Annotated in this window: 48 protein-coding genes; 34 read left to right on the top strand and 14 right to left on the bottom strand. The window is 71.0% G+C overall.

Features of this window, described 5'->3' with window-relative positions; all coding sequences use genetic code 11:
• Positions 1 to 86: 86 nt before the first annotated feature.
• Entirely contained in the window at positions 87 to 620 is a 534-nt protein-coding gene (locus tag ASC99_RS11105) for a YbaK/EbsC family protein (protein WP_057230746.1), read from the bottom strand.
• 117 nt (positions 621 to 737) lie between these two features.
• On the opposite strand from ASC99_RS11105, the gene ASC99_RS11110 reads away from it, so the two are divergent.
• From ASC99_RS11110 to ASC99_RS11125, 4 genes are all read left to right on the top strand, one after another.
• A complete protein-coding gene (locus ASC99_RS11110; RefSeq protein WP_057230748.1) occupies positions 738 to 1,292 on the top strand; it encodes an XRE family transcriptional regulator in 555 nt (184 codons plus the stop codon).
• Positions 1,285 to 2,565 (top strand): benzoate/H(+) symporter BenE family transporter, encoded by a 1,281-nt coding sequence (locus tag ASC99_RS11115; protein ID WP_082598237.1) that lies wholly within the window; start codon positions 1,285 to 1,287, stop codon positions 2,563 to 2,565. Before ASC99_RS11110 ends, ASC99_RS11115 begins: the two co-directional genes overlap by 8 nt.
• Positions 2,566 to 2,763: 198 nt before the next feature.
• Positions 2,764 to 4,563 (top strand): 2-isopropylmalate synthase, encoded by a 1,800-nt coding sequence (gene leuA, locus ASC99_RS11120; protein ID WP_200948311.1) that lies wholly within the window; start codon positions 2,764 to 2,766, stop codon positions 4,561 to 4,563.
• Between the two features lie 111 nt (positions 4,564 to 4,674).
• Positions 4,675 to 5,598, top strand: coding sequence for an LLM class F420-dependent oxidoreductase (locus tag ASC99_RS11125; protein WP_057230750.1), 924 nt, complete (start codon positions 4,675 to 4,677; stop codon positions 5,596 to 5,598).
• A 13-nt stretch (positions 5,599 to 5,611) separates the two neighbouring features.
• Here the strand turns inward: ASC99_RS11125 and ASC99_RS11130 are convergent, their stop codons facing one another.
• Complete coding sequence (locus tag ASC99_RS11130; protein ID WP_057230968.1) at positions 5,612 to 7,033, bottom strand: MFS transporter; 1,422 nt, start codon at positions 7,031 to 7,033, stop codon at positions 5,612 to 5,614.
• Positions 7,034 to 7,197: 164 nt separating this feature from the next.
• Between ASC99_RS11130 and ASC99_RS11135 the strand changes: the two genes are divergently transcribed.
• The 23 genes from ASC99_RS11135 to ASC99_RS11245 all read left to right on the top strand — a co-directional run bounded on the left by ASC99_RS11135 (position 7,198) and on the right by ASC99_RS11245 (position 29,633).
• Positions 7,198 to 8,055 (top strand): helix-turn-helix transcriptional regulator, encoded by an 858-nt coding sequence (locus ASC99_RS11135; protein ID WP_057230752.1) that lies wholly within the window; start codon positions 7,198 to 7,200, stop codon positions 8,053 to 8,055.
• A 303-nt stretch (positions 8,056 to 8,358) separates the two neighbouring features.
• Positions 8,359 to 9,762 carry an aminotransferase class V-fold PLP-dependent enzyme gene (locus tag ASC99_RS11140; protein ID WP_157531479.1) on the top strand — a complete coding sequence of 468 codons (1,404 nt, stop codon included), beginning with the start codon at positions 8,359 to 8,361 and terminating at the stop codon, positions 9,760 to 9,762.
• A 51-nt stretch (positions 9,763 to 9,813) separates the two neighbouring features.
• The gene (gene dapA, locus ASC99_RS11145) at positions 9,814 to 10,713 is read left to right on the top strand and encodes a 4-hydroxy-tetrahydrodipicolinate synthase (protein WP_082598239.1); all 900 of its coding nucleotides are present in this window, start codon (positions 9,814 to 9,816) and stop codon (positions 10,711 to 10,713) included.
• Positions 10,714 to 10,772: 59 nt separating this feature from the next.
• The gene (locus ASC99_RS11150; protein ID WP_057230756.1) at positions 10,773 to 11,150 is read left to right on the top strand and encodes a cupin domain-containing protein; all 378 of its coding nucleotides are present in this window, start codon (positions 10,773 to 10,775) and stop codon (positions 11,148 to 11,150) included.
• Positions 11,151 to 11,155: 5 nt separating this feature from the next.
• Positions 11,156 to 12,403, top strand: a complete 1,248-nt coding sequence (locus tag ASC99_RS11155; RefSeq protein ID WP_057230758.1) for a Gfo/Idh/MocA family oxidoreductase — start codon at positions 11,156 to 11,158, stop codon at positions 12,401 to 12,403.
• Positions 12,403 to 12,897 (top strand): VOC family protein, encoded by a 495-nt coding sequence (locus ASC99_RS11160; protein WP_057230760.1) that lies wholly within the window; start codon positions 12,403 to 12,405, stop codon positions 12,895 to 12,897. Before ASC99_RS11155 ends, ASC99_RS11160 begins: the two co-directional genes overlap by 1 nt.
• Positions 12,894 to 14,075: a hypothetical protein gene (locus ASC99_RS11165; protein WP_057230762.1), complete on the top strand. Its 1,182-nt coding sequence runs from the start codon at positions 12,894 to 12,896 to the stop codon at positions 14,073 to 14,075. The genes ASC99_RS11160 and ASC99_RS11165 overlap by 4 nt, the downstream gene beginning before the upstream one ends.
• The gene (locus ASC99_RS11170; RefSeq protein ID WP_057230764.1) at positions 14,072 to 14,401 is read left to right on the top strand and encodes a putative quinol monooxygenase; all 330 of its coding nucleotides are present in this window, start codon (positions 14,072 to 14,074) and stop codon (positions 14,399 to 14,401) included. Before ASC99_RS11165 ends, ASC99_RS11170 begins: the two co-directional genes overlap by 4 nt.
• A 59-nt stretch (positions 14,402 to 14,460) precedes the next feature.
• A complete protein-coding gene (locus tag ASC99_RS38430) occupies positions 14,461 to 14,919 on the top strand; it encodes a VOC family protein (RefSeq protein ID WP_057230766.1) in 459 nt (152 codons plus the stop codon).
• A 14-nt stretch (positions 14,920 to 14,933) separates the two neighbouring features.
• Complete coding sequence (locus tag ASC99_RS11180) at positions 14,934 to 15,494, top strand: thioredoxin family protein (protein WP_057230768.1); 561 nt, start codon at positions 14,934 to 14,936, stop codon at positions 15,492 to 15,494.
• A 2-nt stretch (positions 15,495 to 15,496) separates the two neighbouring features.
• The gene (locus ASC99_RS11185) at positions 15,497 to 16,858 is read left to right on the top strand and encodes a UDP-glucose/GDP-mannose dehydrogenase family protein (RefSeq protein ID WP_057230972.1); all 1,362 of its coding nucleotides are present in this window, start codon (positions 15,497 to 15,499) and stop codon (positions 16,856 to 16,858) included.
• 53 nt (positions 16,859 to 16,911) lie between these two features.
• Positions 16,912 to 18,324, top strand: a complete 1,413-nt coding sequence (locus tag ASC99_RS11190) for an MFS transporter (RefSeq protein WP_057230770.1) — start codon at positions 16,912 to 16,914, stop codon at positions 18,322 to 18,324.
• Positions 18,325 to 18,555: 231 nt separating this feature from the next.
• Positions 18,556 to 19,509 carry a chlorinating enzyme gene (locus tag ASC99_RS11195; RefSeq protein ID WP_057230772.1) on the top strand — a complete coding sequence of 318 codons (954 nt, stop codon included), beginning with the start codon at positions 18,556 to 18,558 and terminating at the stop codon, positions 19,507 to 19,509.
• A gap of 20 nt (positions 19,510 to 19,529) precedes the next feature.
• Positions 19,530 to 19,796 carry a phosphopantetheine-binding protein gene (locus ASC99_RS11200; protein WP_063857057.1) on the top strand — a complete coding sequence of 89 codons (267 nt, stop codon included), beginning with the start codon at positions 19,530 to 19,532 and terminating at the stop codon, positions 19,794 to 19,796.
• A gap of 35 nt (positions 19,797 to 19,831) precedes the next feature.
• Positions 19,832 to 20,572, top strand: a complete 741-nt coding sequence (locus ASC99_RS11205; protein WP_057230976.1) for a thioesterase II family protein — start codon at positions 19,832 to 19,834, stop codon at positions 20,570 to 20,572.
• Positions 20,569 to 22,170, top strand: a complete 1,602-nt coding sequence (locus ASC99_RS11210) for an amino acid adenylation domain-containing protein (protein ID WP_057230773.1) — start codon at positions 20,569 to 20,571, stop codon at positions 22,168 to 22,170. Before ASC99_RS11205 ends, ASC99_RS11210 begins: the two co-directional genes overlap by 4 nt.
• Positions 22,167 to 23,345: an acyl-CoA dehydrogenase family protein gene (locus ASC99_RS11215; protein ID WP_057230775.1), complete on the top strand. Its 1,179-nt coding sequence runs from the start codon at positions 22,167 to 22,169 to the stop codon at positions 23,343 to 23,345. The genes ASC99_RS11210 and ASC99_RS11215 overlap by 4 nt, the downstream gene beginning before the upstream one ends.
• Before the next feature lies 1 nt (position 23,346).
• Positions 23,347 to 24,741: a cation:proton antiporter gene (locus ASC99_RS11220; protein ID WP_082598242.1), complete on the top strand. Its 1,395-nt coding sequence runs from the start codon at positions 23,347 to 23,349 to the stop codon at positions 24,739 to 24,741.
• An 87-nt stretch (positions 24,742 to 24,828) separates the two neighbouring features.
• Entirely contained in the window at positions 24,829 to 25,881 is a 1,053-nt protein-coding gene (locus ASC99_RS11225) for a hypothetical protein (RefSeq protein ID WP_057230780.1), read from the top strand.
• A gap of 2 nt (positions 25,882 to 25,883) precedes the next feature.
• On the top strand, positions 25,884 to 27,275 hold the full coding sequence (locus ASC99_RS11230) for a cytochrome P450 (RefSeq protein WP_057230782.1): 1,392 nt from the start codon (positions 25,884 to 25,886) through the stop codon (positions 27,273 to 27,275).
• Positions 27,272 to 28,321 (top strand): polyprenyl synthetase family protein, encoded by a 1,050-nt coding sequence (locus ASC99_RS11235; protein ID WP_235502404.1) that lies wholly within the window; start codon positions 27,272 to 27,274, stop codon positions 28,319 to 28,321. The genes ASC99_RS11230 and ASC99_RS11235 overlap by 4 nt, the downstream gene beginning before the upstream one ends.
• A gap of 129 nt (positions 28,322 to 28,450) precedes the next feature.
• Positions 28,451 to 29,185: a DUF5995 family protein gene (locus ASC99_RS11240; protein WP_057230784.1), complete on the top strand. Its 735-nt coding sequence runs from the start codon at positions 28,451 to 28,453 to the stop codon at positions 29,183 to 29,185.
• Between the two features lie 232 nt (positions 29,186 to 29,417).
• Complete coding sequence (locus tag ASC99_RS11245) at positions 29,418 to 29,633, top strand: hypothetical protein (protein WP_057230787.1); 216 nt, start codon at positions 29,418 to 29,420, stop codon at positions 29,631 to 29,633.
• A 48-nt stretch (positions 29,634 to 29,681) separates the two neighbouring features.
• Here the strand turns inward: ASC99_RS11245 and ASC99_RS11250 are convergent, their stop codons facing one another.
• Positions 29,682 to 30,137: a hypothetical protein gene (locus ASC99_RS11250; RefSeq protein WP_235502405.1), complete on the bottom strand. Its 456-nt coding sequence runs from the start codon at positions 30,135 to 30,137 to the stop codon at positions 29,682 to 29,684.
• 329 nt (positions 30,138 to 30,466) lie between these two features.
• On the opposite strand from ASC99_RS11250, the gene ASC99_RS11255 reads away from it, so the two are divergent.
• Positions 30,467 to 31,033 (top strand): hypothetical protein, encoded by a 567-nt coding sequence (locus ASC99_RS11255; RefSeq protein ID WP_057230790.1) that lies wholly within the window; start codon positions 30,467 to 30,469, stop codon positions 31,031 to 31,033.
• 88 nt (positions 31,034 to 31,121) lie between these two features.
• On the opposite strand, the gene ASC99_RS11260 is transcribed toward ASC99_RS11255, so the two are convergent.
• Genes ASC99_RS11260 through ASC99_RS11270 form a run of 3 tightly spaced genes read right to left on the bottom strand, consistent with a single transcriptional unit; the run spans position 31,122 to position 32,389 of the window.
• Positions 31,122 to 31,622, bottom strand: a complete 501-nt coding sequence (locus ASC99_RS11260; RefSeq protein WP_057230792.1) for a hypothetical protein — start codon at positions 31,620 to 31,622, stop codon at positions 31,122 to 31,124.
• A 58-nt stretch (positions 31,623 to 31,680) separates the two neighbouring features.
• Positions 31,681 to 32,052 carry a hypothetical protein gene (locus ASC99_RS11265; protein WP_157531480.1) on the bottom strand — a complete coding sequence of 124 codons (372 nt, stop codon included), beginning with the start codon at positions 32,050 to 32,052 and terminating at the stop codon, positions 31,681 to 31,683.
• A 52-nt stretch (positions 32,053 to 32,104) separates the two neighbouring features.
• Complete coding sequence (locus tag ASC99_RS11270; protein ID WP_157531481.1) at positions 32,105 to 32,389, bottom strand: hypothetical protein; 285 nt, start codon at positions 32,387 to 32,389, stop codon at positions 32,105 to 32,107.
• A 167-nt stretch (positions 32,390 to 32,556) separates the two neighbouring features.
• Here ASC99_RS11270 and ASC99_RS11275 point away from each other — a divergent pair, with 167 nt between their 5' ends.
• Complete coding sequence (locus tag ASC99_RS11275; protein WP_057230797.1) at positions 32,557 to 33,039, top strand: hypothetical protein; 483 nt, start codon at positions 32,557 to 32,559, stop codon at positions 33,037 to 33,039.
• 329 nt (positions 33,040 to 33,368) lie between these two features.
• Here ASC99_RS11275 and ASC99_RS11280 read toward each other — a convergent pair whose 3' ends face one another.
• From ASC99_RS11280 to ASC99_RS41685, 3 genes are all read right to left on the bottom strand, one after another.
• On the bottom strand, positions 33,369 to 34,265 hold the full coding sequence (locus ASC99_RS11280) for a hypothetical protein (protein WP_157531482.1): 897 nt from the start codon (positions 34,263 to 34,265) through the stop codon (positions 33,369 to 33,371).
• Positions 34,266 to 34,555: 290 nt separating this feature from the next.
• On the bottom strand, positions 34,556 to 35,995 hold the full coding sequence (locus tag ASC99_RS11285) for a GuaB1 family IMP dehydrogenase-related protein (RefSeq protein ID WP_057230801.1): 1,440 nt from the start codon (positions 35,993 to 35,995) through the stop codon (positions 34,556 to 34,558).
• Positions 35,996 to 36,199: 204 nt separating this feature from the next.
• On the bottom strand, positions 36,200 to 36,832 hold the full coding sequence (locus ASC99_RS41685) for a transglycosylase SLT domain-containing protein (protein WP_057230803.1): 633 nt from the start codon (positions 36,830 to 36,832) through the stop codon (positions 36,200 to 36,202).
• A 362-nt stretch (positions 36,833 to 37,194) separates the two neighbouring features.
• Between ASC99_RS41685 and ASC99_RS11295 the strand changes: the two genes are divergently transcribed.
• Entirely contained in the window at positions 37,195 to 38,379 is a 1,185-nt protein-coding gene (locus tag ASC99_RS11295) for a serpin family protein (RefSeq protein WP_057230806.1), read from the top strand.
• A gap of 103 nt (positions 38,380 to 38,482) precedes the next feature.
• Here the strand turns inward: ASC99_RS11295 and ASC99_RS11300 are convergent, their stop codons facing one another.
• The gene (locus tag ASC99_RS11300; RefSeq protein ID WP_057230808.1) at positions 38,483 to 40,231 is read right to left on the bottom strand and encodes a glycosyl hydrolase family 18 protein; all 1,749 of its coding nucleotides are present in this window, start codon (positions 40,229 to 40,231) and stop codon (positions 38,483 to 38,485) included.
• A 382-nt stretch (positions 40,232 to 40,613) separates the two neighbouring features.
• Complete coding sequence (locus ASC99_RS11305; RefSeq protein ID WP_057230810.1) at positions 40,614 to 41,357, bottom strand: trans-aconitate 2-methyltransferase; 744 nt, start codon at positions 41,355 to 41,357, stop codon at positions 40,614 to 40,616.
• Positions 41,358 to 41,537: 180 nt separating this feature from the next.
• Here ASC99_RS11305 and ASC99_RS11310 point away from each other — a divergent pair, with 180 nt between their 5' ends.
• Both ASC99_RS11310 and ASC99_RS11315 read left to right on the top strand, forming a co-directional pair.
• Positions 41,538 to 43,019: an SDR family oxidoreductase gene (locus ASC99_RS11310; protein WP_057230811.1), complete on the top strand. Its 1,482-nt coding sequence runs from the start codon at positions 41,538 to 41,540 to the stop codon at positions 43,017 to 43,019.
• Between the two features lie 12 nt (positions 43,020 to 43,031).
• The gene (locus ASC99_RS11315) at positions 43,032 to 43,472 is read left to right on the top strand and encodes an NUDIX hydrolase (protein WP_057230812.1); all 441 of its coding nucleotides are present in this window, start codon (positions 43,032 to 43,034) and stop codon (positions 43,470 to 43,472) included.
• Here the strand turns inward: ASC99_RS11315 and ASC99_RS11320 are convergent.
• Together ASC99_RS11320 and ASC99_RS11325 are read right to left on the bottom strand one after the other, a co-directional pair.
• Entirely contained in the window at positions 43,457 to 44,518 is a 1,062-nt protein-coding gene (locus tag ASC99_RS11320; RefSeq protein ID WP_057230814.1) for a serine hydrolase, read from the bottom strand. The genes ASC99_RS11315 and ASC99_RS11320 overlap by 16 nt on opposite strands.
• Before the next feature lie 55 nt (positions 44,519 to 44,573).
• Positions 44,574 to 45,809, bottom strand: coding sequence for a beta-ketoacyl synthase (locus tag ASC99_RS11325; protein WP_057230816.1), 1,236 nt, complete (start codon positions 45,807 to 45,809; stop codon positions 44,574 to 44,576).
• Positions 45,810 to 46,062: 253 nt separating this feature from the next.
• On the opposite strand from ASC99_RS11325, the gene ASC99_RS11330 reads away from it, so the two are divergent.
• The gene (locus tag ASC99_RS11330; RefSeq protein ID WP_057230818.1) at positions 46,063 to 46,326 is read left to right on the top strand and encodes a hypothetical protein; all 264 of its coding nucleotides are present in this window, start codon (positions 46,063 to 46,065) and stop codon (positions 46,324 to 46,326) included.
• Positions 46,327 to 46,386: 60 nt separating this feature from the next.
• Here ASC99_RS11330 and ASC99_RS11335 read toward each other — a convergent pair whose 3' ends face one another.
• A complete protein-coding gene (locus ASC99_RS11335; protein ID WP_057230819.1) occupies positions 46,387 to 49,569 on the bottom strand; it encodes a M28 family peptidase in 3,183 nt (1,060 codons plus the stop codon).
• Positions 49,570 to 49,871: 302 nt separating this feature from the next.
• On the opposite strand from ASC99_RS11335, the gene ASC99_RS40350 reads away from it, so the two are divergent.
• Positions 49,872 to 50,217 (top strand): helix-turn-helix domain-containing protein (locus ASC99_RS40350; protein ID WP_235583027.1); only part of this gene is annotated, 346 nt, incomplete at its 3' end.
• Positions 50,218 to 50,527 lie beyond the last annotated feature (310 nt).

Genomic DNA, 50,527 nt, shown 5'->3' on the forward strand with positions numbered 1-50,527 from the left:
GCGGCGCTTTCCGCCGGAGGCGGGCGGCTGTCAAGGACGAGACGATCGCCCGCCGAACCGGCATGTCGCCGCGATCCTGATCGCGCTCAACGCCGAGGCACAGCAGCCCCGTTGGAGTCCGTGGCGGTGTTGCCGAGGCCGACGGGGAGAAGTCGTCCGCCGGTCAGCCGGAGCAGTTCGTCCGCGGTCGTGGGGAAGACGGTGTGCGGGGTGCCGGCGGCGGCCCAGATCCTGGGGTAGTCCGTGAGGGCTTCGTCGACGACCGTGGGGAGCGGGTCGGGGTGGCCGACGGGGGCGACGCCGCCGATCGCCTGTCCGGTGGCCTGGCGGACCTGCTCGGCCGTGGCGCGGCGGAGTTCGCCACGGCCCCAGCGGGTGGCGAGCCCCGCGGTGTCGACCTTGTGGCGGCCGCTCGTGAGGACCAGGACGGGGACGTCGTCGGAGATGAAGACGAGGCTGTTGGCGATGGCACCGACTTCGCAACCCAAGGCGTTGGCCGCCTCGGCGGCCGTCCGCGTCGATTCTGCCAACTGGCGGATCCCACCCGGGATTCCGGCCGTTGTCAGGGCGTCGGCCACCTGCTGACTGCGGGTGGGCAGGGGTCCGCTCGGCGATGTCATGCCAGTCCCTCGGGATCAGATGTTCGCGTTCCGCAAACAGAACGTTCTGGATATGGAACGATAGGCCGCGGTGGACAGCGCAGTCAACGAGGCGCTGGCGAGGCGGGACGGGGAATCATGGAACTGGCTGACCAGGTAGGTCGCCGCATGAGGGAGCTGCGGATCGAGCGGGGACTGTCGCTGTCCGAGCTGGCCCGGCGGTCGGGGGTCGGCAAGGGCACGCTCTCGGAGTTGGAGAGCGGCGGGCGCAATCCCACGCTGGAGACCCTGTACGCGCTCACCACCGCGCTCGACACCCCCCTCAGTTCGGTCCTGATCGGTACGGCGGCGGGCGCCTGGATCTCGGGCAGCGCGGTGGACGCGGTCCTGACCGAGCGCTTCGAGGACGCGGCCGCGACCAATGAGGTGTACCGCGTGCGGATCCGCGCCGGCACGGTCCAGCAGTCCGCCGCGCACGCCCCCGGCACCGAGGAGCACATGGTCGTCCTGGCGGGTACCGCCCGCCTCGGTGACGTCTCGTCACCCCGCCTGGTGAGCGCCGGCGAACACGCCCACTGGGCCGCCGACGTCCCGCATCTGTACGCCGCACCGGCCGGCGACGTCGAGGCCGTCCTGATCGTGCGCTACCCGGCGGCGGCAGGTACCTCCGGCAAGGACCGGCCCGATGAGTGAGATCGACCGGACGTTACGCCGGATCGCGCCGGCCTCCGCTGTGGTCGCCGGGCTGATCGCGGTGCTGGTGGGAGTCGTCAGTTCCGCCGCGATCGTCTTCACTGCCGCCAAGGCGGCGGGAGCGGGCCCGCGCGAGCTCGGCTCCTGGATGCTGGCCCTCGGTGTCGGTATGGGGGTCACCTGTGTCGGACTCTCGCTGCGCTACCGGGCGCCGGTGGTCACGGCCTGGTCCACTCCGGGTGCGGCCCTGCTCGCGTCCGGGCTCGACGGGGTGACGATGCCGCAGGCCGTCGGAGCCTTTCTCATCTCGGCGGTGCTGATCCTGCTCAGCGGGCTGACGGGCTGGTTCGAGCGGGTCATGGGCCGGATCCCGGTGCCGCTGGCGGCGGGGCTGCTGGCCGGGGTGCTCGTCCGGTTCGGCACGGGGCTGTTCAGCAGCATGGACGGTCACTTCACCGTCGTGTTCGCCATCTTCGTGGTCTATCTGGCGGGCCGACGGCTGCTGCCCAGGTACGCGATCTTCGGGGCGCTCGCGGCGGGTGTCGCGGTCGCGGCCGCACAGGGCTCGTTGCAGCCCGGCCGGATCCGTTTCGCGTTCGCCGAACCGGTCTTCACCGCTCCGGCGTTCTCCTGGCAGGTGACCGTCAGCGTCGCACTGCCGCTGTTCGTGGTGACGATGGCCTCGCAGAACCTGCCGGGGGTCGCGGTCCTGCGGGGCGACGGGTACGGACGGGTGCCCGTGTCGCCGCTGATCAGCTGGACCGGGGTCACCAACGTGCTGCTGGCGCCCTTCGGTTGCTTCGGCCTGAATCTCGCGGCCATCACGGCGGCCATCTGCACGGGGCCGCAGGCACACGAGGACCGGAGCCGGCGCTATCTGGCCGGCGTCTGGGCGGGGCTGTTCTACCTGTGCGTGGGCGTCTTCGGCGGGACTGTCAGCTCGCTGCTGGCCGCGATGCCCACCGCGCTGATCGTCGGCATCGCCGGAGTCGGGCTGCTCGGCACCATCGGGAACTCGCTGTCCGCCGCGCTCTCGGACGACGGTTTCCGGGAGGCCGCCGTCATCACCTTTCTGGCCACCGCGTCCGGCGTGACACTGCTCGGCGTCGGCTCCGCGTTCTGGGGGCTGCTGGCCGGGGCACTGACCATCGCGGTCACCCGCGGACGCCGGCCGCGCAGACCGCTGCCACCCGCCGTGCAGTCCGACGTCACCTCATCCGAAGCCAGCTCGCCCGAGTATTCGAACATGTCAACTGCCAGTCCCAGCCGCTGAGATGACGGACCGTCAGCTGGGGATACCCGGAAGACTTGGTTATAAGGTGGATCACTATGCGCGACATACACCGCACCGGCCTCCTCCTTATCTGCCGCGACGAGGGCCTCTAGGGCTCGACCTCCTCGTCGCGGAGTCCGGCCACGCGCCACCCAGTCGGCCCACTGCCGCGACGAATCCACTGAGGAACGGTTCCGAATGAACACGCAGTTCTCCGTTCAGCCGACCACCGCATACCCCGCCTTCCCGCTCCAGCTGCCGTCCGGGATGCCGTTCGGGCGCTACCAGTCGTTCCAGGGCGTCGAGTTGCCCGACCGCACCTGGCCCGGCAAGACCATCACCAAGGCGCCGCAGTGGTGTGCGGTCGACCTGCGGGACGGCAACCAGGCCCTGATCGACCCGATGGGCGCCGACCGCAAGCTGCGGATGTTCGAACTCCTCGTCGCCATGGGCTACAAGGAGATCGAGGTCGGCTTCCCGTCGGCCAGTCAGACCGACTTCGACTTCGTCCGCCAGCTCATCGACGAGGACCGGATCCCCGACGACGTCGCCATCCAGGTGCTGGTGCCGACCCGCAGCCACCTCATCGAGCGCACCTTCGAAGCGGTTCGCGGCGCCAAGCACGCCATCATCCATCTCTACAACTCCACCTCGACCCTCCAGCGGCGCGTGGTGTTCGGCATGGAGCGCGAGCAGATCACCGGGCTGGCAGTGGGTGGCGCGCAGCTGTGCGCCGATCTCGCCGAGCGGATGACGGACACCGGGATCGGCTTCCAGTACTCTCCGGAGTCCTACACCGGCACCGAGCTGGAGTACGCCGCCGAGATCTGCAACGCGGTCATCGGTGTCTGGCAGCCGAGCGCGGACCGCAGGGTCATCGTCAATCTGCCCGCCACGGTCGAGATGGCCACCCCCAACGTGTACGCGGACTCGATCGAGTGGATGCACCGTCACCTGGACCGGCGCGACGCAGTCGTGCTGTCCGTCCACCCGCACAACGACCGGGGTACCGCCGTGGCCGCCGCCGAGTTGGGCTATCTGGCCGGCGCCGACCGCATCGAGGGCTGCCTGTTCGGCAACGGCGAGCGCACCGGCAACGTCTGTCTGGTCACCCTGGGCATGAACCTCTTCAGCCAGGGCGTCGATCCGATGATCGACTTCTCGGACATCGACGGCATCCGCCACACGGTCGAGTTCTGCAACCAGCTGCCGGTACATCCGCGCCACCCGTACGGGGGCGACATGGTCTACACGGCCTTCTCCGGCTCGCACCAGGACGCCATCAAGAAGGGCCTGGAGGCGCTCGAGCACTCGGCGGCCGCTGCGGGCACCCCGGTGGACGCCTTCGGCTGGGCGGTGCCCTACCTGCCGATCGACCCCAAGGACGTCGGCCGCTCCTACGAGGCCGTGATCCGGGTCAACTCCCAGTCCGGCAAGGGCGGTATCGCCCACGTCATGAAGTCCGAGCACAAGCTGAACCTGCCGCGCGGCCTCCAGATCGAGTTCTCGCAGGCGGTCCAGAACCGCACGGACGACCAGGGCGGCGAGGTCTCTCCGGCGCGGATGTGGGAGGCGTTCGTCGAGGAGTACCTGCCCGTCGACGCTCCGGAGGCCGGCGTGGTCGGCCAGGACGGGAGCATCACGCCATGGGGCCGGATGTCTCTGGTGTCGCATCAGTCGGCCACCGTCATCGACGAGAAGAACTCGTTCTCGGTGGAGGTGCTGCTCGACGGCGAGAAGCGGACCGTGGACGGAGTCGGCAACGGCCCCATCGACGCCTTCGTGTCGGCACTCGGCGAGCTCGGCATCGACGTGCGGGTCGGTGACTTCCAGGAGCACGCGATGTCCACGGGCGGCGACGCCCGCGCCGCCGCGTACGTGGAGGCCTCGATCGACGGGCGCACGTTCTGGGGCGTGGGTCTGGACTCCAGCATCGTCACCGCCTCGCTCAAGGCGGTCGTGTCCGCGGTCAACCGGAGCTTCCGCGGCCAGGCCTGACCGGACTGCCTGGCCGGAGATCTGACGGAACGTCAGAACCGTTGCAGCGTCCCGACGGGTCGGCCCCACGCCATGACCGCCCCCCGAGCCGGGGAGCGGAGAGGAGGACGGATGGATCTGCGGATACTCACCGAGCCGCAGCGGGGTGCGGACTATCCCACCCTGCTGCGAGTGGCCCGGCATGCCGAGCAGCTCGGCTTCGACGGCTTCTTCCGGTCGGACCACTACCTGAAGGTCGCCCCGGGCGCTGCCCTGCCCGGCCCCACCGACGCCTGGATCACGCTGGCCGGACTCGCCCGCGAGACCAGCCGGATCACCCTCGGCACCATGATGACGGCGAGTACGTTCCGGCTGCCCGGCGTCCTCGCCGTCCAGGTCGCACAGGTGGACCAGATGTCGGGCGGACGCATCGAACTCGGCCTGGGCGCAGGCTGGTTCGAGCGCGAGCACCTGGCGTACGGCATTCCCTTCCCGACCGCCCGGTTCGACCGGTTGGAGGAGCAGCTGGAGATCCTCACCGGGATGTGGGACACCCCGGGGGGCGAGCTGTTCCAGTACGAGGGGCAGCACTACCGGCTGGTGGACTGCCCGGCGTTGCCCAAGCCCGTACGGGGACGGGTGCCGGTGCTGATCGGCGGCCGCGGTGCCCGGCGAACCCCGGCGCTGGCCGCCCGGTTCGCCGACGAGTTCAACGTGCCGTTCGGCTCACCCGAGGACACCGGGGACCAGTTCCGCCGGGTGCGGGAAGCAGCCGAAGCCGCCGGACGCGACCCGCGGACGCTGGTGTACTCGGCGGCCCTGACCGTGTGCGTCGGCCGGGACGGCGCCGAAGTCACGCGGCGGGCCGCGGCGATCGACCGCGACGAGGCGGACCTTCGGGCGACCGGGCTCGCGGGCACCCCCGACGAGGTCCTGAAGACCTTGGACCGCTACCGGGCGGCCGGTGCGTCGAGAATCTACCTCCAGATCCTCGACCTGGCCGATCTCGGTCAGCTGGACCTGATCGCCGACCAGGTCGCCACCCAACTGCCATGACCCGGCCGGGCGTTCAGGGCCTGGCAGCGGCGCGACGCAGTCCGAGGCCGATGAACACGGCAGCGACCAGCACCAACACCGCGTCCGCGCCGACCCCCAGCCGGGTACCCGCCAGCACGGCCGTCCTGAAGTCCTCGCCCGCGTCCTCCAGACTGCCTGCCCGGCCCGCCGCGAGCGCGCCGAGCACCGGGATGCCGATCGTGATGCCGATCTGCTGCGCACTGGTCACCAGTCCGGTGGCCAGGCCCTGTTCACGGTCGGTCAGGCCCGAGGTGGCGGTAATGCCGTACGAGACCACCGCCGACATATGGCCCACGGACGCGAGGACCAGCGCGGTGACGGCCAGCCAGATGCCGTCGTCCGCGGGCAGGAACACCAGCGCCGCCGTGCACACGGACTGCACCGTGAGCCCGGCGACCAGCGTCGTCCGGGCCCCGAGGGCGGCGACGATCCGGGAGGCCGTCATCCCGGTGCCGGCCAGCACGATGCCCTGCACTCCGAAGACCAGGCTGGTCTCGAAGGCCGAAAGACCGAGCACCTCCTGGAGGTAGAGCGTGAGCAGGAAGATCACCGAGCTCATCATCGAGAACGTCGCCAGCCCGCCCAGGTTGCCGAACGCGACCCTGGGCCGGCGCAGCATCCGGAGCGAGACCAGCGGCTCGGCAGCCCGGTTCTCGACGGCCACGAACGCCGCCAGCAGCAGCCCGCCGAGCACCAGCGCGGCGATCACCTCGGGCTCGCCGAACCCCTGGTCAGCAGCGGTGGACAGGGCGTAGATGACACTCAGCAGACCGCCCGTGACGGTCACCGCACCCGGCAGGTCCAGTCGCGGCCGCCCGGCGGGCCGGCTCTCGGTGAGCAGGGCCGGAGCGGCGACTGCGACGAGCGCACCCGCGCCGGCCAGCAGGGCCATGGTGGACCGCCAGCCCAGATGGTCGGTCATCACCCCGCCGACCAGCATGCCGACCGTGAAGCCCAGCGAGAGGATCGTGCCGTTGACCGCCAGTGCCCTGTTCCGCTGCGGGCCCTCCGGGAACGTCGTGGTCAGCAGGGACATACCGGTCGGTACGACCGCCGCCGCCCCCAGGCCCTGCAGGGCGCGTGCGGCCAGGAACGGCACGGTACCCCACGCGGCGGCGGCCAGGACGGAGGCCAGGGTGAACACGGCAAGGCCGATGACGAACAGCCGCCGCCGGCCGAACAGATCGGCGATCCGCCCGAAGAGCAGCAGAAACCCGCCCGACGGCAGGGCGAACGCGGTGATGGCCCACTGGAGATCGGCCTGGCCCATGGTCAGGTCGGCGCCGAGCACCGGCAGCGCCACATTCAGGATCGAGAAGTCGAGCGCGATGATGAACTGCGCCGCGCACAGCAGTACGAGCGTCAGCTGCGCGCGACCGGTGAGCCGGTCGTCGCTGGCGGGGCCGGTGGCGATCTGCTGACCGAGCGCTTCCCGGAGATGTCCGGGACCGGCGCCAGGGTGGTCGTCATGATCACAGGCTCCGCCACCCCGGACAGATGCGAAAGACGCTGCCTGTGCTGGTGGTGCCACCACCAGCCGGGCCGACACCACCAGCGCTCGATGAGGTCAACGAGGGGATGTGCAGCGTGACTTCGACTGTCCGGACAACGGCGCCCCGGGCCGAACTCAGGGATTTCCTGCGCAGTCGGCGGGCCCGGATCACGCCTGCGGAGGTGGGTCTTCCGACGGCCGGCCGGCGGCGCAGCCCCGGCCTGCGGCGGGAGGACGTCGCGGCGCTGGCCGGGGTCGGCCACTCCTGGTACCAGTGGCTGGAGCAGGGCCGCGACATCGCCGTGTCGGCGCAGGTCCTAAACGCGGTGTCGCGGGTACTCCGCCTGGACGACGCCGAGCGGCGCCACCTGTACGTACTGGCGGAACTCAACCCTCCGCTGCCGGACGCGGCACCGAGGATCGCGTACTGCGAAGAGCTCCAACGGCTGGTCGAGGCCTGGGGTCCGCACCCGGCGACCATGCTCGACCGCCACTGGAACCACGTGGCGTGGAACGAGTCGGCACGGCTTGCGCTCGGACTGCCGGGCGCCGAGCGCAACTGCCTGGTGGGTTTCTTCCACGACCAGCGGTTCCGGCGTGGGGACGGCCGGGCCCGGTCCTGGGAACGGGTCGCGCCGGCGGTGGTCGCCGCGTTCCGCGCGTCCGCCGCCGAGCGGCCCGACGACGAGGGTTTCCGCGAGGTGGTCAGTGAACTGAGCCGTACCAGCGCGGAGTTCGCCGAACTGTGGGCGCGCCTGGATATCCAGGAGGCCGGGGTGATCGTCAACGAGGTCGAGCATCCGGTCGTCGGCGCGCTCAGTTTCGAGAGCAGTCAACTGCGGCTCCCCGCACGGCCCGACCTGACCGTGGTGCTCTACAACCCGCTCGCTGGAACGGATACCGCACAGAAGGTGGGATGGCTGCTGTCCGGGGATTCGGCATGACCTGGGTCACATCTGCACCCGGGCGGGTGGGGCCGCCGGACGCCGGCCTGGCGGCCGTGCGAAAGCTGTCCATATTCTGGTCAACCCGATACTTCGTCAACTTGCTTTGACCAGCGCAGATGTGGTGCGTAGCCAGGTAGTTGCTGTGCGCTCTTGATATGGCCGACAGGAGGTGCGAGGGTTGGTCCACCGATCACGAACATGTCTGACCCGAGCTACCTGTGCCAGGTCCGGCAGTTGTTCGAGAGGCCTATCGACGGCCCCACAAAAGCGCGTGCGGGACTCCGCGCCTGATTTCTTCCTTTGCAGCCAACTCGGGGGAGTCTGATGCAGGACTTAGACATGTTCACACCGGGGCCGACCCATGTGCCGTTAGGCATCAGGATGGCCTCCATCGCTCAGCTGACCCATCATCGGACGGCTGATTTCAAGAAGCTTTTCGAGCGTATCCACGGCGGTCTGCAGAATCTGTTCCGCACCAGCGGCCAGGTACTGATGCTGCCGGCATCCGGAACCGGCGCGATGGAATCCGTCGTGGCCAATATCGTGGCGCCGGGCGACACCGTCCTGGTCCTGGCGGCCGGGAAGTACGGCCGCCGCTGGGCCGAGCTCTGCGGCACCTACCGGGCGGATGTCCGGCTGCACGAGGTACCCGACGGTCAGACCTTCGAACTCGGAGCGGTGGAGCTCGAGTTGGCGAGGCTGCGGCCCCGGCATCTGCTGCTGACGCACTGCGAGACCTCGACCGGAACGGTCCACGACGTGCAGCGCCTCGCGGCCCTCGGCCGACGGTACGGCGCCACGGTCGTGGTCGACACCATGACGTCGATCGGTGTCGAGCCCTTCCATATGGACGACTGGGGCGTGGACTTCGCCCTGACCGCCTCGCACAAGGGGTTGATGAGCCCGCCCGGTGCGGCCTTCGTCGCCATCGGCGAGCTGGGCTGGGATGCGGTGCGCCCGTCCCAGGGCTACTCGTACTGGAACTTCCACCTGCTGCGCGAGGCTGCGCGGGAGAGCACCGTCCCCAACACCCCGCCGAACGCGACGCTGTTCGCCGTCGCCGCCGGTCTCGACCGGATCGAGGCCGAGGGTCTGGAGCAGGTCTGGGAGCGGCACGCACGCAATGCGGCCGTGTGCCGGGCCGGCCTGGAGGCCTTGGGCCTGCCACTCTTCCCGCAGGCACGGCCGTCCCATTCGCTCACCGCCGCCGTACTGCCTGCCGACGGCCGCGCGGACGGCCTGGTCGAGGCGCTGCACGAGCGCTTCGGCATCCGCATCGTCGGCGGCCAGGGCAGCCTCAAGGGGAAGATCATCAGGATCGGCCACATCGGCTCGGTCTCCCCGCTCGACCTGCTCCCGGTGCTGACCGCTCTGGAGATCCTCCTCCTGGAGCGCGGTTTCGGCCACGAGCCCGGCCGGGCTCCATGGCGGCCGTCCTGTCGCGCCAGCAGGGACCGCGGACCGCCTGACGTCCGCCGCACCCCGCCTTCACCCCCACCGTGTTTCCGCGCGCCCTCGGCAGGGCCTGCCCCGCCGCACCCTGCCTGCCTGCCTGCCTGCCTGCCTGCCTGCCTGCCTGGCCGAGTCCTGCCACCGCCTGCGTATCCGCAATCCTCCGCGCGTACGGGCGCGCCCATGCGTGCCCGCGCGGTGGTGCGCCCGGTCGCGAACCCATCACGGCATCACCCGGACCCCGCCGGGTGACGCCTCCGCACGCCCTCCCCCGGGCGTCCACGACACCACCCTGGAGATCATGTGCTGAGCACCCGGACGCGCCGCTTCGTCGGCGCGTACACCACCCTTCTCACCCCCTTCGACGCCTCCGGCGCCGTCGACGAGGTGGCGCTGCGCCGCCTGGTCGACTTCCAGATCGACAACGGCGTCACCCGGCTGTGTCCCAACGGTGTGACCGGCGAGGCGGCGGCCCTCACCGACGAGGAGAAGCTGCGGATCACCCGGATCTGCGTGGAGCAGGCAGCCGGGCGCGCCATGGTCATTCCCGACATCGGCACCGAGAACCTGACCCGCACCCTGGAGCTGGCGAAGGAGGCCGAGAAACTCGGCGCCGACGCCGTACTCGCCTTCACCCCGTACCTCGACCCGCCCACCGAGCGCGGTCTGGTGGCGTATTTCCGCCTGGTTGCGGACGCCGTCACGATCCCGCTGCTGATGCACAACCTGCCGGGCCGTACGACGGTCGACATCTCGCCCAGTCAGGTCGCCGAGCTGGCGAACCACCCGAACATCATCGGGATGAAAGAGGGAAACCAGGACATCGTGCGGATGCGCCGGGTGATCCACCTGGTGCGCGACACCGATTTCGTGGTACTCGCCGGTAATGACTTCACCGCCCTTCCCGCCCTGTTGCTGGGCGGCCACGGCCATGTCTCGGTGGCGGCCAACGTCATTCCCCGGCAGAGCCGATCCATCGTGGAGGCCGCCCTCGCCGGTGATTTCGCCACCGCGCGCGATCTCTACCTGAAGTACGCGGAGTTCTACCGCGGAATCTATTTCGCGACGAATCCCATCGCACTCAAGAAGGCCTTCTCGCTTGCCCAGTTCGAGGTCGGTGACCCGCGTCTGCCGCTGACCCCGCTGCCGGAGGACCGCTTCGGCGAGCTCGAAACAATCATGAAGGACTGCGAACTCCTCTGAATTCAGGGCGAGTTCCACCCGCAGCCAGTCGAACCCACTACGGATGAGGACGAACAGGAATGAACCCACTTCTCGATGTGGCCGCCATGACCGAGGGTGTGTACGGCGGCGACGTCGTACGGTCGCTGCTCTACGCCGCGGCCGACAGTCCGGGCAGCCGGGTCGTGCGCGTCGCCGTGGCGAGCGCGGAGCCCGGCAAGGGCGGCCAGGTGCACCACCACCCGAAGACCGACGAGACGTACTTCATCATCGCGGGCCAGGCCGAACTGGAGTTCGACGGCGAGCTGTACCAGCTCTCGCCGTCCTCCTGCGTCCGGATCCCGCGCGGCACCAAGCACCGGATCTCCAACACCGGTACGGAGACGCTGCGTTACCTGGCCTTCCACATCGGCGACGCCGAGTTCGCCGACGCGGTAGAGCACGTCAAGGCGGGCTGACCCTGATGGACGTCGTCATCGTCGGAGCGGGAAAGGCGGGATCGCTCCACTACCGGGCCTACTCCCATCTCGCCCGTTCCGGGCGCCTGGACCGCAACCGCATCCAGTTCCTCGACCCGGTCCGCAAGGCCGGGCCCGAACTGGCCGGACTCCTGCGACGTGACAACGTGGCCGAGCGGGTGATGGCCACCCGGGAGGAACTGGCGCCCGGCGCACCGGAGTCGACCATCATCGACCTCTGTCTGCCCAGCCGCACGCTCGCCCCCGTTCTGCTGGAGTGGTGGCGCGCCGGCTATCGCAAGTTCGTCATCGAGAAGCCGTTCACGGTCGCCCCGGAGCTCATCGACGACGTCCGCCGCGTCCTGGAGACCTCGCAGGCCGTCCTCGTCCGCAACTATCTGCACTCCCAAGTGCACGGGGCCGTCCGGGACTTGATAGAGCTGCACGACCTCGACCCGGTCCTGTGCGTCACCAACTTCTCCAAGGACCGCCGTGCGGACAACCTGCGCGGACGAGGCGCCTCCGGCACCGCCTCACCCACGGTCTTCGAGGTCGAGATGCCGCACCAGCTGTACATCGGCACCGACCTGCTCGGCGAACCCGAACGCGTGGAGTACGCCGAGGACCTCGACCCCATGGTCGCCCCTGACGGAACGCCACTGCGGCTCGGCGAAGGCGTCATCGTGGGGCGGGCGGCAAGTGGTGCGGCCTTCGTGCACTACTCCAACCTGCACTACCCGACCATCGTGCGGAGCCTCGACCTGTTCAGCCGGGACGGCCTGTCGATCCACGCCACGTACGCCCCGATCTGCGAGGAGCTGGCCGACATCAAGGCCGGCGTGATGCTCTGCCGAGGCAGCACGGTCATCAGCAAGAAGCTGTTCACCTCGGACGACAACATGCTGGGCATGATCTCGGAGGCCTTCACCCGGCTGTCCGCAGCGGCCCCGGCCCGGGTCGACCTGGCCCAGGTGCTGCGCGATTCGGCGCTCATCAGGTCGGCCGTCGGGGACGCCGCAGGCCATCGGCCCGGGCCCGGAACAGGCCGCGGCGACGTGCTCCAGGGCTGGGTGGTCGACTCCTTCAAGCTGGGGCTCGGCGCGGGCGTCGGCCAGGCCTTCCTGGCCTTCCTGGAGCAGCGCCAGCGGGCCCGGCTGGCCGGGATGCTCCCCGCCCTGGACCCCGCCTTCCACACCGTCACCCCGGCCGCGCCCCTGCTGGGCGAGCGGCTGACCCGAGAGGTGCTCGCCTGATGACGATCAAGGTCCATGGCGTACTCCATGTGGCGATGGTGACCGAGGACATCGAGCGGCTCACCGACTTCTACGTCCGTCTGTTCGACGCAGAGGTCGCCAAGCGGCTGGAGCTGACCACCCCCTGCTTCGGCGCGGGGGTGGGCGTGCCCGGTGCCACCGCCACCACCGTCCACCTGCGAATCCCCGGCGCGCAGACCGTCCTCGAACTCACCCAGTACGACCGGCACGTTCGGGCCGGCACCACCCCGGCTCCGTCGAACACGACCGGTCTGCGCCACGTCGCCCTCGCGGTGGCCGACATCGCCGCGGCCGCCGCCGAGCTGCGCGACCAGCAGGTCGAAGTGGTCGGCGGGCCGGTCGAGGTGGACGCTCCGGCCGCCGCCCGGGGCGTGAAGTTCCTCTACCTCCGCGACCCCGACGGCAACCTCGTCGAACTGATCGAACCGCCCACCGCGCCCCCGCACTCTCCGAGAAGGAGCAACCGAGCATGAGGATCGCCCCCGTCCAGCGCACCGAGACCGACGGCCGGCTGGAGCTCTCCGTCGACGTGTCCCATCAGGACGGCACGCCGACCGACCACCTCTGGTACCGGGTCGACCTGCGCCACGCCCCGTACCTGACCGACCTGATGGACCCCTTCCTGCTGGCCACGCTGTTCCTGGCCATGCGCAAGGGCGAGAACCTGCACGTCGAGGGCCCGGTCTCGGTGACCCTGCTGGAGAACCTGGAGGAGTTCCAGGCGGCCTGGCTGCAGTGGCGCCCCGAGCGCTACACCGCCGTCGAGCTCTCCGCCGACCGTGAGGTGCCGGACCGCGACCGGCCCGACACCCGCTCCGCCCTGCAGACCTTCTCCGGCGGCGTCGACAGCGCCTTCACCACGATCCGCCACGTCAAGAAGACGGCCGGCCGCGGCTCGCTCGGCCTGACCGCCGCCGTGATGGTGCACGGCTACGACATCCCGCTGGAGGAGCGTGACGCGTACGACGCGCTGTACGCCCGCAGTGTTCCGCTGCTGAAGGGCGTCGGCATCGAACTGCTGCCGGTCACCACCAACTTCCGGCAGCTGTGGCACAGCGACCTCAGGCACTGGGAGGACGCCTTCGCCACCGGCATGACCTCCGTGCTCACCCTCTTCAGCGGCAGGTTCGAGCACGGGGTGATCGCCAGCTCCGAACCGTACGGCTCGCTCGTCCTGCCCTGGGGCTCCAACCCGATGACCGACTGGATGCTCTCCGGCGGCCGGATGCGCATGCACCACGACGCGACCGGCATCGAGCGCAGCGACAAGGTCGCCGGCCTCGCCCGGCTCTGGCCCGAAGGCGCCGACAACCTGCGCGTGTGCTGGCAGGGGGAGCAGAAGGACCGCAACTGCTGCCAGTGCGAGAAGTGCATCCGCACCATCCTCAACTTCAAGGTCAGCGGCAGCCCCCTGCCGCCGTCCTTCCCGCACGATGTGACACCGGATCAGATCCTCAGCCTGCGCGGCCTCTCCGAGGCGCACGTCAACCCGCTGCGCCAGATCCTCGCCACCGCCCGCCGCCGTGAGCTCACCGCCGAGTGGGTGGTGGCGCTGGCCGACTGCATCACCGCCAACGAGGACGAGATCGCCCGGGGCATCAGCTACGAGGGCGGCTTCCCGCTGCTGGCCTCGGCCAGGTCGGAGCCGTGAGCGGCGCCCAGTACGCGGTGGTGGCGCGCTTCAACCTCAGGCCCGAAGCCGTCGCGGCTTTCGACGCCCTCGCCGAGTGGCGCATCTCGCAGGCCGCCGCCGACGAGCCGGGCCTGGTCGGCTACGCCGTGCACCGGATCGCGGCCGAGCCGCTGGCCCGGGTGTTCTACGAGATCTACCGCGACAAGGCCGCGTTCGACGACCACCGGGCCACCGCGCAGACCGCCGAGTTCGGGCGGCTGCACGTGCCGTTCGTCCAGGGCCCGCCGCGGATCGAGTTCCTGGAGGTGCTGTTCAGCGCGAACGGGCTCGCGCCACGCCCGTAGCGGCCCCGCCCGCCCGGGCGGCCCGTTGTCCCCCGCAGACGCTTCGGAAAGCAGGACCCATGACCGTCACGTACCGGCCGCACCACACGGCCTTCACCGTCAGCGACCTCGAGGCCTCGAAGGCCTTCTACGGCCACTTCGGCTTCCGGCTCATCGCCGAGTGGGCCAAGCAGGACAAGTCGTTGACCATCACGCACCTCCAGCAGGAGGGCGGCTACGTCCTGGAGCTCTTCCACTACGCCCCGGTCGCGGACGCTCCTCGTCCCACCTTCACCGTCGGCAACAACCTGCCCCAGGTCGGCGTGAAGCACCTCGGCTTCAACGTCCCCGACCTGGTGGCGACCCGCGAGGAGATCATCGCCGCGGGGATCGGCGAGGTCACCGAGATCGCCCGCGGCCGCACCCTGGTCGACTACTTCTTCGTCATCGACCCGGACGGGATGTACGTGGAGGTCGTCAAGGACTCCCGCGGCCTTCACCCGAGCGCGCCGCTGCTGCTCTCCGACGAGCAGAAGTAAGGGAGGACACCGCCATGGCCGTCTCCTCCTTCATGGTGCCGCTCGGCACCCCCGCGCCCGACTTCGTGCTGCCCGCCGTCGACGGACGGACCGTCACCCGCGAGGACCACGACGGGGCGCCCGCCCTCCTGGTGGCCTTCCTCTCCAACCACTGTCCGTTCGTCAAGCACCTGGAGAAGGCGATCGGTGCCTTCGCCGCAGAGTTCCCGGAGCTTGCCGTGGTCGCCGTCTGCAGCAACGACACCTCCGTCGCGCCCGACGACGGTCCGGACGGACTGCGCGACCAGGTCGCCCGTACCGGCTGGACGTTCCCGTACCTGATCGACTCCGACCAGTCGGTGGCCCTGGCCTACCGCGCCGCCTGCACCCCGGACTTCTTCCTGTACGGGGCGGACCGCCTGCTCGCCTACCGGGGGTCGTTCGACGACTCGACCCCCGGCAACGGCCGGCCGGTGACCGGGGAGCGGCTGCGGACCGCCGTCACCGACGTGCTGGCCGGGCGGCCCGTACCGGAGCCGCACCACGCCAGCATGGGGTGTTCGGTGAAGTGGGCACCCGGGAACGAGCCGGCCTGATCATGAAGCCGAAGATTTCCGTGCTCGGCACCGGGTATCTCGGTGCCACCCACGCCGCAGGGCTCGCCGAGATGGGCTTCGAGGTCATCGGTCTGGACGTGGACGCCGCCAAGGTCGCCCGGCTGGCCCGGGGCGAGGTTCCGTTCCACGAGCCCGGCCTCGATGTCCTGATGCGCCGTCACACCTCCTCGGGGCGGCTGCGCTTCACCACGGACTTCGCGGAAGCGGCCGCCTTCGCCGACGTCCACTTCCTCGCCGTCGGCACGCCGCAGTCCGCCGAGGGCGGGGCAGCCGATCTGACCTACCTGGACGCCGCGATCGACGCGCTGGCCCCGCACCTGACCCGGCCCTGCCTGGTCGTCGGCAAGTCCACCGTCCCGGTCGGCACGGCCGCCCGGCTCACGGACCGCCTCGTCGCGCTCGCCCCGGCGGGTGGCACCGTCGAACTCGCCTGGAACCCCGAGTTCCTCCGGGAGGGGCACGCGGTCGCGGACACGCTCTCACCGGACCGGATCGTCGTCGGGGTGCGCTCCGACGTCGCCGAAAAGCTGCTCCGGGAGGTCTACGCGGACATCCTGGACCGGGGCACCTCGTTCCTCGTCACCGATCTCGCCACGGCGGAACTGGTGAAGGTCGCGGCCAACTCCTTCCTCGCCACGAAGATCTCCTTCATCAACGCGATGGCGGAGCTGTGCGAGACCACCGGGGCCGACGTCACGATGCTGGCCCGGGCCATCGGCCAGGACGCCCGGATCGGGCCGCAGTTCCTGAACGCGGGAGTCGGGTTCGGCGGCGGTTGCCTGCCCAAGGACGTCCGGGCCTTCCGGGCCCGGGCCCGCGAGCTGGGCGGTACGGGCGCGGTCGACCTGCTGGGCGCCGTCGACACGATCAATCTCCGGGCCCGCAGCAGAGTGCTGGCGCTGGCCAGGGACGCCCTCGGCGGCGAGCTGGCCGGCCGGCGGATCGCCGTGCTGGGTGCCGCGTTCAAACCGGACACGGACGATGTGCGCGATTCCCCGGCCCTCGATGTCGCCACAGCGGCGGCGCGCGCGGGAGCCGTCGTGACCGTGTACGACCCGATGGCGGGGCCGGCGGGAGCCGTGGCCCGCCCGGAGCTCGACTTCGTCCCTTCCCTGGAGGCCGCCGTCACCGGCGCCGACCTCGTCCTGCTGCTCACCGAGTGGGACGAGTTCCGCACCGCCGATCCGCGCCGGCTCGCCGGGTGGGTGCGCACGCCACGGCTGGTCGACGGCAGAAACGCGCTGGACCACCGGGCCTGGGCCGAGGCGGGCTGGAGCGTCCGGGCACCCGGGCGGGTGCCGTCGGCCGGCGAGCTTCCGTTCCGCGAGCCCGGGGCCGCCTGAGTCCAGCACCCCTCCCCCGTCCCTCTTGCGATGCCCCCGAGGAGCGACCAGCCATGGCCGACCCAGCCCTACTGCCCCTTGACCGGGCGACCTCGATCGCCGAACGGATGAATGCGCTGGTGCCCACCCGGCGGCACCGGCTGATCGTCGGCACGGTCGGACTCGCCCTGTTCTTCGACCTGTTCGAGATCTTCATGTCGGGTGTCCTGGGCACCGTGCTCACCAGCCGCTTCGACCTCACCCGGACCCAGACCTCCGGGGTCCTGGCCTCCGTCTTCGTCGGCATGTTCATCGGCGTCCTGGTGACCGGTCGGCTCGCGGACCGGTTCGGACGGCGCCGCGTCATGCTGGGTGCCATCGGCGTCTACACCGTCTTCTCGGCGGTGGGGGCGGTCAGCCCCGACGTGTCGATGGTGATCGGTGCCCGGCTCCTGGCCGGACTCGGCATCGGTCCTGTGCTGCCGCTCGCCGACTCGTACCTCAGCGACATGCTGCCCGCCCGGTACCGCGGCAGGTACACCGCATGGGCCTACACCATCGGGTTCCTGGGGGTACCGGCCGTGGGCCTGCTGGCGCGCTGGGTGGTACCGCTCAGCCCGCTCGGACTCGACGGCTGGCGCTGGCTGTTCCTGATCGGGTCGGCCGGCGGGTTGGTCGTGCTGGCCCTGCGGAACAACCTGCTGGAGTCGCCACGCTGGCTCGCTTCGGTTGGCCGGACCGCCGAAGCCGAGGCCACGCTCAGGGAGTTGGGCGACACCTCGGGGCCGGTGACGGCCGATCCGGCGAACCCGGTGGATCCCGACGGTGTGCGGGCGATGACCACCGCCGAGGCTCTGCGGGCCCTGCTGCGCAGCTCGGTGTACCGGCGCCGGATGGGCATGATGACGGTCTTTCACCTCATGCAGGCGTTCGGCGGCTACGGATTCGGCACGATGGCCCCTCTGGTGCTCTCCGCCAAGGGGTACTCCATCGTCCACTCCCTGCTGTTCAGTGCGGTGACCTTCCTCGGCTACCCGCTCGGCTCGCTGCTCTCGCTGCCACTGATCGAACGGGTGGAGCGCAAGTACCTGATCGTGGCGGCGGCGCTGTCGATGGCGGCCTCGGGCCTGCTGTTCGGCAGCGCGGACAGCGAGGTCGGCATCGTGCTGGCCGGCCTCTGCTACACGGCCGTCAGCAACGTCTTCTCGAACTCGTACCACGTCTACCAGGCGGAGATCTTCCCGACCGCGCTGCGCGTCACCGCGGTGAGCTGGACGTACTCGTTGTCCCGGATCACCACGGCCGCGATGCCGTTCCTGCTGGTGCCGGTGCTGGACGACTTCGGGTCAGGGGTGCTGTTCGCCCTGGTCGCGGTGACGCTCGGCATCATCGCGCTGGACATCGGGCTGCTCGGACCGGCGACGACCGGCCGCGCCCTGGAGGACGTGAACGAGTCCTTCCAGCACGTCCCGCAGCCCGCCGAATAGCTCCTGGCTGAATACCCGTCAAAGATTCTGTTGACGTGACCCGAAGGCCCGTGATGGACTCGGATCACCGGGTAATCATCTCCTCCCGCGGATTTTTCTCAGGCTCCCTTTCGGTGCCGCGCTCGGCGCATACCGATGAGCCTTCTCCTGTGCCTGGCCACCAGCGTGGAACACCATCACCCAGGCACGTCCAGACACGGCTTGCCGTCAAGAAAGCGAGACAGTCGACACATGGCTCCGACCACCGAAACCAAGGCATTCTCCCTCAGCGCCGAAGAGCTTGAGAAGTTTCACCGGAACGGTTACATCGGCCCCTTCGACCTGTACGAGAAGGACGAGATGGAGGCCAATCTCCAGGCTCTCCGCCCGAAACTGCTGAATACGAAGAAGGCCATTTACGGCGGCGGCCAAGCGGTCTCCGGAAACACCAACCTGGCGAACTACGACCGCCACCTGGACGTCGACTTCCTCGCGGACCACATCACCCGGCCCGAGATCGTCGACCGGGTCTCCAGCATCCTCGGCCCTGACACCCTCTGCTGGCGCTCCGAGTTCTTCCCGAAGTACCCGGGCGACGAGGGCACGGACTGGCACCAGGCCGACAACTTCTCCAACGTCGCCGGGTCCAAGCACCCGCAGATCGTCTGGCCCGAGGATGCCGACTTCGGCGGCACCATCACCGTCTGGACGGCGTTCACCGACGCCAGCATCGAGAACGGCTGCCTGCAGTTCATCCCGGGCTCGCACCGGACGATGAACTACGACGAGTCGAAGACCATGGACTACAACCCGGACGCCATCAACAGCACCGAGAAGAACGGTATCCGCCGGGGCTTCTTCGGCCACGACTACCGCCAGCTCCAGAAGGACCCGAACTGGAGCCCGGACGAGTCCCAGGCCGTCTCCCAGGTAATGCGTCAGGGCCAGTTCATCGTGTTCTGGTCGACCCTGATGCACGCCTCCCACCCGCACAGCGGGCTCACCGACCAGATGCGCCTCGGTTTCGCCGGCCGCTACCTGCCGACCTCGGTGAAGGTCTACCCGTACTCCACGGAGCTGGAGGAGTTCGGCGGCCAGGCGACCCTGGACCAGTTCGGCAATGTTCTCACCACTGGTCAGGACACCTTCCAGCACAACCGTTTCGTCACCAGCACGGTCAACGGTCACCCGTTCCGGTCCCGCTAGAAACCGAAAGGAAAATCACCGTGTCGAACAGCGCACAGAGCACCCGGTCCCTGAACCAGGAAGAGCTGGAGCAGTGGGTCGTCACCACCTGCCGGGACCTCGGGCTCGACCTCGGGAACACCGATGCCGACTTCTTCGAGGCCGGCGGCAACTCGCTGACCGCGATCCGGCTGATCGCGCAGGCGGACGAGGAATTCGGTGAGGACGTCCTGTCGCCGGAGGACCTCTTCGCCCGGAGTGGTGTGCGGGAGATCGCCGCCTCCATTCTCCAGAACTCGAAGGAGTGAGCGGGCCGGCCGTGCGGCCTGACAGCGACCGATGGATGCCAGTTCTCCGGAGAGCCACCGGGGCCCGCCGCATCCGGCTGATCTGCTTCCCCTATGCGGGAGGCGGCCCCGACGTCTTCAGGGGCTGGGGCGACGGCCTGGACGACGGAGTGGAACTGGTCGCTGTCAGGCTGCCCGGCCGGGGCCTCCGCCTGACCGAGGCAATGTACGACGACTGGGACACCCTGCTGGCGGACACCTTCGCCGTGCTCTCCGCGTCCGGCGTCCTCGCCGCCCCGCACGCCTTCTACGGCCACAGCTTCGGAGGGCGGCTGGCTTACGAGATGACCCGGCTGGCGGCCGACGCCTGTCCGGGCGCCACCCGGCGGCTGTTCGTCTCCGGCAGCCGCAGTCCCAACTCTCCACAGGCGCGCCCCTATCTGCACGAACTGCCGAAGGACCGCTACCTCGACGCGGTCCGCGCCATGGGCGGCACACCTGCGGAGATTCTGGACAACAGCGCCATGATGCGGCTGTTCCTGCCGACCATGCGGGCCGACATGCGGCTGGCGGAACTGTGGGACGACCGGCACGGGACACCGGGCGTGAACGTCCCGATCACCGCGCTGTACGGGCGTCACGACCCCGTCGACGGACGGGACGCCATGCGCGACTGGCAGCTCTACACCAGCCGCGGCTGCGACCTGGTGGAACTGCCCGGCGGCCACTTCTTCCTGGACACGCACCGGGACCGACTGCTGGAAACGATCAACGAGAGGCTGGGGGGATCCTCATGACCGCACCGCACCGCCCGACGCCTGCCGCACTGGCGGCACACCGGGCGCTCAACCACGGCACCACCTCCCCCTACCCCGAGCTCGGGGTCAAGGAGCTGTTCGAGGCCCAGGCAGCCCGCCGTCCCGCCGCCACCGCACTCGTCCACCCCGGCGGGAGCCTCGACTACCGCACACTGGACGGGCTCGCCAACGACCTCGCCGCCCGCCTGAGCGCGGCGGGTGTCCGCCCCGGCGACACCGTGACCGTGCGGATGGCCCGCTCCGCCGAACTGATCATCGCCCTGCTGGCCACGGTCAAGTGCGGTGCCGCCTACCTCCCCGCCGACCCGGCCTGGCCCGACGACCGGCTGCACGCCCTGCTGGAACGCACCGGCGGCACCCACGTCCTCACCCGGGCCGACGACGCCGAGGACGTGCTGGCCCGGCTGCCCGGCCGGCACGTCCTCCCGGTCGAACAGGGCTCTCTGACGGAGCGACAGGACTCACCGGCGTACCGCGGCTCGCCGGACGACATCGCGTACATCAACTTCACCTCCGGCTCGACGGGCACCCCCAAGGGCGTACCCGTGCGCCACCGGGGCATCGTCCGGCTCGTCCACGATGCCCGCTACGCCCGCCTGGACGAGGACACCGTCCTGCTCCAGCTGGCGCCCGCCTCCTTCGACGCGGCCACCTTCGAGATCTGGGGCGCTCTGCTGCACGGCGGCACCTGTGTGCTGTACCCCGATTCCTTCATCCGGCTCGGCCGGCTGCGCCGGGTCCTGACCGAGCACAGGGTGAGCGTGCTCTTCCTCACCACCGCGCTCTTCAACACCGTCGTCGACGAGGCCCCGGACACCCTGGCGACCGTGACCACCGTCCTGACCGGCGGAGAGGCGCACTCCCTCACCCACATGGCCACCGCGCTGCGCGTGTACGGAACCGAACGCATCGTCAGCGTCTACGGGCCCACCGAGTGCACCACCTTCGCCACCTACCACCCGGTCCGCCAGCTGCACCCGGACGAGTCCAGCCTCCCCATCGGCCGCCCCATCCAGAACACCCGCGCCTATGTCGTGCAGGACGGCCGGCTCTGCGAACCGGGCGAGACCGGTGAGATCCTGCTGGCCGGTCCCGGCCTCTCCCCGGGCTACCTCGGCCTGCCGGAGACCAACGCGCGCCAGTTCGTCGACCTCGACCTCGACGGGGTACGGGAACGGCTCTACCGCACCGGCGACCGCGCCTGCCTCTCCGAGCGTGGCCACCTCGTCTTCCAGGGCCGCCTCGACGACCAGGTCAAGGTCAACGGTTTCCGCATCGAACTCGGCGAGATCGCCTACCACTTGGATGCGCACGTCGGAGTGCGGCAGAGCTTCGTCACCACCCGGCCGAACGGCCAGGGCGGACAGGAACTCGTCGCCTTCGTGGTGCCGGACGCGGCAGGGCGCGCTCCCGAGGAGTTCCGCGCCCACCTGCTCGTCCGGCTGCCCGCCTACATGGTCCCGTCCGTCGTCCGGCTGTGCGAGGCGCTGCCCCTGACCGCCACGGGCAAGGTGGACCGGCGGGCCCTGCTGGCCGGTCACGGCGCTCTTCCCGTCTCCGTGGGGGTGTCGTCATGAGCACCTCCCTGCCCGACCGGAGCCTGGCCCACGAGTTCCCTTTCCTCGACGCCGCGCACGACGAATTCCGCGCCCTGGTACGGGAGCAGCTCGCGGAGCACGTACTGCCCCACGCCGACGTCTGGGAGGAGCAGCGCCGCATCGGCACCGACGGCTGGAAGGCGCTCGGCGCGGTGGGTCTCCTGGAGGTCGGCCACACGGGCGACGACTTCCTGCGCAGCGCCGTTCTGCTGGAGGAACTCGGCGCGACCGGCTACGCCGGCGTCCGGGCCTCCGTCGGCGTCCACGCGTACATGGCCCTCTCCTACGTCCTGATGTTCGGGACCGCGGAGCAGCAGGCGGCGCACCTCCCCGCCGCCCACCGTGGCGAGCGGGTCACGGCGCTGGCCATCACCGAGCCCGACGCGGGCTCGGACCTGCGGGAGCTGCGGACGTACGCCGCGCCGCGTGGCGGCGACGCCACGGCCGGCTTCGTGCTCGACGGCCACAAGAGCTACGTCGCCAACGGCACCGGTTCCGGCCTGCTCGTCGTGCTGGCGCGGACGAGCCGGCCCGCCGGCACGGCCGCCCGGGGACTGACCGGGGCGAGCCTGCTGCTGGTCGACGCCGACAGTCCGGGCATCACCCGGCGCCCACAGCCGATGGCGGGCTGGCGTGCCGCCGACATCGCCGAGATCGACTTCGCCGGCGTCGAGGTCCCGGCGGACGCCCTGCTCGGCCGCCGCGACCGCGCGCTGCTCCAGCTGATGCGCGCCCTCGACTTCGAACGCCTCGTTGCGGGCCTGCTGGCGGTCGGTGGCGTACGGCACACCCTGCACCTGGTGGACCGTCACGTCCGCACCCGCCGGGTCAAGGGTGTGCCACTCGGCTCGCTCCAGGCAGTGCGGCACCGACTCGGCGAGCTGTACGGCGAATTCGACCTGGTGCGCCGCTACGCCCACCACGCGGCCTGGCTGCACTCCCGGGGACGGCTCGACACCCGCACCTCCTCGGTGCTGAAGCTGCGCTCCACCGAACTGGCGCTGTCCGCCGCCCAGGTGTGCGCCCAGTACCACGGGGCGCTGGGGTATCTGGAAGGCTCCGAGGTCGCCCGGGTGCACCGGGACGCGACCGCCGGCACGATCGCCGCGGGGGCCAGCGAGCTGCTGCGCGACATGATCTTCGAGGCGAACTGAGATGGCCCGTAAATCCGCCGGGGTGGCGGTGGCCGTCGCCGTCACCACCGTGCTCCCGCTCACCGTCGTCGCACTCACCGCCATCGGCCTGCCCCGCACCGGCGCGGGCACCGGCTCCGGTGCCGGGCCGCAGCTCGGTGCCACCGGCCACTTCTTCCTCGCCGTCGCCGCCGTGCTGGCCGCCTCCCACCTCGGTGGCGTGCTCGCCCAGCGGCTCGGGCAGCCCCGGGTCATCGGGGAGATCTGCGCCGGCCTTGCCCTGGGGCCTTCGCTGCTCGGCAAGCTGGCGCCGGACGTACTGGCCTGGCTGTTCCCGCACAGCACGCTCGGCCCGATCGACGGGCTGGCCCAACTCGGCCTCGTTCTCTTCATGTTCGGGGTGGGCCAGGAACTCGCCGGCATGCGGCTCCGCGGCGCGGCGGCCCGGGCCGTCCTGGTCAGCCAGTCCTCGGTGCTGGTGCCCTTCGCCCTCGGCACCGTCATCGCCGTTCCACTGGCCGCCCGGTACGCCGGCCCGAACGGCAACGGCCTCGCCTTCGTCCTCTTCATCGGCTGCGCCCTGAGCATCACCGCGTTCCCCGTTCTCGCCCGGCTCCTCGCCGACCTCGGGATCTCCCGGACCGAAGCGGGACGGCTGAGCCTGTTCGCGGCGGCTGTCGGCGACGGCGCCGGCTGGCTCGCCCTCGCGGCGATCCTGGCCTCCGTACACGGCTCGAACCCCACCACGCTGCTGCTCAACGGTGCCGCCGCGGTCGCCGTGGTGGTGCTCTTCCTGGGGCCGGTCAAACGGCTGCTGGCCCGCTGGGCCGAGCGCGACCACGGCAGCGCGGCGACCGTGGCGGTCCTGGTCGTCTGCGTCTCGGCCGCCGCGACGCTCACCGCGGCGATCGGCGTGCACCAGCTGATCGGTGCCCTGCTGGTCGGGCTCGCCTGGCCGGCCGCCCCGGTGGCCGTCACCGAGCGGCTGACCGGCACGGCCAAGGGCGTCCTGCTGCCGTTCTTCTTCTTCGGCTTCGGCCTGACGGTGGACCTGAGCGCGCTGGACTGGGACGGCGGGACCATCCTGGTCTTCCTCGGGCTGCTCACCATGGCCACCTTCGGAAAGATCGCCGGGCCGGGTCTGTGCGCGTGGCTCACCGGTATGGAGCGCAGGCCCGCCCTGGTCGTCGGTGTCCTGCTCAACGCCCGTGGCCTGACCGAGCTGATCGTCATTCAGATCGGCTACGGCGCAGGGATCATCGACGCCCGGATGCTCGCCATTCTCACCCTCGTCGCGCTTGGCACCACCGTGATGACCAGCCCGCTGCTGCGCCTGCTCGCGGGCCCCGGCCGCCGACCGGGTGCCACGCCGAGCGAAACACCGGTGCCGCCCCGGGAGCTCGCGTCCCGCAGCTGAGCCGTGCCCGACGGCGGTCCACCGCCGCCCCTCCCGCACCGGCCGCCGGTGCCTTGGGACGCCACCAGGAAAGGACAGACCGAGAGCATGCCCACCGATGTGGACTTCCATCTCCCCTTCACCGCGCCGAAACCGGTGCCGGACGCGGTCGAGCAGGCCCAGCGGCGCGGCGTGGACTGGGCCGTGCAGCACGGCCTGCTCCGGCCGACCGACGCCGCCGTGGGGTACTTCCTGGCCATGCGACTGGCCGATGTCGCGGCCGGCTTCTGCCCCAAGGCCGGTGGTCCGGATCTGGACCTGATGACCGATGTCATCACCTGGACCGCGGTCTGCGACGACTTCTTCGACGGCCCGGCCGGCGACGACCCGGCGTTCGCCGCCGCCGTGGTGGCCGCACTCACAGCGGTGACCGGGGCGAAGGGGCCGGTCACCGCCTCCGCCCCGGCCGGGGCGGAGGGACTGGCCGCCGCCACCGCCGACCTGTGGGCGCGGCTGCACGCTCCGATGACCGAGCAGTGGCGCGACCGGGCGGGCCGCAGCTGGGCCCGCTTCCTCCGTTCCTTCCTCGCCGAAGCCGACGCCCGGCGCGCCCGTACCGTCCCTGACCTGGCCGGCTACCTCGCTCTGCGCCGGGAGACCATGGCGATGTACGTGTACCTCGACGCCGCGGAACGGACCGGTCGTTACGAGGTCCCGGAGCGGGTGCTGGCCGATCCGACGCTGCGCCGGCTGAGCGAGCTGCAGATCGACATCCTCGCCCACTGCAACGACGTTCACTCGGTCGAGCACGAGGAGGCCCGGGGCGACACGCACAACCTGGTGCTCGTCCTGGAGGCCGGGAGCCGTCGCCCGCGCGGGGAGGTGATCGAGGAGATCCGTCGCAGGGTCGGCGGGCTCACCGAGGAGTTCCTGCACAACGCCGCCGGGATACCCGGCCTCCTGGTGCGCCTGTCCTGCGACCCGTACGAGCGGATGAGCACCGACCGCTACATCCGAGCCATGACCCACCAGCTCCGGGTGACCTACGACTGGTCCCTCGCGACCAGGAGGTACGCCGGTCAGCTCGCGGCCGGGCGGCGGCCGGAGTACCTGACCCACGGCGCCGCACCGCGCGGCGTACGGACCGGAAAGGCGCGCTGACCATGCCCGGCACCCTCCCTCACGCCTTCCTCCCCACGCCCGTCCTGCCGGGCGGAGTCCCGTTGCTCGGTCACGCCCTTCGGCTGGCCCGGCGGCCGCTGCACTTCGTCGAGGAACTGCGCGACCACGGCGAGGTCGTCGTCTTCAGAATCGGCACCCGGCCGGCCTACATGGTCAGCACCGGGGAACTCCTGAAGGACATCCTGATCACCCATCAGAGCAAGTTCGAGAAGGGCGGCAGCCTGTTCGACCAGGCCAGGAAGCTGCTCGGGAACGGTCTCGCCGCCTCGAACGGTGAACTGCACCTGCGCCAGCGCCGGTTGTCGCAGCCGGCCTTCCACCACAGCCGGATGGCCATCTACGCCCGCGCCGCGATCGACTCGGTCGCAGCCGTCTCCGGTTCCTGGCGCGACGGCCAGGTACTGGACCTGGGCCGTGACCTCAACGGCATGACCATGGAGATCCTGGCCAGAACGCTCTTCTCCGGCCTCACCCCGGAGGCGGCCGCCGAGATCCGGCGCACCCTGCCCGCCCTGGTCGCGGGCGTCGGACGACGGGCCTTCCTGCCGGTCGATTTCGTTCACAGGCTCCCGCTCCCGGTGAACCAGCGCGAGGCGGCCGACCTGCGGCGGCTCTACGAGGTGGTCGACGGCATCATCGCGGACTACCGGGCCGGCGAGCTGGACCAGGACGACCTGCTGTCGATGCTGATGCTGGCGCGCGACGAGCAGACCGGTGAGGGCATGACCACCCATCAGATCCACGACGAGATCCGGTCGATGATGGTGGCCGGCACCGAGACGTCGGCCACCCTGCTGCTCTGGGCCTTCCACGTGCTGAGTTCCCGCCCGGATGTCGAGCGTCGAGTGCACGCCGAACTCGACCAGGTGCTGGCGGGCCGCCCGGTGGCCTACACCGACCTGCCGCGACTCGAATACCTCGGCAGGGTCATCCAGGAACTGCTGCGGATGTACCCGACCGGCTGGATCCTGACCCGTCGCACCACCGCCGAGGTCAGCCTCGGCGGCCACCGCATCCCCGAGGGAGCGGACGTGTTCTTCAGCCCGTACGCCCTTCACCGCGACCCGGCGGTCTTCCCCGACCCCGACCGGTTCGACCCGGACCGCTGGCTCCCCGAGCGGGCCGGGTCCATCCCCCGCCATGCCTTTCTGCCGTTCGGGGCGGGCGTACGCAAGTGCATCGGCGAGTCGCTCGCCTACGCCGAGATCACGATCGCGCTCGCCGCGCTCGCCGGCCGCTGGCGGCTGCGGTCCGTCACCGACCACCCGGCCCGGGCGGTGGCCCGCTCCACCCTGCGGCCGAAGGAGTCCCTCATGCGGGTCGAGGCACGGCAGCCGGTCGAGGCACGACACCCGGAGAGGACGGCACCATGACGACGGCTCCGGTACGCGGGACCGCACACACCCTGGACCAGGCGGACCTGCGCTCCATGCTGGCGGAGGTCGAGGACGGACTGCGCACGTTCCTTGCCGGTGAGAGCCGACGCCAGTCGCCCGCGGACCCGAGGGCCGGTGCCCCGGCCCGGGCTGTCACGGAGCTCATCAGGGCCGGCGGCAAGCGCCTGCGCCCGAGATTCCTGCTCAGCGGCTACCTCGCCGCCGGCGGCCGGCCGGACAGGAGACCGGTTCGGGCCGCCATGGCCCTGGAACTCCTGCACGCCGCAGCGCTCATCCACGACGACGTGATGGACGATGCAGACCGCCGCCGCTCGCAGCCGACGGTCCACGCGCGGCACGCGGGCATCCACCGGGCGAGCGGTTGGTTCGGTGAACCCCGCCGCTACGGCGAATCGGTGGCGGTCCTGGCCGGCGACCTGGCCTGGGCGTACGCCGACTACCTGATGGCCGACCTCTCCCCGGCGGTCACCGAGGAGTGGTTCGAGCTCAAGGCCGAACTGATAGCCGGCCAGGCCCTGGACGTCGCCGCCGCGGTCGAACTGACCCCCGACGCGGACCTGGCCCGGCAGATAGCGGTGCTGAAGTCGGGCCGGTACACCATCCACCGCCCGCTGGTGCTCGGTGCCCTGCTGGCCGGCCGCACCGATCTCACCGCCGTCTTCGAGCAGTACGGGGAGGCCCTCGGAGAGGCGTTCCAGCTGCGCGACGACCTCATCGACGCGTTCGGCGACAGCGGCACGAGCGGCAAACCGGCGGGTGGGGACTTCGGCCGCGGCAAGATGACCCTGCTGCTCTCACTGGCAATGCGCTCCGACGTCGGCATCCGCGCCCTGGTCGAGACCGGCGAGATCGCCGTCATCCGCGACCGCCTCCGCGGCAGCGCCGTCCACGCCCAGGTCGAGGCCCGGATAGCCCACCTCGTCACCCGCGCCCGCGCCACCCTCGACACCGCCGGCCTGTCCCCGGAATGGCGCGCCCAGCTCGCCGCCACGGCAACCCTGGCCGCGTACCGGAACAACTGAGCACTCGGGGGTCGCATCCGATCTCAGGCAATCACCGGCTACCTCCACGCGTGGCGCGGCGGCTTCCGGTGGGGGCAGGCGACTGCCAAGGTGAGGATTCGCTGTCGCGGCCGAGAGGACGGGGACCGGATGACGATCAACCAGGTACTGACCATCGACCAGGTGGTCGAGCGGATGCGGGAGATCGGCGCGGGACTGGCGGAGCCGGACGGGGTGGCGGTCTTCAACCGGATGTACCTCACCGTCACCGAGCTGATCCGCGACCAACTGACGCAGGCGCACTTCGACGACCCGGTCGCCGTCGCCGAACTGGACGCCGCCTTCGCGGCACGCTACCTGGCGGCCGTCGACGCGAACAGCGCGGGACACCGGCCTACGGCCTGCTGGCGACCGCTGTTCGAACTGCGCTGGCACCCGGGCATCCACCCGCTGCAATTTGCCTTGGCAGGGATGAACGCGCACATCGAGCACGACCTGCCGCTCGCCGTACTGGACACCTGCCGAACGCTGCACTGCGAGCCGCTCGAGCTCGAGGACGACTACCTGCGGATCAACGCTCTGCTGGCCCAGGTGGAGAACGAGGTACGCGACGAACTGCTGCCCGGCCCCGAAGTGCTCGACCTTGCCGACCCACTGCTGCACGTGATCGGCGTCTGGAGCATCGACCGCGCCCGCGACGCCGCCTGGGCCACCACCCTCACACTCTGGGAACTACGCGAGATCCCATTCGTCCGGGACGCCATGGCCGCGACGCTGTCCAGCTCGGTCGGCATGGTCAGCCGAGCACTCCTGACACCGCTCAACGGACCGGGCAATGCCGGGGTACCGCAGTCCGCCGTCACCGGCCCTGGGCCGGCCGTATGACGGCGAGGACGCTCTGGGGGCCTGCACCAACGAGATCCTGAAGGCGCGTCAGCACCTACTCGTCCCCGCCCTCCTGGATGGGAACGGCACCCGACTCGTTGTCGTGGGTGTCTGGAAAGCTGCGGTGCGGGACAGCGGGGTGGTTGACGGTGGGAGCTGGTGAAGTGGGTTTCGAGGATGAGTGAGCCGAGAATGACCTCGCTAACCCGCCAGAACCTGGTGGAGTGGGCCGGTGAAGGCAGCGGCGCGACCGCTGACGCCGGCACGGTGGCGGCCTGGACTGCAAGTCAGCCGCTCCGAGATTCTCTACGACCCCGACAGTGATGAGGACGAGGCTCTGGCCGAACTGAAGCGGCTCGCCGGCGAGCTCACGGAGATCGACCCGCCGGCCTTCGACGGCTACCACGGGTTCATCTGGGCGGAGTTCATCGATCGCCGGCTCTGGTAGCCAGGGGCCCCACAGCAGTCGCGAGGCACGGTCCGACCGTGTAGTGCGCTACAGAGGGATCACCCGGTAGCTCAACGCCGCATCGACGATCTGCTCCCCAGAGGCACCTCGCAGTTCGGCGGAGGGATGGAAAATCAAGTCCGTCACACGCGGATGGGACACGTTCGCTTCGAGGAGCCGCAGGTAGTAGTCACTCTCAGGGTCAGCTGCCAGAACCCTCCGTACGATCTCGGCGAGTTCGCCGCGGCTGATGTCAAGCACCTGGGGACGGAACGGGCGGGCCGCCTCCATGGCGAACTCCCCCAGGCTGCGCGCCCCCTGGTACTCGGCGAAGTCGAGCGCCGCGTACTCGTGCCCGGTCATCTCGTTGAAGGCGTCGATCGCCTCCGCCACACCAGGCTCGCCGTGAGAGGTCAGGTCGGCGATCCGCTCGATCTCACGGCTGAGCTCCGCGAGGCGCTGTCGCGGCACGGGCGGGGGTTGGAGCTCTGGTCGCAGATCCATGACCCGCATTATGCGTGGTCGGCCTCCGACGGAAGCTGCCCTGCTCCACCGTGGGCGGGGACTAGGAGCTGTCCGGCCGATCACGACGATCCCTCCGAACGGTCCCGTACCACCGGCCCGTACCCGCGCCGGGGCCTGACCCCGGGCCCGCTGCCAGGGCTCTCACCCCATCCGCCCCGGACCCGGTGACTTGCGTCGGGGCCGTGGTCTCGCGCGGCGGACGCCCGGACCTGCCGGAGGGGGACTGCGAAAGCACGGCGCGCAGTGCGTCCGCAGATCTGACGTACCCTCACTCGGGACGAACGACGGTGCGGTGATGGGGGCTGAGGATGACGGGGAACCTGAGAGCGGAGAAGGTCGGCCGGTACCTCTACCTGCTGGCTCTCCTGCTGCTGCTGGTCGAGGTGGTCGGCTTCGCCGCGACGCTCCGGTCAGGCGCTCCGGTCGGGCTGCAGGCCCTGCATCAGCCGCTCGTCCTCCTCCCGGCCGGTGCGCTCGCTTTCTTCCTGGCGCTCCTGAAGGGCACTCGGCCGGGGGAGCGGTCGATCTTCTGGATGACCCTGGCAGTGGTGGTGGTCGTCTTCCCTGTCGGTTTGGTTGTCCTGTCCTCGTCTGCTGACGAGACAGGACGTCACGCCGCGCCGGGCCGTGCCGACCGCGAGCTGGTGGTGGAGAAGGACCGGGACTTTGAACCGTACGTCCGGATCTACGTCGAGCAGGGCAGTGGCTTCACTGCCCGCCGCTGGAAGGTCGGTGCCGTCAGCGGTGACGGCCTGGTCGGTGTGGAGTGGGACGGTCCGGACCGGATCAAGGTGACCACTGTCCCTGGTAAGGAGCGCGAGGTCCAGCTGATCGAGCTGGCGCCGGACGGTGCCCCTCGGACCGTAGTGAAGTAGCGCGACCGCCGGGTATCGCTGGCCGCTCGGCACCGAACCAGTTTCGTCCAGGACGAAAGACAAGCACGTCGCTGGGGCGCTTCTGCCGTCACCCGGCAGACGGAGTCGAGATCTCCGGCGCGGACAGGTTGTTGGCGGACAGGTAGACGCTGTCGGACGCCGGGTCGAGCCAGAACGTTGCCGAATCGGCCAGGGCCAGCTCACGGTCGAGCTTCGCACTGTGCAACCAGACGGCGCCGTTCGGCAGGAAGGCGGCGAGAACCGGGGAGACCTTCGGAAGCGCCGTATCCCTGGCCTCCCGCCCCTTCAGTAGGCGGGCCACCTCCCCTGGCTGGAGCCGCAACACCGCATCGATGTAGTAGTCGGACGGCCCAGGCACCCGCCCGCCCGAGTTGTCGTGCGGGTCGAACTGCCAGTGTGCCCCGACGATCTGGCCCAGCTTCGGCAGACGTGCGGTCAGCTCCTCGGTGCTGGTGCGGACTTCGAGCTTGGTCGGCGCGGCGGCCGGTGGCGGCTCGGCCGCACTGCCGCACGCGGTTAGCGGCGCCGTCAGCAGCGCGGCCGCCAGCAGGCCGTTCCGTATCCTCATCGAACTCCCCCGATCGCGAGCGGGCCCCGGCACGGTCTGCCGAGGCCCGGTCGCGATCCTAGGGGTTTAAGGCAGCGGTCAGCAGCAACCGGCCCGGGGCCTGACTGCTGTTCAGCTGGTCGCCAAGGGCGGAGAACGCCCGCTCGGCGGCCCGCTGCCAGTCTGTGGTGGACCAGCGGTCGTCGGTCTGGTTGTCGGCGCTGCGGGTGGTGGAGCGGATCAGCGCGTGCAGGTGGAACGGCCACACTGCGTACGGGTTCTCGCTGACGATGGGGCGCTCAACGAGCCGTTGCGCGGCGGCTTCGTGGGTGAGGCCAGCGGCTTGGGTGGCCAGCGGGAGGTCGAAGGCGTCCAGTAGGGACACCGAGCGCAGGACGTGCCGCTCGTCGGGGGGAAGCCCCGCACCCGTCACCGCAGCGGCTCTTGTCATCTGGATGCGGTCCTGAACTCCGTTCCACCGCAGGCCGGACAGCACGCCGGACTCAGGCCCTGAGAAATTCGAGAATCGCTGCGGCCGCCGCAGCGGGATCAGCGGCATCGAGCTGTGAGTACTCGTCAGACACAGTGAACGGAGGCCGACCTCCCGGCCAGCACTCCACCTCGACCGCTTCGACGCTTCCCTCGACCCGGACGAAGAACAGCGAGTTGTCTCCTCCGTCGATTCCGTCCGGACGCTCGGTCACCAACCCTGGCACCTGCTCACGGACGAGCCGGAAGGCATCGTCCACGGGTCCACCGGTGTCACCCAACCAGGTACGCGTGTCCATGATCGGAATCATGGCATCCCAGCAAACCCGAGCAGTCGGTTTGATGCGCGGACGCACTCACTGATCGGCAGGACAGAGCCTAACGGACCATAGGATCTCGGCCATGGCCCGGTTTGACGACGTCAAGGAAGTGTTCGGGGCGCGCGGTCCTGGCCGTTGAGGCGCCGATGGCCGTCCCCGTGCCCACTCCTGACAGGGAGTCCTGGCGCTATCTGGGCAAGGCCCGTACTGGGGAGGGCAACCGGCCGTGGTCCGCGGGCGCCGGAGCGGGCTCGCTGGCCACCGGGCTGGCGCAAGGCGCATGGATGCTCTCACGCCTCCACAGCCTCGCTCCGGGCGCGACCGCGACCACCCAGGTCGACCGGTTCAACCCGGGACAGGCTCGCCTGCTGCTGGCCGAAGCCTTCGTATCCTCGACCGGGAAGCCCATCGCGGTAGCCGGAGGCCAACACGCGGCCAACGCCGAAGCTGCAGCCCGCGCGGTGCTCGCCCGCCTCACTGACGGCCCGTCACGCGTCCCTGGTGTCACTTGTGAGCCGCGACGCCCCCTCAACCTGCTTGCTGCGATGGCCCTGTGGGCGGGTCTCCCGATCTCCGGAGACGAGCTCGGCCTCGACGTCCTTGTGGTACGCACCTTGCCGACTGCCTGACGCTCTGCGGCGAGCCGCATCGCGTCCGGCGAACGTCAGCCGATGTCAGTACAGCGCACGCGTCGGCACTCCGCGCTGATACAAGGCTGCCCTGAGCGCTGCAGTGCGCCGGCCGACTCGGTCCAGCTGCGGACTTTGATGTCCGCGAGGCGGATCGTGGGGAGCCAGCCGTGGTGGGCTAGCAGGGAATCGCTGACGCTCGTCGATCTCGATGATCTGGTGCGGCCCGTCCGGATAGGTGAGAACGACGTCAAGGCGTGGACGCTCCCGACGGCCCGTGCGGTCCGTACAGCGGAGCAGACGTGTCATCGCTGCTTGCGGGCGCTCGTTCACCGGGATGGCTCCGCAGCGGCGACCGGGGCGCGGTAGGGAGAAAGGCGCAGTTCGTACCCGGTGGCGCGGCCGCTCTCGGTCAAGGCCTCGCCAGTGGATGTGACAGCTCGCCAGATCCAGGGTTGGACATGGGTGATGGCGATGCCGTCGTGCACCGGTCCGGTGCGCAGGAGGTCTCGGCCCTGGATGCGCACGGCCTCGAGCGACTCCGGATCCTGGTCGAGCAGGTCGACGCCCCGCTGTCGGCGGTCGCTCTGTACCAGTGCCGCTGTCTCCAGGAGTGTACGGAGCACGGTCGGCATGCCCGGGGGCTTGACCTGCTCCGAACTGCCGGGACTTGTCGCGGCCTCGCGGCCGTTCCCGTCCGCCGGCGAAGAGGAGGCGCGCTGCGCACGGGGCCGGTCGAGGCGGGGTAGGTAGTCGCCGAGGAAGGTTGCCAGTTCGCTCTCGGCCCGGGCCTCCGTTCCGGCCCAGGCTTCCGCGATGTGCGGCAGGACCGCCGCCCACGTCGTGTGGACGTAGTGGCAGCCCTCGGGTGCGCCGGACAGCGCTTTCACGGCCATGGTCGGGGTGACGTACAGCAAGTCGACCTGACGGCCCGGGTGGTGATGGCGAGCGAGGCTCAGATAGCGCTCGCACTGGCCGGGTGAGTGGCTGCCCGGCTCTGCCTTCAACTCGATCAGCAGTATCCGGTCGTCCCACAGCAGCGCGAAGTCCGGCCAGCCAGCCCGCTCAGCCCCGTCGCGACTGGGAAGTTCGAACTCGTCGACCAGCCGGACGGGCCCCGGACGTACCTCCCCGAAGGCAGCCGCATCGAGCAGCGCGACGAACCGCCTGCCGCGAGCTGTGGGCGTGTCGGCCTCGTTCCACCGCCGGGGTTCGTGACCGAGCATCAGACTGCTCAACGCCCGCTGGACGACAGCCTCTCGACCTTCCCGGACCTCCCGGCTCAGCAGCTCCGCGGCGGAAGGTATCGGCCGCACCTCTCGGCAATCGTCCACGACAGAGTTCTACCGCCCACACGCGACCGGCGCCGCGGAAACCGCGACATCCACAACCTGGCCGATCCGCAGGGCCGCGCGGGACGGCTCGGTCGGCATGGTCAGCCGGGCGCTGCTCACCCCGCCGAACGGCCGTGGCCGGCCTCCCGCCTGAGCGGGGAGCCGGCCACGGCCGGGAGAGGTCAGGCCCAGCTGGAGTGCAGCGGCTTGCCCTCGGCGTAGCCCGCGGCGCTCTGCACGCCGATGATCGCCTTCTCCTGGAACTCCGCCAGGCTGCGCGCACCGGCGTAGGTGCAGGAGCTGCGGACGCCCGCGATGATCGAGTCGATCAGGTCCTCGACGCCCGGGCGGGCCGGGTCGATGAACATCCGCGAGGTGGAGATGCCCTCCTCGAACAGCGCCTTGCGGGCGCGGTCGTAGGCTGACTCCTCGGAGGTCCGGTTGCGCACGGCGCGGGCCGAGGCCATGCCGAAGCTCTCCTTGTACTGGCGGCCGTTCGCGTCGGTGTGCAGGTCACCGGGCGACTCGTAGGTGCCGGCGAACCAGGAGCCGATCATCACGTTGGAGGCACCGGCGGCCAGCGCCATCGCCACGTCGCGCGGGTGCCGGACGCCACCGTCGGCCCAGACGTGCTTGCCGAGCCGGCGCGCCTCGGCGGCGCACTCCAGCACGGCGGAGAACTGCGGGCGGCCGACGCCGGTCATCATTCGGGTGGTGCACATCGCGCCGGGGCCGACCCCGACCTTGAGGATGTCCGCCCCGGCCTCGACCAGGTCGCGGACGCCGACGGCGGAGACCACGTTGCCCGCCACGATCGGGATCTGCGGGTCGAGACCGCGGACCGCGCGCAGTGCGCTGATCATCGACTCCTGGTGGCCGTGCGCGGTGTCCACCACGAGCACGTCCGCACCGGCCTCGACGAGCGCCTTGGCCTTGCCGGCCACGTCGCCGTTGATGCCGACGGTGGCGGCGATCCGGAGCTTGCCCGCCGCGTCGGTGGCCGGCGTGTAGAGGGTGGCGCGCAGCGCGTTCTTGCGGGTCAGCAGGCCGACCAGCTTGCCCTCGGCGTCGACCACGGGCGCGAGCTTGCGGTGCGCCTCGTTCAGCTTCTCGAACGCCGCGTGCGGGTCGATGCCCTCCTCCAGCAGCACCAGGTCACGCGACATCACCTCGGAGAGGCTGGTGAACCGGTCCACGCCCTGGCAGTCGGACTCGGTGACCACGCCGACCGGCTTGCCGCCCTCGACCACCACGACCGCGTTGTGCGCGCGCTTGGGGAGCAGTGACAGGGCGTCCGCGACGGTGTCGCCGGGGGCCAGGGTGACGGCGGTGTCGTGCACCAGGTGGCGCTGCTTGACCCAGCCGATGACGTCGGAGATGACCTCGGTGGGGATGTCCTGCGGGATGGCGACCAGGCCGCCGCGGCGGGCGACCGTCTCGGCCATCCGTCGGCCGGCGATGGCGGTCATGTTGGCCACCACGAGCGGGATGGTGGTGCCGCTGCCGTCGTTGGAGGAGAGGTCGACACCCTGCCGGGAGCCCACCGCGGAACGGCTGGGGACCATGAAGACGTCGTCGTACGTCAAGTCGTAAGCGGGCGACATGTCGTTCAGGAAGCGCATGAAAAGGGCTCTCTGGCTGGGAGAAGGTAGACCTCGGGTGCGGTTGCGGTCTGACCGCCGGGCGCACTCGGGCGCCCCGCACCCAACCGTCAATGTTCACCGATACCCAGGTCGAAAGCCAGTTCACACGGAATCCTTGATGATCCGTACAAGCTCGCCCGGGTGGCGTAGTCGCGTTGCTGTAGGAACCTACAGGCGCAGGGCCTAGTAGCCCTTCCAGTGCGAGCCGTAGCCCCGGGCGGCCGCCATCTTGTCCATCCCGCCGTAGACCGCGTCGCAGTAGCGCGAGCTGGCGATCAGGTTGTCAACGGGGTTGCGGATGTCGGTGTGGCCGGGCAGCGCGTAGGACTTGAAGGTCGGCTGGATCATCTGGGTCAGCCCGATCGACGGGGTGCCGGACTTGGCGTTGGAGTCCCAGCCGTTGACGGCCTTCGGGTTGCCGGTGGACTCGGACATCGCGGTCGCGCGCATCGCCTTGGCGGACGGGACGGGCTTCCCGGCGGCCTTGAGCACGTCGCGGGCCTCCTGGATCCAGCCGTCCAGGTTGTCGGCGTAGACGGGGGCCGCGGGCGCGGCCGGGGCGGGCTCGGCAGCCGGGGCAGCGACCGGAGCCGCAGCCGGAGCGGCGGCGGGCTCGGCCACCGGCTCGGCAGCCGGGGCAGCGACCGGGGCGGCGACCGGGGTGACCGGCTGCGCGGCGGCGGGCTCGGCGGCGAGGGCCTGGCTGACCGGGAGGATCGCGGTGACCGCGATCGCTCCGGCGACGCCGATTCCGAGCACCTGGTTGGGCAGCCGGTCGTACCGTATTCGGACCTTCGAGATGGTGAACGCACGCATGCCGCAGTACCTCCGGGTTGGGGGGAAGTGGGCGCCGCACTCAGGGCGCACTTCGAGACTGCGGGACGGAACGGGCCCGGGCAAGCACCGACCGCGGCATGACGGACGCCACACTTGACAGCAACTCAGCTCCACAGCAGCACAGTTGACGCCCCGTCAACACAGTCGGCGGCCGCACGGTGAAGAAGGTCACGTCCGCCGACGGTCCACAGTTCCGGTGCCGAAGGTCCCCTTGCCTCCCCGCCCGCAATCGCGGTGCGCGGGCTGTGACGAGCCCGTACGCTCGGCCGGACAGTCGGGGCCGGAGGGGCCGGCCCGACAACGGGGGTGGACCTTTGGATTCGGCGCAGACCGTACAGGCTGTGAACTCGCTCACCGCTCGGTGGGCCCGCGGTACCGCAGCCCGGGAGGGCACCGTTCTCACGGCGGTCGGGGTCTGGCCGCTGCTCGCCTTCCTCGCCACCGGGGCCGACCAGGTGGTCCGGCGCGAGTTGGAGGAGGCCGTCGGCGCCTCGGCCGAGCAGGCCGTGGGCCCGGCCCGCGATCTGCTCGCGACGCTGGACCGGCTGCCGGAAACCGGCGCCGCCCTGAGCGTGTGGACCGCGGCCGATCTCCTCCTCGAACCCGGTTGGGTCGCCGGACTGCCCCCCGGCACGCACGGCCTGCTGACCGGTGACCCTGTCTCCGACGCTGCCCGGCTCGACGGCTGGGCCGACCGGAGCACCGGCGGAATGATCCGGCGGATGCCGCTGACTCCGAGGCCGGACACCCGGCTGGTGCTGGCGGGTGCGCTGACCGTCCGCACCCGCTGGCTCCACCCCTTCCGCAGTGCCTGGGTCTGTCCCGAATCCGGGCCCTGGATCCACCAGGAGCTGGCGGGCCTGGCGCTGGCCGTGCCCCTGGAGCAGCTGCCGGACGCCCTGTCGCTCGCCGAGACGTCCGTCGGCCCGGTCACCGAACTGCGGCTGCCCGGCACCGGTGACATCGACGTCCACCTGCTGCTCGGCCCGGAGCGGGCAGACCTGGGTGACGTCCTCACCGTCGGCCTCGACCTGCTCGCCGGGCGCCACCGCCGGATTCCCGCCGCCGCCCTCCCCGACGGGACGCCCGGGCCGGGTCTGCGCATCCGGCAGCAGCTGGACACCCGGCCTGCGGACCGGCTGTCCGTCACCACTGTCCCGTTCAGCCTCGGTGCCGAGCACGACCTGCTCGCCACAGCTCCGCTGTTCGGCCTCGACGCTGCCACCGGCCGGTCCGCGCACGGCTTCACCGGCATCAGCCCGGCGGAGCTGCTGATCGTCTCCGAGGCCCGCCAGACGGCCACCGCCACGTTCGGCGCGGCCGGCTTCGAGGCCGGTGCCGTCACCGCCGTCGGCATGACGCGCGGCAGCGGCGGAAGTGTGGCGCAGCACCGGGTCAGGCACGTGCAGGTCGACTTCGACCGTCCGTTCGCCTTCCTCGCCGTGCACCGCCCGTCCGGCCTCGCCCTGGCCGCCGGCTGGCACACCGTCCCGGAGCCCTACCTCGGCACCGAGGACGACGACTGACAGCAGGCCCGGCAGCCGCCCGCCGCACCGGGCCTGACGCACCGGTGGCCCGGCCGGCCGTCAGCGGTGCGCTGACGGCCGGGCCACCGGCGGGTGGATCCGGTCAGGCGATCGAGAAGTCGTCGCCGTAGACGCCGCCCTGGCCGTACCAGCCGTGCAGGTAGACCGTGACGGTGCCGGAGGCGCCGGTGGTGAAGGGGACCGTGAGCTTGGTCCAGCTGCCGGAGCCCGGCGTCCAGGTGCTGGCCGTCGCGCCGCCGCTCACACCGAGGTAGGCGTAGCTGCCCTGGACCCAACCGGACAGCGTGTAGGCGGTGTTGGGCGCCAGCGTGACGGTCTGGCCGCACTGGCCGGTCTGCGAGGCGGTCGCGGCCGCCAGCAGGGCGTGGGTGCCGCCATGGGCCGGGGTGGAGACCACCGCGCCGCCGGTCTGGCAGGTCCACGGGGCCAGCGTGCCGGCCTCCAGGCCGCCGTTGACCAGACCGGTCGGGGTGCCGGTGCCGGTCACCGTCAGGGTGTAGGTGGCGGTGTGGCTGCCGGAGGCGCCGGTGGCCTTGACGGTCAGCGGGTAGCTGCCCGGCACGGTGGCCGCCGTGGTGCTGATCGACAGCGTGGCACCCGAACCGGCGTTCACCGTACCGGGGTTGACCGCAGCGGTGACGCCCGCCGGAGCGCCGGTCACGGTCAGCGCCAGACTCTGTGCCGCCCCCGAGGTGACCGCCGTCGAGACGGCGGCGGTCGTACCGGAGCCCGCCACGACCGAACCGGCCACGGGCGCGGCGGTCACCGAGAAGTCGTTCACCGGAGTGGTGGTCCCGCTGGTGTACGGCGCGAAGATCCGGCTGAAGTCCCAGGTGCCCTGGCTGATGCCGGAGCAGCTGTCGGAGCCCGCTGTGCCGACGCAGCCGCCGTTGTCGCGCTGGAGCGCCCAGAACGAGAGCGTGTTGACGCCCTTGGAGAGCGCCCAGTTGTAGACCGTGGTGGCGTTCGCCAGGGTGAAGGTCTCGGCCGGACCGAAGTCGTCGATGCCGATCATCTCGATGATGCCGATCGAACCCCACAGCTGCGCCGGGGTCCTGGTCGGGTAGAGCTGGGCCAGTTGGTTGTACAGGCCGGTGGTGGCGGTCTGGGTGTCGGTCGCCATGTTGTGCGCGGCGTTGTCGTAGTAGTCGAACGTCATCTGGTTCACGACGTCGATCCGCGCGTTGTTGGCGATCGCGTTCCGCAGCACGTTCAGCCCGTTGTCGGCCAGCCCCTGGGTGGTGGTCGGCAGGGTGTACGAGAACTGGATCGACCGGCCGTTGGCCGCCGCCCAGTCCTGGACCAGCTTGATCGCCTTGTTCCGGCGGTCGATGCCGCCGCTGTTGGTCAGCGAGTTGTCCTCGATGTCCAGGTCGATCCGGCTCACCTCGTACGTGGTGATGACCTTCTCGAAGGCCGCCGCGATCTGGTTCACGTCGGTGCAGCTGTCGGCGAGTTCGGTGCCGGTGTTGTCCGCCGTGTAGCCGCCGAAGGACGGGATGACGTCCCCGCCGTTGGCGCGGATGGTGGCGATGTCGGCGCCGAAGACCGCCGAGGAGACCGGCATCGCGGCGTCGCCGTTCCAGAGCGGCGTGCAGGAGCCCTTGGCGGCGGTCTGCAGGAAGGCCATGGTGAGGTTCTTGGCGCCGGACTGCGCGGCCAGCGCGGCCGGGTTGGCGCCCGTCCAGGCCTCGAAGTACGGGGCGAAGATCCGGGTCGGCAGCGGGGTCGCGGCCTGAGCGGTGGCTGTGCCCACCGTCATCAGGCCGGCCGAGGCGGCCAGGGTCGCAAGGGCGGCCACGACGGCCTGGGCTGATCTACGTAGGCGCATGGGTTCTCCAACAGACGGGTGGACGTTGGTGGTTGGTGCCACGTGTGCAGCCTCGGCCGGAGCCGTGGCGGAACGCCCGCGCCAGGGGCACCGGGGCGGGGACGGCGGTGCGGGGAGCACGGTCGCCGTACGGGTCGGGGGTGGTCGGGAGCTGGGCAGGGCAAGCCCCGCCGGCCGGATTCACACCCCACAGCGCATCCCGGTCGGATGGACAACGCTTATCGTTGGACTAGACCAGTCGTCTGTCAAGAGTCCTAATAGTTCGCCACCAAAGCCTTTGCCGGCGCTTGCCCGGCCCACTACCTCCGAACAGCACAACGGCCGACGGACCGTCAGAAACGGTCCGTCGGCCGCACGGCGGGCCATGGAGCAGTCGCGCCAGTCAGCGGACCGCCGCCACCAGCGAGTCACTGACGGACCGCCAGGCCACCCCGGCCTCGCGGAAGCCCGCCTCCCGCAGCCGGCCGGTGTGCCAGTCGGCCGGGTGCACCGCGCCGTCCTTGTGGTCGCGGTAGACGGTCGAGCGGGCCGCCACCGGTTCGGCGAGCAGCGGGTCGGCGGCAGCCGCGGCCCACCAGCCCTGCCAGTCCTGCACGCCCTCGGCCAGCTCGCGCTCGCGGCGGCGCAGCTGGTACGCCTCGTCGGCAGCGCGCAGCAGCGGGATGTCGGTCTCGGGTGTGTGGTCGGCGTTCAGGAAGAGGCCGCCGGGGCGGACCAGCCCGGCCAGGTCCCCGTAGAGCCGGAGCAGGTCCTCGGTGTCCAGCCAGTGCAGGGCGGTGGCGGTCAGCACGGCGTCGTACGGACCCTCCGGGAGCGCGGCCGCCCACTGCGGGTCGCGCAGGTCGGCGGTGACCAGGGTGAGCCTGCGCTCCTCGGCGAAGTGGCCGCGCGCGATGGTGAGCAGGGCCGGGTCGAGGTCCACCCCGACACTGACCGCCGCCGGGAACCGGGCGAACAGGCGCTCGCTGATGCTGCCCGTCCCGCAGGCCAGGTCCAGCACCCGGGGCGCCGGCCCGGCGACCGCCTCGACCAGGTCGAGCATCACTCGGAACCGCTCCTCGCGGTCGACCATGTACCACTCCTGCTGGCGGTCCCAGCTGCGCTGCCAGGCGTTCCAGTCGTTCATGTCCGCTCCCTAGGTAATGACCCCTATGGCTCTTCGTCCATTACGCAGCTTAGGGAGTAGCGGGTAACGCCCGCAAGCACTTAGCAGTCATTACTTTTCGGTCGAGGTTTGGCCGCCCGCTCCGCACTCCGTAGAGTTCGACCGGTAACCAGGTAGGGCGGCAGAGGAAGCAGTGCGGTAATGGCGGGCGAGACCCAAGGCACCGAAGAGCAGATCGAGTACGGCCCGGGCATCGACCCCGCACGGCTGGAGCTCTGCCTCAGCGTGCTCGCCGAACTGGACAAGCTGGACGTCGACCACCCGGACGCGATCACCGTCCGGCAGGCCGTCGGCGGGGTGTTCCGCACCCTCAAGCAGCGCCGCCGCCAGGAGACCCGGGCCCGGAAGACCGCGCACGACCGCGCCGTCACCGCCGCCACCGCGACCGGTGCGCCGGGCCGGATCGACGACGAGACGGCCGGGGCCTTCGGCCTCACCACCGCCACCACGACCGAGATCGCCGGGATACTCGAGCGCCCGCGCTCCTGCTACACCTGCAAGCAGCGCTACTCCGAGGTGGACGCCTTCTACCACCAGCTCTGCCCGAGCTGCGCGAAGGACAACCGGGCCCGCCGGGACGCCCACGCGGACCTGACGGGCCGTCGGGCGCTGCTCACCGGCGGCCGGGCCAAGATCGGGATGTACATCGCGCTGCGGCTGCTCCGTGACGGTGCCCACACCACGATCACCACCCGCTTCCCCAACGACGCGATCCGCCGCTTCAAGGCGATGCCGGACAGCGCCGACTGGCTGCACCGCTTGAAGATCGTCGGCATCGACCTGCGCGACCCGGCCCAGGTGGTCGCGCTCGCCGACGAGGTGGCCGCCGACGGGCCGCTGGACATCCTGATCAACAACGCCGCGCAGACCGTACGCCGCTCCCCCGCCGCCTACCGCGAGCTCGTCCTGGCCGAGAACGCCCCGCTGCCCGCCGGTGAACTCCCCAGCTCCACCGTGATCGGCAGCTTCGGCAGCGGCAGCGTGGACCGCCCCGCACTGCCGGGCCAGGGCGGGCCCCGCGAGCTGATCAGTGCCGAGGACGTCACCGCGCTGGCCCTGGTCAGCGGCTCCGCCTCGGTCGAGCGGATCGCGGCCGGCACCGCGATCGACGCGGGCGGCCTGGTGCCCGACCTGCACGACTCCAACAGCTGGGTGCAGACCGTCAGCGAGGTCGACCCGATCGAGCTGCTGGAGGTCCAACTCTGCAACTCCACCGCCCCGTTCATCCTGGTCAGCAAGCTGCGCCCGGCGATGGCGGCTTCCAAGGCGCGGCGCAAGTACGTGGTGAACGTCTCCGCCATGGAGGGCCAGTTCAGCCGCGGCTACAAGGGTGCGGGCCACCCGCACACCAACATGGCCAAGGCCGCGCTCAACATGCTGACCCGCACCAGCGCCAAGGAGATGCTGGAGAGCGACGGCATCCTGATGACCGCCGTGGACACCGGCTGGATCACCGACGAGCGCCCGCACCCGGACAAGATGCGGCTCGCCGAGGAGGGTTTCCACGCCCCGCTCGACCTGGTCGACGGCGCGGCCCGGGTCTACGACCCGATCGTCCGTGGCGAACTGGGCGAGGACCTGTACGGCTGCTTCCTCAAGGACTACGCCCCCTCCCCCTGGTAGGAGTTGACTGCTGTGGCGCCACTGCTGGGAGCGGGCGTGATCGTGCCGAGCACCGACGGCCGGGTGCTGATCGGCCGTCGGATCACCCCCGGCGAGCCGCCCACCTGGAGCCTGCCCGGCGGCAAGGTGGACCACCCGGGCGAGTCCTTCGAGCAGGCCGCCGCCCGGGAGTTGGCCGAGGAGACCGGCATCGTGCTGCCCGCCGAGCGGATGCGGGTACTCGCCGTCCTGCTCGACCACGGTCTCGGCCGGCCCCGGCTGACCGCCGCCGTGCTGGCCCCGCCGTGCGACCTGCCCGCGCTGGTCACCGAGCCGCACGCCTGCGCGGGCTGGGAGCGGGTGCCCGTGGACGCGCTCCCGGAGCCGATGTTCTACCCCTCGGCCCAGGTCCTGGCCAGCTGGCTGCCCGACTACCAGGCCCCGCCCGGCACTTGGCGCTACCGGACCTCCTGACCCGCCGCCGTCGAGTCATCCGCCGGGCCACCAGCCGTCGAGTCGCCGACCGCCGTCGAGAGGTCGGTCAGCAGCGCCCCGGCCGAACCGTCCACCGAGCGCTGGGTGTTGGTGAGCACGACCACCCCGGTCCCGGCGCCCGGGTCGAAGCCGAGGAACGACGAGAAGCCGCCCGTCCCACCGTTGTGCCAGAGCTGCAGGTGACCACCCTGGCGGAGGTGCAGGCGCTGACCCATCCAGCCCAGGTGGATCCAGGAGAACGGATTCATCCGGTGCTCGGGGGTACGGCTGAGCGCGATCGCCTCGGCCAACGGCGTTTGCTCCGGGGCCAGTTGGGCCTCCAGGAAGGTAACCAGGTCGGCCGCGGTGCCGCGCAGGCCGCCCGCGCCCGCCAGCGCCGCCAGGTCCCAGCCGGGGACCGGGCGGCCGCGCCGGTCGTGCCCCTGGGCCGGCCGCGAGGGGTCGGCCGGGGTGACGGCGGTGTCGACGAGGCCGAGCGGACCGGTGATCCGGTCGGCGATCAGCCCCTCGTAGTCGGTGCCCGCCCGGCGGGCCAGCGCCAGGCCGAGCAGGCCCGCCCCGAGGTTCGAGTAGCGGAACCGGCTGCCCGGTACGGCGCCCAGCCTGGTCCGCCGCAGGGTGCCGAGCAGCACCGGCTCGGTGAGCTTCGCGTACGGGTCGGGGCGGCCGGGGTTGAGCAGCGCCGGGAGCAGCATGCCGTGCGGCAGTCGGGGCAGCCCCGAGGTGTGCTGGGCGAGTTGACGCAGCGTCACCGATTCGCCGCGCCGGTGCAGACCGGCCGCCTCGGGGAGCACCTCGGCGACCGGCTGGTCCAGTTCGACCAGACCCTCGGTGACCAGTACCGCCAGCGCCAGCGAGGTGAACACCTTGCTGACCGAGCCGAGTTCGAAGACGGTGTCGGTCGCCACCGCGCCCGCCGAGCGGATCTCCGCCCGGCCGTCGGCCAGCGCGGCCACCACCACCCCGGCCCGCTCCTCGGCCAGTTGGTCCGCCGTCCGCTGCGCTGCCCCACCGAGATCCACCATGGGGATCAGCCTATCGGCGCTACCACTCCGGTCCGGCCGACGGCTCCTGACAGCGCTACGGGCAGCGGGTGAAGGCGAGCACCGCGTTCTGCCCGCCGAAGCCGAACGAGTTGCTGACGGCGGCCGCCATCCGGTGCGGGCGCGGCACCTTGGTGACCACGTCCAGGTCGCAGGCCGGGTCGGGGGCGTCCAGGTTCGCGGTGGGCGGGATCAGCTGCTGCTCCAGGGCCAGCACGGTGCAGACCGCCTCGATCGCCCCGGCCCCGCCGATCGCGTGGCCGATCGCGCCCTTGAGCGCGGTGACCGGGGGCGGGCTGCCGAAGACCGAGTGGAGCGCCCTGGCCTCGGCCGCGTCCCCGTGCGGGGTGCCGGTGCCGTGCGCGTTGACGTGGCCGATGTCGGCCGGGTCGAGACCGGCGTCGGCGAGCGCGCCGCGCAGGGCCCGGGCCGCGCCGTCCCCCTCGGGGTGCGGGGCGGTGATGTGGTGCCCGTCGCAGGAGGAGCCGAAGCCCGCCAGCTGGGCCCGGATCCGGGCGCCCCGGGCCCGGGCGTGCTGCTGACGCTCCAGCACCAGGACGGCCGCCCCCTCGCCGAGCACGAAGCCGTCCCGGTCCAGGTCGAACGGCCGGGAGGCGCCGGCCGGGTCGGACGAGCGGCGGGAGAGGGCCCGCATCTGGGCGAAGCAGGCCGCCGGCATCGGCATCCGGGCCGACTCCGCGCCGCCCGCCAGCACCAGGTCGCAGGAGCCGGCCAGCAGCAGTTCGCGGGCCATCCCGATGGCGCTGCTGCCGGAGGCACAGGCGGTGCTGACCACCAGGTTGGGGCCGAGTGCGCCGAGGTCGAGGGCGATCTCGGCGGCCGCCATGTTCGGCAGGCTGCGGGACAGCGCCAGCGGCGAGACCTTCTCCGGCGCGCCCGCCGCCAGCCGGTCGAACTCCGGCTGCCAGCTCTGCATGCTGCCGATCCCCACCCCCATCACCACCCCGACCCGGGTACCGTCCCAACTCGCGCTGTCCAGGCCCGCGTTCGCGGTCGCCTCGCGGGCGGCCAGCAGGGCCAGCACGGTGAACAGGTCGAGCCGCCGGGCCAGCTTGTGCCCCAGCAGCTCCTTGACGTCCAGCTCCGGGACCCGGCAGGAGAAGTCCACCGGCAGCCCGGCCAGCTCCGGGTCGGCGACCGCGAAGGACGTCCCGGCGCAGAGGCCGTCCCAGGCCGCCGTCACCCCGACACCGCTCGGCGCGAGCAACCCCAGCCCGGTGACCGCGACCGCCTCCCGCCTCAACAGAGCCATCCCCGAGGGGCGATGACGGACCGACAGATCGAAACAGCAGCACAGAAGCACATGGAACGTCATTATTGGTCACAACCGGACGCATCCGAACGGAGCACACCCCGCGCCGCACCGAGCCGCACCCGTACGGGTGAACGCCCCACCCGAGCTCACCTCAGCACCAGGGCGGCGGCCCGGGGCAGCATCCGGGGCCACTCCGGCCACAAGTCCTGACCACGTCGCGCTGTCAGTGGTGCGCGGGAAACTGGCGGGTATGGACGATGAACTGCTCCGGGGCCGGGTCTACGGCAGCGACCACGAGGACGCCGGGCCCCGCCCCGGCCGGGTCTACCGGGAGCTGGTGGCCGGGCCGCTGGACGGACTGCTGCTCGACGTCACCGGCTGGAGCGGCGAGCAGCTGGCGGTCGGAGCCGCGCTGCCGACCGAGATCGGCGCGTACGGGGCGGGCGGCCGGGCCCGCTACCGCCCCCGCCCGGGTGACCCGCAGCGCTGGGACTGGGGCGGCGACACGCGGTAACAGCGGACATGACGGTGCCGCGACTCGTCCCCCTCGACGAGCCGCGGCACGTTCAATGAATCACAGGCGCTGCCAGAGGGCGGGAACGATCGGCGGCTCCCAGCCGGTCTGGGCCGTGTGACCCTGGATGCAGCGGTAGCTGACGCCGTTGTAGGTCACGATGTCACCCGCCTTGTACGTGGTGCCGGCCGCCCAGGTCCCGGTGCCGGGGCCGCTGCCGACCACCAGCGAGTAGGTGGTGCTGTGGGTGGCCGAGCCGGTGCCGGTCAGCGTGATGCTGTAGGTGCCGGCGGCGGTGGAGGCACCCACCTGGAAGGTCGCCGTCGAGGACGAACCTGCCTGCACCGAGGCGGGGTTGAAGGTGACCGTGACACCGGCGGGTACACCGGAGGCGGTCAGGCTGACCGTCTGCGCGCTGCCCGAGGTGACGCCGGTGGACACGGTCGCGCTGACCGAGTTGCCCGGAGTCGCGTTGCCGGTGGCCGGGTTCACCGAGACGGAGAAGTCGTTGGTCGGGACGGTGCCGCCGACCGAGGTCTTCCACAGGGTGTACGCCACGCCGTCGGCGCTGCGGTTCAGCACCGTGGCACTGACGTTGGAGGTGGTGTCACAGGACTGGTGGTAGCAGGAGTCGTACGCCCGGTTGGCCGTACCGCCCCACTTGGTGGCCTGGTTGGCGGTCTTGGTGGCGCTGGCGCCGGCCGCGTACCCGGAGGTGGGAATGCCGCCCTGCTGGAACGAGTAGTCGTCCGAGCGGCCCTGGCCCTCGACGTTCTCCTCGGGCTGGAGGCTCAGCGAGTCCCAGTACGCCTTCATCGGCGCCGAGGTCGCGGAGTTGATGTTGTTGATGAAGTAGCCGGCGTTGGGTGAACCGACCATGTCGAAGTTGTAGTAGCCCTTGATCGCGCTGCGCTGGGTGGAGCTCAGCTGCCCGACGTAGTGGGCGGAGCCCTGCAGGCCCTGCTCCTCACCCGTCCACCAGGCGAACCGGACGTGCCGGGTCAGGGTCGGGTTGGCCTGGGCGAGCGCCAGCGCGTTCTCCAGCAGCACCGCCGAACCGGAGCCGTTGTCGTTGATGCCGGGCCCGGCCGCCACGCTGTCCAGGTGGGCGCCGAACATGGTCACCTGGTCGGCCGGGCCGCCCGGCCAGTCCGCGATCAGGTTGTTGGAGACGTAGCTGCAGGAGGTGCAGCTCTGCTCGGAGACGGTGTAACCGGCCGCCTGGAGCTTGGCCTTGACGTAGGCCACCGACTGCGAGTGACCGGCCGTGCTGGCCCGCCGGTTGCCGCCGTTCTGCGAGGCGATGGTGTTCAGCTGGGTCAGGTGCGCCTGCACCTGGGCCACGTCGATGTCCGGTGCGTTGCCACCGGGGTTGCCGCCACCGCCCACCGTCAGGGTGTACTGCGCGGTGTGGCTGACCGTACCGGTACCGGTCACCGTGATCGTGTAGGTGCCCGCCACCGCCGTGGCGGCGGCCGCGAAGGTCACCGTCGAGGACGAACCTGCCTGCACCGACGAGGGGTTGAAGGACACCGCGACACCGGTCGGCGCACCGGAGGCGGTCAGGTTCACCGTCTGCGCGCTGCCCGAGGTGACCGAGGTGTTGACCGTCGCGGTGGTGGAGGCGCCGGGCTGGACCGAGCCTGAGGTCTGACCGAGGGTCAGCCCGAAGTCGTTGTTGCCGGACGGCGTACAGGTCGGGTCACCGGCCTGGGCCGGCACGCTGACCGCGTCCCAGGCCGCCTTGGCCCGGGTGAAGTAGCCGCAGCTGGGGTCGAGGTTCTTGGCTGCGGTCAGGGTCGCGGTCCGGTACCTCTTGTAGGTCATGCCGCTGGTCTTCAGCAGCATCCCGCCGTAGAAGATCTTCCCGGCGTTCTGGATCCCCACCCCGGTCACCGAACTGCTGTTGCAGGTCGGGCTGGTGGGCTTGCCGCCACCGGGGTTGGAGCCCTCGGCGAGCAGGTAGAACCAGTGGTTCATCGGGCCCGCCGCGGCGTGCTCCTCGGTGTTCGGGATCGAGGAGGAGTAGCAGTTCGGGTTCCCGCTCACCTGCGAGGGGTTGTACATCACCCGGATCGGGCCGTTGCCGACCAGGTTGATCATCTCGCCGACGGTGTAGTCCGGGGCGTCGTACGGGGCACTCTGATTGGCGTACGCCTCGGTCAGCGCGCCCATGATGTCGCCGGTCGCCTCGCCGAGACCGGACTCGTTGTTCGCCCCACCGGGGGTGAACTGGTCGATGCCATGGCCGAATTCGTGGCCCACCACGTCCATCGCGGCGATCCACTCGTTGGCGTTGTTGTGGCCGATGGATATCGAGGAGCCGTCCCAGTACGCGTTCACGTCGTTCAGACCGACCTTGACCGGCCAGCTGCCGCCGTTGCCGTTGTGGCCGTTGCGGCCCAGCCAGTCGCGGAGCATGTCCCACTCCTTCTGCGCCGCGAACATCACGTCGGCGCAGCCGGTCTCCTTGCTGGTCGAACTCCCGTTGCCCCAGGTGTCGCTGGACTTGGAGAACACCGCGCCCGAGCTGTAGTCGGCACAGCTCAACCCGGGGCGCCCCGGATCGCGCAGCGAGTAAGTGCCGCCGGAGGCAGTGGTGTTGATCGTCTGGGAGCCGTTCCACTTGCTGTTGATGGTGCCGGCACGGACGTCGTCGTAGCTGTCCAGCACCTCGCCCGAGCGGGCGTCCACGAACACGTGCAGCGTGCTGGGCGCGTCTGCGGTCCGACCGGTCAGCACGGTCTCCCAGGCCAGCTTGGAGCGGCCGTCCTTGACCCGGACCACCAGGCGGCTGGACTGCACCCCGTCCACGGTGGGGAGTTGGGCCCGGGAGGTCTGCTCGGCGGTCGCGGCGGTCACCTTCGGCGTGGTCGGCACGCCGACCGCCCCGGTGGACGCCGACTGCACGCCGCGGATCCGGCCCTGCCCGTCGGCGAGCACCACGGCGTCGCCGCCGACCACCGGCAGACCACGGTAAGTCCGCTCGTACGCAACGGAGTAGAGCCCACCGAGCCACGGGGTCACCGCGTGCCGCTCGTAGCTCTCGCCCGGCCCCTTGGCCAGGGCGTCCAGGCCCGCCGCGGCCGCCTGGTCGGCGGCGGAGACGGCGGCGGCCAGCGCACTCGGGGGTGCGACGGTGGCCGGGGACGGATCGGGCGCGGCCTGCGCGGCCGTGGTGACGGCGAGCAGACCGGCCAGGACGGTCAGGGTGGTACCTGCCGTCAGGATTTTTCGTCTCATTGCGAGGCTCCTCGGACGTGGGGGTCCTCGAACGCGGACGGCATGCCGACGGCACGCTCCACGGCCGCAGCGGGGGGCGGCTGAGTGGGTGTCAGCGTTCGGGTGCCGGAACCCTCACACGCCGTCATGCCACGGTCAACGGCTCCCACCGGCCTTCCGTGCAGTTGGCAAGTTCTGTCAAGCTGCGCTTTTCGCAAAGAGGTTGATACCACGTCATGTACGGACGGGGTGCTCGTCCAGTACCGTCCAGATACCCGCGGAGGGATCGCGGAGAGATCGCGTAGGACTCGGGGAGGCCGACCGTGTACCGGACCGACACCGCCGCCACCCTGGTCGAGGACGCCCCCTCCGCAGGTACGCCGGCCGCCGACTCCTGGCGGGCCTTCGGCGACCGCCTGCGGCACTGGCGGCGGCGGGCGGGCCTGACCCAGGCACAGCTCGGCACCGAGATCGGCTACGACCACACCGCGGTCAGCCGGCTCGAACACGGCACCCGCCGGGCCACCCCCCGGGTCGCCGACCACCTCGACCGGCTGCTGGCCGCCGACGGCGACCTGAGCGCTGCGTGCCGCCGGGCGGAACAGGGGGAACGCGCCGGACCGCCCGTCCCGGCCGGACTCACCCGGCCACCGCTGCCCGGCGCCGCCCNCCCCCCGCCGCTCCCGCTGCCGCTGCTGGTCGGCCGACCACCGGCCCGGCTCCCCGACTACGGGATGCTCTGCCCGCTGCACGGTGCGGCCGGCTGCGAGGTGCCCGCGCCCGCCGACCTCGCCGCGCTGCACCTGGCGTTCTGCGCCGCCGACCCGGAGACCGCGCCGCCGCTGGACGTCGACACCGCGCACGCGCTGGCCGGGCTGCTCGCCGCACACCTGCGCGCCGGCGAGGCGCACTCCCACCCCGACACCGCCACCGCGGTCGAGCGCACCCTGCGGGCGGTACTGGCCCGGCTGCCCGGCAC

Origin of the sequence: Kitasatospora sp. Root107 (assembly GCF_001424875.1) — a bacterium.
Taxonomy (GTDB): Bacteria; Actinomycetota; Actinomycetes; order Streptomycetales; family Streptomycetaceae; genus Kitasatospora.

Excerpts from the sequence above, each read along its gene's own strand:
- ASC99_RS11105 (WP_057230746.1), bottom strand. The coding sequence starts at position 620 with ATGACATCGCCGAGCGGACCCCTGCCCACCCGCAGTCAGCAGGTGGCC.
- ASC99_RS11110 (WP_057230748.1), top strand. The coding sequence starts at position 738 with ATGGAACTGGCTGACCAGGTAGGTCGCCGCATGAGGGAGCTGCGGATC.
- ASC99_RS11115 (WP_082598237.1), top strand. The coding sequence starts at position 1,285 with ATGAGTGAGATCGACCGGACGTTACGCCGGATCGCGCCGGCCTCCGCT.
- leuA (WP_200948311.1), top strand. The coding sequence starts at position 2,764 with ATGAACACGCAGTTCTCCGTTCAGCCGACCACCGCATACCCCGCCTTC.
- ASC99_RS11125 (WP_057230750.1), top strand. The coding sequence starts at position 4,675 with ATGGATCTGCGGATACTCACCGAGCCGCAGCGGGGTGCGGACTATCCC.
- ASC99_RS11135 (WP_057230752.1), top strand. The coding sequence starts at position 7,198 with ATGTGCAGCGTGACTTCGACTGTCCGGACAACGGCGCCCCGGGCCGAA.
- ASC99_RS11150 (WP_057230756.1), top strand. The coding sequence starts at position 10,773 with ATGAACCCACTTCTCGATGTGGCCGCCATGACCGAGGGTGTGTACGGC.
- ASC99_RS11155 (WP_057230758.1), top strand. The coding sequence starts at position 11,156 with ATGGACGTCGTCATCGTCGGAGCGGGAAAGGCGGGATCGCTCCACTAC.
- ASC99_RS11160 (WP_057230760.1), top strand. The coding sequence starts at position 12,403 with ATGACGATCAAGGTCCATGGCGTACTCCATGTGGCGATGGTGACCGAG.
- ASC99_RS11165 (WP_057230762.1), top strand. The coding sequence starts at position 12,894 with ATGAGGATCGCCCCCGTCCAGCGCACCGAGACCGACGGCCGGCTGGAG.
- ASC99_RS38430 (WP_057230766.1), top strand. The coding sequence starts at position 14,461 with ATGACCGTCACGTACCGGCCGCACCACACGGCCTTCACCGTCAGCGAC.
- ASC99_RS11180 (WP_057230768.1), top strand. The coding sequence starts at position 14,934 with ATGGCCGTCTCCTCCTTCATGGTGCCGCTCGGCACCCCCGCGCCCGAC.
- ASC99_RS11185 (WP_057230972.1), top strand. The coding sequence starts at position 15,497 with ATGAAGCCGAAGATTTCCGTGCTCGGCACCGGGTATCTCGGTGCCACC.
- ASC99_RS11190 (WP_057230770.1), top strand. The coding sequence starts at position 16,912 with ATGGCCGACCCAGCCCTACTGCCCCTTGACCGGGCGACCTCGATCGCC.
- ASC99_RS11195 (WP_057230772.1), top strand. The coding sequence starts at position 18,556 with ATGGCTCCGACCACCGAAACCAAGGCATTCTCCCTCAGCGCCGAAGAG.
- ASC99_RS11205 (WP_057230976.1), top strand. The coding sequence starts at position 19,832 with ATGCCAGTTCTCCGGAGAGCCACCGGGGCCCGCCGCATCCGGCTGATC.
- ASC99_RS11210 (WP_057230773.1), top strand. The coding sequence starts at position 20,569 with ATGACCGCACCGCACCGCCCGACGCCTGCCGCACTGGCGGCACACCGG.
- ASC99_RS11215 (WP_057230775.1), top strand. The coding sequence starts at position 22,167 with ATGAGCACCTCCCTGCCCGACCGGAGCCTGGCCCACGAGTTCCCTTTC.
- ASC99_RS11220 (WP_082598242.1), top strand. The coding sequence starts at position 23,347 with ATGGCCCGTAAATCCGCCGGGGTGGCGGTGGCCGTCGCCGTCACCACC.
- ASC99_RS11225 (WP_057230780.1), top strand. The coding sequence starts at position 24,829 with ATGCCCACCGATGTGGACTTCCATCTCCCCTTCACCGCGCCGAAACCG.
- ASC99_RS11230 (WP_057230782.1), top strand. The coding sequence starts at position 25,884 with ATGCCCGGCACCCTCCCTCACGCCTTCCTCCCCACGCCCGTCCTGCCG.
- ASC99_RS11235 (WP_235502404.1), top strand. The coding sequence starts at position 27,272 with ATGACGACGGCTCCGGTACGCGGGACCGCACACACCCTGGACCAGGCG.
- ASC99_RS11240 (WP_057230784.1), top strand. The coding sequence starts at position 28,451 with ATGACGATCAACCAGGTACTGACCATCGACCAGGTGGTCGAGCGGATG.
- ASC99_RS11250 (WP_235502405.1), bottom strand. The coding sequence starts at position 30,137 with ATGGATCTGCGACCAGAGCTCCAACCCCCGCCCGTGCCGCGACAGCGC.
- ASC99_RS11255 (WP_057230790.1), top strand. The coding sequence starts at position 30,467 with ATGACGGGGAACCTGAGAGCGGAGAAGGTCGGCCGGTACCTCTACCTG.
- ASC99_RS11260 (WP_057230792.1), bottom strand. The coding sequence starts at position 31,622 with ATGAGGATACGGAACGGCCTGCTGGCGGCCGCGCTGCTGACGGCGCCG.
- ASC99_RS11265 (WP_157531480.1), bottom strand. The coding sequence starts at position 32,052 with ATGACAAGAGCCGCTGCGGTGACGGGTGCGGGGCTTCCCCCCGACGAG.
- ASC99_RS11270 (WP_157531481.1), bottom strand. The coding sequence starts at position 32,389 with ATGGACACGCGTACCTGGTTGGGTGACACCGGTGGACCCGTGGACGAT.
- ASC99_RS11275 (WP_057230797.1), top strand. The coding sequence starts at position 32,557 with ATGGCCGTCCCCGTGCCCACTCCTGACAGGGAGTCCTGGCGCTATCTG.
- ASC99_RS11280 (WP_157531482.1), bottom strand. The coding sequence starts at position 34,265 with ATGCTCGGTCACGAACCCCGGCGGTGGAACGAGGCCGACACGCCCACA.
- ASC99_RS11285 (WP_057230801.1), bottom strand. The coding sequence starts at position 35,995 with ATGCGCTTCCTGAACGACATGTCGCCCGCTTACGACTTGACGTACGAC.
- ASC99_RS41685 (WP_057230803.1), bottom strand. The coding sequence starts at position 36,832 with ATGCGTGCGTTCACCATCTCGAAGGTCCGAATACGGTACGACCGGCTG.
- ASC99_RS11300 (WP_057230808.1), bottom strand. The coding sequence starts at position 40,231 with ATGCGCCTACGTAGATCAGCCCAGGCCGTCGTGGCCGCCCTTGCGACC.
- ASC99_RS11305 (WP_057230810.1), bottom strand. The coding sequence starts at position 41,357 with ATGAACGACTGGAACGCCTGGCAGCGCAGCTGGGACCGCCAGCAGGAG.
- ASC99_RS11310 (WP_057230811.1), top strand. The coding sequence starts at position 41,538 with ATGGCGGGCGAGACCCAAGGCACCGAAGAGCAGATCGAGTACGGCCCG.
- ASC99_RS11320 (WP_057230814.1), bottom strand. The coding sequence starts at position 44,518 with ATGGTGGATCTCGGTGGGGCAGCGCAGCGGACGGCGGACCAACTGGCC.
- ASC99_RS11325 (WP_057230816.1), bottom strand. The coding sequence starts at position 45,809 with ATGGCTCTGTTGAGGCGGGAGGCGGTCGCGGTCACCGGGCTGGGGTTG.
- ASC99_RS11330 (WP_057230818.1), top strand. The coding sequence starts at position 46,063 with ATGGACGATGAACTGCTCCGGGGCCGGGTCTACGGCAGCGACCACGAG.
- ASC99_RS11335 (WP_057230819.1), bottom strand. The coding sequence starts at position 49,569 with ATGAGACGAAAAATCCTGACGGCAGGTACCACCCTGACCGTCCTGGCC.